Origin of the sequence: Micromonospora sp. CA-248260 (genome assembly GCF_050942205.1) — a bacterium.
GTDB lineage: Bacteria > Actinomycetota > Actinomycetes > Mycobacteriales > Micromonosporaceae > Micromonospora > Micromonospora antibiotica.
Window position 1 is genome coordinate 4,347,415 of record NZ_CP192021.1, and the last position, 57,671, is coordinate 4,405,085.

The 57,671-nt window shown below is 72.5% G+C and carries 48 protein-coding genes (2 of these 48 only partly in view); 17 read left to right on the top strand and 31 right to left on the bottom strand.

What is annotated here, in order from left to right; all coding sequences use genetic code 11:
- Window positions 1-804, bottom strand: the 5' portion of a protein-coding gene (locus ACQP2H_RS18975) for an aromatic amino acid ammonia-lyase (RefSeq protein ID WP_433228291.1). Its footprint begins 714 nt before the window's first position; the window shows 804 of its 1,518 coding nt (coding positions 1-804); its start codon is at window positions 802-804; its stop codon lies beyond the left edge, outside the window.
- Between the two features lie 63 nt (window positions 805-867).
- Between ACQP2H_RS18975 and ACQP2H_RS18980 the strand changes: the two genes are divergently transcribed.
- On the top strand, window positions 868-2,412 hold the full coding sequence (locus ACQP2H_RS18980) for an NAD(P)-binding domain-containing protein (RefSeq protein WP_433228293.1): 1,545 nt from the start codon (window positions 868-870) through the stop codon (window positions 2,410-2,412).
- Window positions 2,402-4,045: a class I adenylate-forming enzyme family protein gene (locus ACQP2H_RS18985; protein ID WP_433228295.1), complete on the top strand. Its 1,644-nt coding sequence runs from the start codon at window positions 2,402-2,404 to the stop codon at window positions 4,043-4,045. The genes ACQP2H_RS18980 and ACQP2H_RS18985 overlap by 11 nt, the downstream gene beginning before the upstream one ends.
- Window positions 4,046-4,053: 8 nt before the next feature.
- On the opposite strand, the gene ACQP2H_RS18990 is transcribed toward ACQP2H_RS18985, so the two are convergent.
- From ACQP2H_RS18990 to ACQP2H_RS19070, 17 genes are all read right to left on the bottom strand, one after another.
- The gene (locus ACQP2H_RS18990; RefSeq protein WP_208570038.1) at window positions 4,054-4,725 is read right to left on the bottom strand and encodes a TRM11 family SAM-dependent methyltransferase; all 672 of its coding nucleotides are present in this window, start codon (window positions 4,723-4,725) and stop codon (window positions 4,054-4,056) included.
- Window positions 4,725-6,056: an MFS transporter gene (locus ACQP2H_RS18995; protein WP_357534155.1), complete on the bottom strand. Its 1,332-nt coding sequence runs from the start codon at window positions 6,054-6,056 to the stop codon at window positions 4,725-4,727. The genes ACQP2H_RS18990 and ACQP2H_RS18995 overlap by 1 nt, the downstream gene beginning before the upstream one ends.
- Complete coding sequence (locus tag ACQP2H_RS19000) at window positions 6,053-7,315, bottom strand: ATP-grasp domain-containing protein (protein ID WP_357534153.1); 1,263 nt, start codon at window positions 7,313-7,315, stop codon at window positions 6,053-6,055. The genes ACQP2H_RS18995 and ACQP2H_RS19000 overlap by 4 nt, the downstream gene beginning before the upstream one ends.
- Window position 7,316: 1 nt before the next feature.
- Window positions 7,317-8,606 carry an ATP-grasp domain-containing protein gene (locus tag ACQP2H_RS19005; RefSeq protein WP_433228298.1) on the bottom strand — a complete coding sequence of 430 codons (1,290 nt, stop codon included), beginning with the start codon at window positions 8,604-8,606 and terminating at the stop codon, window positions 7,317-7,319.
- Between the two features lie 28 nt (window positions 8,607-8,634).
- Window positions 8,635-9,597: a cysteine synthase A gene (gene cysK, locus ACQP2H_RS19010; RefSeq protein WP_208570042.1), complete on the bottom strand. Its 963-nt coding sequence runs from the start codon at window positions 9,595-9,597 to the stop codon at window positions 8,635-8,637.
- Between the two features lie 32 nt (window positions 9,598-9,629).
- Entirely contained in the window at window positions 9,630-9,854 is a 225-nt protein-coding gene (locus ACQP2H_RS19015) for a tautomerase family protein (RefSeq protein ID WP_088647261.1), read from the bottom strand.
- A 74-nt stretch (window positions 9,855-9,928) separates the two neighbouring features.
- Window positions 9,929-10,987: a nitronate monooxygenase gene (locus tag ACQP2H_RS19020; RefSeq protein WP_308290811.1), complete on the bottom strand. Its 1,059-nt coding sequence runs from the start codon at window positions 10,985-10,987 to the stop codon at window positions 9,929-9,931.
- Entirely contained in the window at window positions 10,984-12,414 is a 1,431-nt protein-coding gene (locus ACQP2H_RS19025) for a lyase family protein (protein WP_433228301.1), read from the bottom strand. The genes ACQP2H_RS19020 and ACQP2H_RS19025 overlap by 4 nt, the downstream gene beginning before the upstream one ends.
- The gene (locus ACQP2H_RS19030) at window positions 12,411-14,345 is read right to left on the bottom strand and encodes an FAD/NAD(P)-binding protein (protein ID WP_219463101.1); all 1,935 of its coding nucleotides are present in this window, start codon (window positions 14,343-14,345) and stop codon (window positions 12,411-12,413) included. Before ACQP2H_RS19030 ends, ACQP2H_RS19025 begins: the two co-directional genes overlap by 4 nt.
- A complete protein-coding gene (gene pabB, locus ACQP2H_RS19035; protein ID WP_219463103.1) occupies window positions 14,332-16,413 on the bottom strand; it encodes an aminodeoxychorismate synthase component I in 2,082 nt (693 codons plus the stop codon). Before pabB ends, ACQP2H_RS19030 begins: the two co-directional genes overlap by 14 nt.
- 45 nt (window positions 16,414-16,458) lie before the next feature.
- Window positions 16,459-17,673 (bottom strand): 3-deoxy-7-phosphoheptulonate synthase, encoded by a 1,215-nt coding sequence (locus ACQP2H_RS19040; RefSeq protein WP_363823709.1) that lies wholly within the window; start codon window positions 17,671-17,673, stop codon window positions 16,459-16,461.
- Between the two features lie 181 nt (window positions 17,674-17,854).
- Window positions 17,855-19,393, bottom strand: a complete 1,539-nt coding sequence (locus ACQP2H_RS19045) for a PLP-dependent aminotransferase family protein (protein ID WP_208570047.1) — start codon at window positions 19,391-19,393, stop codon at window positions 17,855-17,857.
- A 105-nt stretch (window positions 19,394-19,498) separates the two neighbouring features.
- Window positions 19,499-20,341: a hypothetical protein gene (locus tag ACQP2H_RS19050; RefSeq protein ID WP_208570048.1), complete on the bottom strand. Its 843-nt coding sequence runs from the start codon at window positions 20,339-20,341 to the stop codon at window positions 19,499-19,501.
- Window positions 20,328-21,698, bottom strand: a complete 1,371-nt coding sequence (locus ACQP2H_RS19055; protein WP_357534142.1) for an aldehyde dehydrogenase family protein — start codon at window positions 21,696-21,698, stop codon at window positions 20,328-20,330. The genes ACQP2H_RS19050 and ACQP2H_RS19055 overlap by 14 nt, the downstream gene beginning before the upstream one ends.
- Window positions 21,699-22,778 carry a hypothetical protein gene (locus tag ACQP2H_RS19060; RefSeq protein ID WP_433228305.1) on the bottom strand — a complete coding sequence of 360 codons (1,080 nt, stop codon included), beginning with the start codon at window positions 22,776-22,778 and terminating at the stop codon, window positions 21,699-21,701.
- Window positions 22,779-22,821: 43 nt separating this feature from the next.
- Window positions 22,822-23,667, bottom strand: coding sequence for an SDR family NAD(P)-dependent oxidoreductase (locus ACQP2H_RS19065; RefSeq protein ID WP_357534140.1), 846 nt, complete (start codon window positions 23,665-23,667; stop codon window positions 22,822-22,824).
- Between the two features lie 50 nt (window positions 23,668-23,717).
- A complete protein-coding gene (locus ACQP2H_RS19070) occupies window positions 23,718-24,344 on the bottom strand; it encodes an FMN-dependent NADH-azoreductase (RefSeq protein ID WP_219463111.1) in 627 nt (208 codons plus the stop codon).
- Window positions 24,345-24,949: 605 nt separating this feature from the next.
- On the opposite strand from ACQP2H_RS19070, the gene ACQP2H_RS19075 reads away from it, so the two are divergent.
- Complete coding sequence (locus tag ACQP2H_RS19075) at window positions 24,950-26,236, top strand: cation:proton antiporter domain-containing protein (protein WP_219463113.1); 1,287 nt, start codon at window positions 24,950-24,952, stop codon at window positions 26,234-26,236.
- Window positions 26,237-26,377: 141 nt separating this feature from the next.
- Here the strand turns inward: ACQP2H_RS19075 and ACQP2H_RS19080 are convergent, their stop codons facing one another.
- Complete coding sequence (locus tag ACQP2H_RS19080; protein WP_219463115.1) at window positions 26,378-26,812, bottom strand: hypothetical protein; 435 nt, start codon at window positions 26,810-26,812, stop codon at window positions 26,378-26,380.
- A gap of 5 nt (window positions 26,813-26,817) precedes the next feature.
- On the bottom strand, window positions 26,818-27,177 hold the full coding sequence (locus tag ACQP2H_RS19085) for an MmcQ/YjbR family DNA-binding protein (protein ID WP_219463117.1): 360 nt from the start codon (window positions 27,175-27,177) through the stop codon (window positions 26,818-26,820).
- 497 nt (window positions 27,178-27,674) lie between these two features.
- Here ACQP2H_RS19085 and ACQP2H_RS19090 point away from each other — a divergent pair, with 497 nt between their 5' ends.
- The 5 genes from ACQP2H_RS19090 to ACQP2H_RS19110 are packed head-to-tail and all read left to right on the top strand — an operon-like array spanning window position 27,675 to window position 32,193.
- Entirely contained in the window at window positions 27,675-28,871 is a 1,197-nt protein-coding gene (locus ACQP2H_RS19090; RefSeq protein ID WP_433228308.1) for an ABC transporter substrate-binding protein, read from the top strand.
- Window positions 28,872-28,897: 26 nt separating this feature from the next.
- Window positions 28,898-29,785, top strand: a complete 888-nt coding sequence (locus tag ACQP2H_RS19095; RefSeq protein WP_208570057.1) for a branched-chain amino acid ABC transporter permease — start codon at window positions 28,898-28,900, stop codon at window positions 29,783-29,785.
- Complete coding sequence (locus ACQP2H_RS19100; protein ID WP_219463121.1) at window positions 29,782-30,756, top strand: branched-chain amino acid ABC transporter permease; 975 nt, start codon at window positions 29,782-29,784, stop codon at window positions 30,754-30,756. Before ACQP2H_RS19095 ends, ACQP2H_RS19100 begins: the two co-directional genes overlap by 4 nt.
- Entirely contained in the window at window positions 30,753-31,511 is a 759-nt protein-coding gene (locus ACQP2H_RS19105; protein WP_433228311.1) for an ABC transporter ATP-binding protein, read from the top strand. The genes ACQP2H_RS19100 and ACQP2H_RS19105 overlap by 4 nt, the downstream gene beginning before the upstream one ends.
- Window positions 31,492-32,193, top strand: coding sequence for an ABC transporter ATP-binding protein (locus ACQP2H_RS19110; RefSeq protein ID WP_219463124.1), 702 nt, complete (start codon window positions 31,492-31,494; stop codon window positions 32,191-32,193). Before ACQP2H_RS19105 ends, ACQP2H_RS19110 begins: the two co-directional genes overlap by 20 nt.
- 53 nt (window positions 32,194-32,246) lie before the next feature.
- Here the strand turns inward: ACQP2H_RS19110 and ACQP2H_RS19115 are convergent, their stop codons facing one another.
- The 7 genes from ACQP2H_RS19115 to ACQP2H_RS19145 form a co-directional block, all read right to left on the bottom strand.
- Window positions 32,247-32,819, bottom strand: a complete 573-nt coding sequence (locus ACQP2H_RS19115) for a DNA-3-methyladenine glycosylase I (RefSeq protein ID WP_219463126.1) — start codon at window positions 32,817-32,819, stop codon at window positions 32,247-32,249.
- A 24-nt stretch (window positions 32,820-32,843) separates the two neighbouring features.
- Window positions 32,844-33,698: an arylamine N-acetyltransferase family protein gene (locus tag ACQP2H_RS19120; RefSeq protein WP_219463129.1), complete on the bottom strand. Its 855-nt coding sequence runs from the start codon at window positions 33,696-33,698 to the stop codon at window positions 32,844-32,846.
- 74 nt (window positions 33,699-33,772) lie between these two features.
- A complete protein-coding gene (locus ACQP2H_RS19125; protein ID WP_208570076.1) occupies window positions 33,773-34,375 on the bottom strand; it encodes a mycothiol-dependent nitroreductase Rv2466c family protein in 603 nt (200 codons plus the stop codon).
- A gap of 52 nt (window positions 34,376-34,427) precedes the next feature.
- Entirely contained in the window at window positions 34,428-35,690 is a 1,263-nt protein-coding gene (locus tag ACQP2H_RS19130) for a sulfate adenylyltransferase subunit 1 (RefSeq protein WP_208570063.1), read from the bottom strand.
- A complete protein-coding gene (gene cysD, locus ACQP2H_RS19135) occupies window positions 35,690-36,622 on the bottom strand; it encodes a sulfate adenylyltransferase subunit CysD (RefSeq protein ID WP_208570064.1) in 933 nt (310 codons plus the stop codon). The genes ACQP2H_RS19130 and cysD overlap by 1 nt, the downstream gene beginning before the upstream one ends.
- 38 nt (window positions 36,623-36,660) lie before the next feature.
- Window positions 36,661-37,908 (bottom strand): ABC transporter substrate-binding protein, encoded by a 1,248-nt coding sequence (locus ACQP2H_RS19140; protein WP_219463139.1) that lies wholly within the window; start codon window positions 37,906-37,908, stop codon window positions 36,661-36,663.
- Window positions 37,905-39,080 carry a sulfotransferase family protein gene (locus ACQP2H_RS19145; protein ID WP_219463141.1) on the bottom strand — a complete coding sequence of 392 codons (1,176 nt, stop codon included), beginning with the start codon at window positions 39,078-39,080 and terminating at the stop codon, window positions 37,905-37,907. The genes ACQP2H_RS19140 and ACQP2H_RS19145 overlap by 4 nt, the downstream gene beginning before the upstream one ends.
- 300 nt (window positions 39,081-39,380) lie before the next feature.
- Here ACQP2H_RS19145 and ACQP2H_RS19150 point away from each other — a divergent pair, with 300 nt between their 5' ends.
- Entirely contained in the window at window positions 39,381-40,211 is an 831-nt protein-coding gene (locus ACQP2H_RS19150; RefSeq protein ID WP_433228315.1) for an aminotransferase class IV, read from the top strand.
- Window positions 40,208-42,028 (top strand): class I adenylate-forming enzyme family protein, encoded by a 1,821-nt coding sequence (locus tag ACQP2H_RS19155; protein ID WP_357534132.1) that lies wholly within the window; start codon window positions 40,208-40,210, stop codon window positions 42,026-42,028. The genes ACQP2H_RS19150 and ACQP2H_RS19155 overlap by 4 nt, the downstream gene beginning before the upstream one ends.
- 48 nt (window positions 42,029-42,076) lie before the next feature.
- Here ACQP2H_RS19155 and ACQP2H_RS19160 read toward each other — a convergent pair whose 3' ends face one another.
- Entirely contained in the window at window positions 42,077-42,973 is an 897-nt protein-coding gene (locus ACQP2H_RS19160) for a haloalkane dehalogenase (protein WP_363823950.1), read from the bottom strand.
- A gap of 396 nt (window positions 42,974-43,369) precedes the next feature.
- Here ACQP2H_RS19160 and ACQP2H_RS19165 point away from each other — a divergent pair, with 396 nt between their 5' ends.
- From ACQP2H_RS19165 to ACQP2H_RS19195, 7 genes are all read left to right on the top strand, one after another.
- The gene (locus ACQP2H_RS19165; protein ID WP_208570956.1) at window positions 43,370-44,053 is read left to right on the top strand and encodes a phosphoribosylanthranilate isomerase; all 684 of its coding nucleotides are present in this window, start codon (window positions 43,370-43,372) and stop codon (window positions 44,051-44,053) included.
- Window positions 44,054-44,058: 5 nt separating this feature from the next.
- Window positions 44,059-44,796: a uracil phosphoribosyltransferase gene (gene upp / locus ACQP2H_RS19170; RefSeq protein WP_433228317.1), complete on the top strand. Its 738-nt coding sequence runs from the start codon at window positions 44,059-44,061 to the stop codon at window positions 44,794-44,796.
- The gene (locus ACQP2H_RS19175; RefSeq protein WP_219463154.1) at window positions 44,793-45,707 is read left to right on the top strand and encodes an EamA family transporter; all 915 of its coding nucleotides are present in this window, start codon (window positions 44,793-44,795) and stop codon (window positions 45,705-45,707) included. The genes upp and ACQP2H_RS19175 overlap by 4 nt, the downstream gene beginning before the upstream one ends.
- Before the next feature lie 25 nt (window positions 45,708-45,732).
- Window positions 45,733-49,743, top strand: a complete 4,011-nt coding sequence (locus ACQP2H_RS19180; RefSeq protein ID WP_219463156.1) for an amino acid adenylation domain-containing protein — start codon at window positions 45,733-45,735, stop codon at window positions 49,741-49,743.
- Window positions 49,744-49,889: 146 nt separating this feature from the next.
- Window positions 49,890-50,918 carry a pseudouridine-5'-phosphate glycosidase gene (locus ACQP2H_RS19185; protein WP_219463157.1) on the top strand — a complete coding sequence of 343 codons (1,029 nt, stop codon included), beginning with the start codon at window positions 49,890-49,892 and terminating at the stop codon, window positions 50,916-50,918.
- Between the two features lie 14 nt (window positions 50,919-50,932).
- Entirely contained in the window at window positions 50,933-52,111 is a 1,179-nt protein-coding gene (gene aroC, locus ACQP2H_RS19190) for a chorismate synthase (RefSeq protein ID WP_433228319.1), read from the top strand.
- 304 nt (window positions 52,112-52,415) lie between these two features.
- On the top strand, window positions 52,416-54,161 hold the full coding sequence (locus ACQP2H_RS19195; RefSeq protein WP_357534127.1) for a ricin-type beta-trefoil lectin domain protein: 1,746 nt from the start codon (window positions 52,416-52,418) through the stop codon (window positions 54,159-54,161).
- A gap of 88 nt (window positions 54,162-54,249) precedes the next feature.
- Here the strand turns inward: ACQP2H_RS19195 and ACQP2H_RS19200 are convergent, their stop codons facing one another.
- The 3 genes from ACQP2H_RS19200 to ACQP2H_RS19210 all read right to left on the bottom strand — a co-directional run.
- On the bottom strand, window positions 54,250-55,359 hold the full coding sequence (locus ACQP2H_RS19200; protein WP_433228321.1) for a hypothetical protein: 1,110 nt from the start codon (window positions 55,357-55,359) through the stop codon (window positions 54,250-54,252).
- Window positions 55,360-55,440: 81 nt separating this feature from the next.
- On the bottom strand, window positions 55,441-56,043 hold the full coding sequence (locus ACQP2H_RS19205; RefSeq protein ID WP_307799237.1) for a sigma-70 family RNA polymerase sigma factor: 603 nt from the start codon (window positions 56,041-56,043) through the stop codon (window positions 55,441-55,443).
- A 222-nt stretch (window positions 56,044-56,265) separates the two neighbouring features.
- Window positions 56,266-57,671: the 3' portion of an AAA family ATPase gene (locus ACQP2H_RS19210; protein WP_433228324.1), read on the bottom strand. 1,963 nt of this gene lie beyond the right edge of the window; 1,406 of the gene's 3,369 nt are visible here — the last part of the coding sequence; the start codon falls outside the window, past its right edge; the stop codon is at window positions 56,266-56,268.

The following is a 57,671-nucleotide window of genomic DNA, read 5'->3' on the forward strand; positions in this document are numbered from 1 at the left end:
GCGCTTGCCCGACGGGACCAGCCCGTCGCTGACCCGCCGCATCCGCACGCCCACGTCGATCGCGCCCGGATGGCCGTACGCGCGCAGCAGCCGGGCGTCGAGGAACTGCGGATCGGCGCCGAGCAGGTCGGCCAGCAGGCAGGTGAGCACCTGCACCGCCCGGTGCGCTGCCCGCGCGGCGGACAACGCCAACGCCGTCGCCGCAGTGGTCAGCGAGGTGCCGTTGACCAGGGCGAGCGCGTCCCGACCGTCCAGCGGCAACGGCTCCAGACCCGCCCGTTGCAACGCCTCGGCCGCCGGCAGGCGTACCCCGTCGAGGTAGGCGTGGCCGCGACCGCGCAGCGCCTGGGCCACCGCCCCCAACGGGATCAGGTCGCCACTCGCGCCGACCGAACCCCACCGCGGCACCGCCGGCACGAAGCTGGTGCCGAGCATCGCCGCCAACGCGTCGACCACGTGCGGGGACACCCCCGACGCGCCCTGGGCCAGCGACCAGGCTCGCACCAGCACCGTCGCCCGGACGATCCCGGGGGCGAGGTCGGGGCCGTGGCCCGCGCCGAGGTGGGCGAGGGTGTTGTCGGCCTGGTCGCGCAGGTCGGCCCGGCCGGCGTACCCGACGAGGGCACCGAAACCGGTGGTGCTGCCGTACACCGCGCGATCCTCACCGAGCACCTCGGACAGGAAGATGCGGGTGTGCGTGACCCGGTCGCGGACCTGCGGCCCGACCACGACCCGGACCGGGTCCCGGGCGGCGCTCAGGTCGGCGATCCGCAGCGGGGCCGCGAGATCTACCTCTGTCGTCATGCGACGGGACCCTAGAGACGAAATCTCAGAACGCTTTGAAATCGGGCCGATACGGTGCGCCGCATGACGCTCGACTACCTGATCATCGGAGCCGGGCCGGCCGGGCTCCAGCTCGCCGCCCTGCTGGAGCGCGACGGCCGTGACCACCTGGTGCTGGAGGCCGGGCCGACGCCGGGGGCGTTCTTCGCCCGTTATCCCCGGCACCGGCAGCTGATCTCGATCAACAAGGTCTGGACCGGTTCCGACGATCCGGAGTTCAACCTGCGCTCCGACTGGAACTCGCTGCTCACCGACGACCCGGCGCTGCTGTTCCGCAACTTCAGCCGGCGCTACTTCCCCGACGCCGACGACATGGTGCGCTACCTGGCCGCCTTCGCGCAGGGGCTGCGGGTCCGGTACGACACCCGGGTCACCCGGATCGCCCGCGACGGCGACCTGTTCACCGTTCAGACCGACGCCGACACCCTGACCGCCCGCCGGGTCGTCGTCGCCACCGGCGTCTCCCAGCTGTACGTGCCGCCGATCGAGGGCGTCGACCTCGCCGAACGCTACGACACCGTCAGCGTCGACCCGGACGACTTCACCAACCAGCGGGTCCTGATCATCGGCAAGGGCAACTCGGCCTTCGAGACCGCCGACGCCCTGGTCGAGACCGCCGCCGTCATCCACGTCGCCGGCCCGCACTCGATCCGGCTGGCCTGGCAGACGCACTACGTCGGGCACCTGCGTGCGGTCAACAACAACTTCCTCGACACCTACCAGCTCAAGTCGCAGAACGCGGTGCTCGACGGCACCGTCGAGCGGATCGCCCGCCGCGACGACGGCGGCTACTGCATCGACTTCCGGTACGCCCGCACCCGCGAGTCGATCCGGCAACTCGACTACGACCGGGTCATCCTGTGCACCGGCTTCCGCTTCGACGCCAGCATCTTCGACCCGTCGGCGCGACCCCGGCTGACCATCAACGACCGCTTCCCCGAGCAGACCTCCAGCTTCGAGTCGGTGAACGTGCCCGGTCTGTACTTCGCCGGCACCCTCACCCAGCAGCGCGACTTCAAGCGCTCCACCAACGGCTTCATCCACGGCTTCCGGTACGGCGTACGCGCCCTGCACCGGATGCTCGCCGCCCGGCACCACGGCACGCCGTGGCCGGCCACCACCCTGGACGCCACCCCGGAAGCGATCACCGACGCGATCATCGCCCGGATCAACCGCACCTCCGCGCTGTGGCAGCAGTTCACCGTCCTCGGCGACGTCGTCGTCATCGCCGACGGCGTCGCGCGCTACCACGAGGAGGTGCCGGTGGCCCACCTGCACGACGGTGGCCTGGGGGCCGAGCCGTTCGCCGTGGTGACCACCCTGGAGTACGGCCCGGACCACGACCAGGTCGACCCGTTCGACATCACCGTCCCCCGGATCGCCGAGAACGACGCCGAACGCGCCCACGACGCCAGCTACCTGCACCCCGTCGTCCGGGTGCACCGGGGCGGGCAGCTCGTCGCCACCCACCACCTCGCCGAGAACCTGGAGAACAACTGGGACCTGCCCGGCGTGCACCAGCAGCCCCTGGCGCTGTTCCTCAAGGGCGTCCTGTCCGATGCCGGCTGAGCACCACAACGACGGCCGTCGCGCGGCGGAGCACCAGCACGCCGACCGCCGCGCGGCTGAGCACCACAACGACGGCCGTCGCGCGGCGGAGCACCAGCACGCCGACCACCGCGCGACGGAGCCCGGCCACCACGGCGGGCACGACCGGGCCGGTCGCGGGTCGGCGGACCGCGACCGGGCCGGTTCCGGCACGGTCGCCGCCGGTGACGAGCGCTGGCCGCAGCCCGTGCTGCGGTTGCTCACCACCGGTGGCGACCGGCCGGTCTTCGAAGACGGCGACCGGATCGTCGGCGCGGCCGAGCTGGCGGACCTGGTCCGGCGGACCGCCAGCGGGCTGCGCGCCGCCGGCATCGGGCCGGGTCGGGCGGTGGCGTTGCGGATCGGGGTCACCCCGGAGGCGCTCGCCGGTGTCCTCGCCGCGTTCACCGTCGGCGCCCGGGTCTCCGGCATCCGGCCCGAGCTGACGCCGGCACAACTCGACCGGCTGCTCGCCAGCGACGACGCGCTGCTCGTCGACGACACCCGGCTCGCCGCGCTGGCGCGGACCCCCGACGACGGCAGCCCGCTGGTCGCCGCCGGCCGGCCCGCCGACATCGCCCGGATCACCTGGACCAGCGGCAGCACCGGCAACCCCAAGGGCTGCGCCCAGACGTACGCGGCGATGGGCGCGGCCTGGGCGGCGTACCCCGAACGGTGGCCGGCGGCGATCGCCGACCTCGCGCCCCGGCTGGGCCGATACCTGGTCTTCGGTTCACTGAGCAGCCAGGTGATGCTGGAGTACGGCATCCTCACCCTCGCCGCCGGGGGCACCCTGGTCGCCGCCCGCCCGCCGGGCTTCCCCGGCATGATCACCCGGCACCGGGCCACCGCGAGCGTGATCACCGTCGGCAAGCTGCACCAGCTCGTCCGCAACCAGCGCACCGACCCGGTCGACCTGAGCAGCCTGCGGGCGCTCGTGGTGTCCGGTTCGCCGCTCACCGCGTCCCGGCTCGCCGAGGCGCTCGACGTGCTCGGGCCGGTGGTCTTCCACGGCTACGGGCAGACCGAGACCGGCATGATCGCGATGGTCACCCCGACCGAGCTGCTGGCCGACCCGGGCCGGCTCGCCTCGGTCGGGCGCGCGCCCGACGTGGTCGACCTGTCCATCCGCGACGCCACCGGCCGACCTGCCGCCGAGGGTGAACTCTTCGTCCGGACCCCGGCGCAGGCCAGCGCCTACTGGGCGGACCCGGCCGAGACCGCCGAGGTGTTCACCGACGGGTGGGTGCGCACCCGCGACCTGGCCCGGTTGGACGCCGACGGCTACCTGCACCTGTCCGGCCGGGTCCGGGACGTCATCATCGTCAACGCCAACCTGGTGTACGCCGGCCCGATCGAACGGGTGCTCGCCGCCGACCCCGCCGTCGCCGAGGCGTACGTCGTCAGCCGTCCCGACGACGTCACCGGCGAGGCGGTGCACGCGTACGTGGTGCCGGCCACCGGGTGCCCGTTGGACGTCGGCCGGCTACGCGACCGGGTCGCGGCGACCCTGGGCGCAGCCGCCGTCCCGACGACGGTCGAGGTGATCGACCGGGTCCCGGTGGGGCCGAGTGGCAAGCCGGACAAGCGCGCCCTGGGCGTGGGCACCGGCTGAGCCGTCGACTACCGCTTCTGCGCGACGAGCAGATATTCGTGGGCCCGGTTGTTGACCAGCGGGTCTCCCCCGGTGACCGGGCGCGGATACAGGTGGATGCGTTCGTCGCCGAGGGTGAGGTGACCCCCGAGCACCCGGCCGACGTCCCACGCCAACGGCACGAACCGGTCGGCGACCCGCCGGTTCTGCACCGCGACCACCGCGTACGCGCCCCGCTTGAGGACCCGGGCCAGCGCGTGGAAGGCATGGTCGAGGGCGGTCAGGTAGGCGGAGTAGTCGCGCAGCGCATAGAACTGACCGTCGACCGGGGAGTCGGTGTCGAGCGCGGTGCCGAAGTAGGGCAGGTCGGTGACGACGAAGTCGACGCTGCGGTCGGGCACCGGGGGCCGGCGGGCGTCACCGCAGATCATCACCTGCTGCGGGTACGCCCCCAGCCGGCGCGACGCCTGCGCGGCCCGGTCCGGGGATATCTCCAGGCCGATGCCCCGCCGACCGGTGACCGAGGCCGCCACCAGGCTGGTCCCCCACCCGGCGAACGGGTCGAACACCAGGTCCCCGGGGTGGGTGAACTCGGTGATCAGCGGCGCGATCTGACTCACCCAGCCGCACTGCCCGGCGGCCTGCGGTGGCGCGTGCCGGGGATCGTCGCCGGTGAGCACCACCCAGCTGGCAACTCCCATCAGTTCTTCTCCCTGACTCGTACGAGCCCGGCGGCAGCACGGCCATCCCCGGGGTCGGTTTCGGTGGAGCCCCCGTCGGGGTCGGTGGTGGTGGGCGGTGGGGTCTCCTGCGCCGGTGCCGGCTGCGGTCGGAGCGCCTCCGGCGGCAGGTGGGGTTCGAGGCGCAACACGCCGACGGCGGCGACCACCACACCCACCGCCAGCACCAGCCACATGCCGGTCGGCGACAGCGACAGCAAACCGGTCAGCACCGCCGGCGCCAACGCGCCCGGCACCGCCCAGGACAGCTGGTAGACGGCCAGGTGCCGACCCCGGGTCTGCGCGGGGGCGGCGTTGACCACCAACGCCGACGCGGTCGCCCCGTGCAGGAGTTCCCCGACGGTGAACAGCCCGGTCGCGGCGAAGACGCCCGCCAGCAGGACCGCACCTCCGGCCGTCGCCCCGAGCACCGCGAACGACACGAACGACAACCCGAAGATGCCGGCGCCGGCCGCCACGGCCCGGGACCGGCGGAACCGGGTCAGCGCCCGGGTGACGGGGATCTGCGCCACCGCGATGCCGATGGTGTTCACCGCGTAGAGCGCGCCGACGAGCGAGGCCGGCTGCCCCAGGTGCAGGGTCACGTAGACGGGCAGGCTCACCGACAACACCATGTAACCGAACGCGGTCGGCACGTTGAGCAGGGTGAGGGCGAGGAACGGCCGGTTGCGGGCCACCAGCCGGTAACCCCGGCGGGCAGCCGCGGCCGGGGCGGTGGCATCGGGTCGACCGCCCTGGACGGGGATCGCGCGGATCAGCCCGGCCGCGACGGTGAAGGCCACCGCGGCGGTCAGCACGATCACGGTGAACGCCCGGTCGGCCCGGACGGTGAGGGCGGCCCCCGCGAGCAGGCCACCCGCGCCGAGGCCGGCGTTGCGCAGGCTGCGTTGCGCGGCGATGAGTTTGTCCCGGGCGCTGCCCGTGGCGATCTCGGCGACCAGCGAATGCACCGACGGGGAAAACGACACGTCGCCGAACGCCACCACCAGCACGGCCAGGAACAGCGGCCCTGCCGAGTCGACCAGGGGGTAACAGGCGAAGGCGGCGGCCCGCAGCAGGTAACCGCCCACCACGACGGCCCGCGCGCCGAACCGGTCGACGAGCACCCCGGTCAGCGGATTGGCGATCAGGCCGAGCACCGCCGCCGCGCTGACGATCGCGCCGACCCGCCCCACGGACAGGCCGGTGCTGTGCTGGAAGTAGATCAGCGACAGCGGCAGGTACATGCCGCTGCCGGTGGCGTCGATCACCATCGCGGCCATATACCGGGCCTGGACACCCCGGGTCGTCACGACGGCTCCCCGATCTGGATCTGCGCGGCGACCCGGTCGCCGAGCCGGCGCAGCCGCGCCTCACACTCGACCCGGGTCGGGGCGACGGCGATGGCGGCGGTCAGGAAGTCGGCCGACCCGGCGGCCGGTGGGATCACCTGCCCGGGTCGCGCCCAGCACCAGAACCGGCGCACCCAGGGCTCCGTCGGCGGGGTGGGCACCGTGCGGACCAGCCCGGGACGCTTCATCATCAGCACCTGACCGGACATGCTGCGCGGACGCGGCCGGACGCCGCCGGCGAGCCGGTCGACGGCGGGGACGGGCAACCCGAGGTGGGTACGCAGCTCCGCCTCCGCCAGGTTGACGCCGAACATCACCTCGAACACCTCGCGGATCTTCGCCCCGCCGCTGCGGCAGGCGATCTCGCAGAGCACCAACCGGTCGTCGGGGGTGTGGAACACCTCGGCGTGGAAGGCATGGTCGGTGAGCCCACCGGGGCGGCGGGTGAGGGCGGCCAGCACCCGGTCGACCAGATCGAGCAGCCGCCCGGTGAGCGGGTCGTCCGGGTCGAGCGTCACGTCGACGCGCGGGCCCGGGTCGCTGCCGAACGAGGCGAGGTCGTACTGGTACTGCGAGGGCCAGGCCACGGCGGTCCGACCGGCCCGGACGAACCCGTCGACGTGGCACATCCTCCCGGGCACGAACCGCTCGACGATGATGTCGTCGCGGCTGCCGCCCCGGTACAGCTCGTCCAGGTGGGTCCGCAGCTGCCCGGGTGACCGGACGATACGCAACCCGATGGAGTTGTAGCCGGCCCGGTGCTTCAACACGACCGGGTACCCGTGCTCGGCGGCGAAGTCCGACACCTGCGCCGCCGTGGCCGCCAGGGCGTACGGGGCCACCTCGATGCCGGCCGCCGCCGCCTGCTGCTTCATCAGCAGCTTGTCGCGGAACGGCCGGATGTCCGCCGGTCGGGGACCGGGCAGCCCCCAGCGCACCCGCAGGTCGGCGGCGAGTTCCAGGTCCGCCTCGTGCAGGGCGACGACGTGCCGGGGCCGGTAGCGCTCGGCCAGCGCGATGGCCCGGTCCGTCACGTCCCGGTCGTAGTGGTCGAGCACCTCGAGGTGGGCCAGGCCCAGGGTGTCGGTGGGGACCTGCTCACCGAAGGACTCGATCTTGTCGCGGGCGGCGAGCACCACCACCGGCTGGTCGTGGTCGGCGAGCCAGTCCCGGTACGGGAACGGCTCCAACGGATTGCGGTGCAGGATCAGCACGCTCATGTCAGGCCACCGCCCCGGACACCTGAGCCACCTCGGCGGCCCGGGCGAGGTGTTCCCCGCCCCGGTCGTCGACGATCCGGATCCGGATGAACTCGTCGATGACCTGGGCACCCCGGGCGGCGGCGGCGGTCGCGGTGGGCCCGGTGACGGCGACCAGCCCGAGCCGGTCCCAGTTGTCCCGCAGGGGACGTACCTCGTCGCCGGGGCGGGCGCTGATCCGTACCGCCAGGACGTCGGGTTGGCGCAGCGCCTCCTCGACCCCCTCGACGGACAGCACCCGGCCGGGTGGACCGACGATGGCCCGTACGCAGCCGCCACCCCGGGGTGCGGGGCTGTCCGGCAGCGCGTCGACCAGGCGGAACGGCCACCCGACGGCGAGCCGGTCCAGGTCGATGCCGTAGACCGCCCGCACCAGCTCGGGGATCGCGTCCCCGCCGTAGCGGTGGTGGCCCTCGATGATGCGGGCCCGGGTGCCACTGAGGCGGACCTCGGTGTGGCAGGGCCCGTCGGTGAACCCCAGGTGGTCGAGGAACGTGCCGACGCACTCGCCGACCCGGTCCCAGGCGTCCTCGGTGAGCCGGGCCGGCACGGCGTGGCCGAGTTCGGCGAAGTGAGCCGGGTCGGTCATCTTCTCGGTGACGGTGACGACCACGTGCCGGCCGGCGAAGCTGAACGTCTCGACGCTGAACTCCCGACCGTGGACGTACTCCTCCATCAGGAAGTCGTCGAGCACCAGCAGGGTCGACACCCGGTCGGTGCGGGTCCCCCGCAGCCGGCACACCTGCTCCCAGACGGCCTCGTGCCCGGACGGGTCGTCGACCCGGAACACCCCGATGCTTGCGGTGGCGGCGGTCGGTTTCACCACGAACGGGTATCCGTGGCGTGCGCCGAAGGCGCCCAGGTCGTCGAAGTCGTGCAGCGGTGTCGCCGCGACCGCGTCGGCGTCGCGGCGGACCAGGTGGCGGCGCATGGCCAGTTTGTCGCGGAACCGGCGGGACACCGGGTAGGTGGTGCCGTCCAGGCCGAGCAGGTCACGGGCGCGGGCCGCGACGTCCAGGCCCGGCTCGGTCAGCGAGACCACCTGGTCGATGCGCCACTGCTGGTGCAGCCGGGTCACCACCGGCGCGGTCAGGGTCCAGTCGGTGTAGTCGAGCACCTCGGCGACGTCGGCCAGCCGCCGCTGCCGATCGGTGATCTTGGTGGGGTGCTGGAGCAGGAGCACCCGCAGACCGAGTTCCTTCGCCGCGACGAGGGTGTCGTCGACGCCACCGACGAGAAGCAGTGTCCTCACGGGAGTTCCTCTCCAATCCTCGGGCGTCTCACGGACGCTCCGACCACATGCTCAGGTAGCGCTCCCCGGTGTCGGGGAGGATGACCACGATCCGTTTGTCGACGCTGTCGCGTCGCCGGGCCACCCGCAGCGCCACGTGCGTCGCCGCCCCCGAGGACACCCCGGCGAGCACCCCCACCCGCCGGGCCAGCCAGCTGCTCGTCTCGGCCGCCTCGTCGTCGGTGACGGTCACCACCTCGTCGATCAGGCTCAGATCGGTGGTGGGGGCGACGAACCCACCGTTGAAACCGGGAATGGCGTGGGTGCCCGGCGTACCCCCGGACAACAGCGGCGAGCCCGCCGGCTCGACCGCGACCGCCCGCAGCGCGGGGTTGCGCTCCTTGAGATAGCCGGCGGTGCCGCTGAGCGTGCCGCCGGTGCCGACCCCGCAGACCAGGACGTCGACCCGGCCGCCGGTGTCGGCCCAGATCTCCGGGCCGGTGGTCTCCCGGTGGGCCCGGGGGTTGTCGTCGTTGTCGTGCTGCCGGACGAACCACGCGCCCGGCGTCATCGCGCAGATCTCCTCGGCCTTGTCCACGGCCCCCTGGTAGCGCGCCTCGCGCGGGGTCAGCACCACGTCGGCACCGAAGCGCCGCAGCAGGCCGATCCGCTCCGGGGTGGCGTTGTCCGGCAACACGATGATGCAGTGGTGCCCGCGCGCCGCACACAGGGCGGCCAACGCGATGCCGGTGTTGCCCGACGTCGCCTCCACGACGACACCGCCGGGGCGCAGCCGGCCGTCGGCCTCCGCCGCGCGGAGCATGTAGAGCGCCGCGCGGTCCTTCACGCTCGCGGCCGGGTTGGCGCACTCCAGCTTGGCCAGCACTTCGACGCCGGGTGCCCCGTGCGCGACGGGCAACCGCAGCAGCGGTGTGTTGCCGACGAGGTCGTCGATGCCGTCGGCGATGCTGGGTAGCGGTCTCGGTGCGAGGGTACGGTTCGGCTGCGCCATGGCGGTCTCCACCTCCTCCAGGGGCCGGGGCGTCAGTAGTTCGGCACCTTGCGCAGCAGGTGCTGCCGTTCGACGATCTCCGGTTGGTAGACCTGCGCCTGCCAGCGCTGCTCCTCCACCGGCTCCAGGGCGATGGACACCACGTTCGGGCTGCACCCGAACGCGGTGGTGACCGCCTCGGTCAACTCGTCGACCAGTTGCTGCTCGGTGTCCCGGTGCAGGTCGACCGGAAAGAACTTGATGTTGATGTGCGGCATCGGATCCTCCTGGGATCGCGGACGTCGGTGGGGTACGGACGTCGGTGGGTGCGGATGTCAGTGGGGTGCAGTTGTCAGTGGGATGCGGGGCGCAGCGGGGTCGCGGCGGCCACCGCGGTGGCGAGGCGGGTGACGACCTGTCCGGCGGGTTCCGGCCGGGCCAGGCGGTAGCCCACCCCGGCCCAGAGCGCCATCTCCTCGACGTCACCGCGTGCCGCCGCCGCTGCCCGCAGCGGCCTGGTCAGGTGGTGCACCTGCGGGTACCCGGCCGGTGCCGACGCGTCGAAGGCGTCGACGAACCGGTTGCGCAGGCCCCGGGCCGGGCGGCCGGAGAACGCCCGGGTGACGACCGTGCCGGGTCGCCCGGGATCGGTGAGCGCCGCCCGGTGCACCGGGTGGGTGCCGGCCTGCGGGGTCAGCAGCAGCGCGGTGCCGACCTGCACCGCCGACGCGCCGGCCGCGACCACCGCGTCGACCTCCGCCGGTCCGGTGATGCCGCCGGCAGCGATCAGCGGCACCGCGACGACCCGTCGTACCGCCCTGACCAGCTCGGCCGTGCCCGGCTGCGGGTCGGTGCGGACGTCGGGGGTGAAGCCCGCCCGGTGACCGCCGGCCCCGGCGCCCTGCACGCAGAGGGCGTCGGCGCCCACCGCGACGGCCGACTGCGCCTCCGCCACGTCGGTGACGGTGACCACCACCTGCGACCCGGTGGCGTGCAGCCGGTCCACGACCGCCCGGGACGGGCAGCCGAAGGTGAAGCTGACCACCGGTGCCCGCGCGGCGAGCAGCACCTCGATCTTCTCCGCGAAGTGGTCGGTGTCCCGCTCGGGCGGGTCGGGCAGGGTCACCCCCCGGCGGGCGGCCAGCGGCAGCAGCGCCTGCCGGTAGCGGGCGACGGCGGCCCGGTCCACCGGCCGGGACTCCGGCACGAACACGTTGACGCCGAACGGGCCGGCCGTGGCCCGACGGACCCGGTCGATGTCGGCGGCCAGGTCCGCCGGGCGCTGGTAGCCGGCGGCCAGGAAACCGAGGCCCCCGGCGTCACTGACCGCCGCGACGAGGGCGGGCGTGCTGACGCCTCCCGCCATCGGCGCACCGACCACCGGACGCGCCAGCGGACCCGGCCGGCTCACGGCCGCCGACCCTCGGCCGGTGCCGCCGCCCGCATCCCGAACGTGCGGTGCCGGTGCAGGGCCCGGTCCACCAGCAGGTCGGCGGCGCCGACGTAGCGGGCCGGGTCGAGCAGGGTGGCGACCTCACCCGGATCCAGGACGGCGGTGACCCGGGGGTCGGCCGTGACCAGGTCACGCAACGGCTGCCCGGTCTCGATGGCCCGGCCGGTCAGCGCGGTCAGCAGCTCCTTCGCCTCGACCCGGCCCAGCAGCGGGGCCAGCCGGACGGCCAACCGTTCCGAGGCCATGAACTCCCCGGCGAGGTCGAGGTTGGCGCGCATCCGGTCGGGGAACACCGTCAGCCCGGCGGCCAGTTCGGCCGCCGCGTCGGCGGCACCCCCGGTCAGCCGCAACGCCTCCCGCAACGGTTGCCACTCCGCGTGCCAGGCGCCACCGGGGCGTTCGTCCTCGGCGACGAGGCAGTGCGCGACGGTGGCGGCGAGCTGCGGCAACTGTGCCGCCGCCGCCCGGATCCGGGTCGCCAGCACCGGGTTGCGCTTGTGCGGCATCGCGGAGGACACCCCGCGCCCCGGGCGGGTCGGCTCCGCCACTTCCCCGATCTCGGTACGCGTCATGACCTGCACGTCCGCCGCCATCGCACCGAGCACGCCGGCGGTGAGACCCAACGCGCCCACGACGGCGTGCAGGGGCGTCCGCACGGTGTGCCAGGGTGCGTGCGGCTCGGCCAGGGACAGTTCCGCGGCGAAGGCGTGGATCAGCTTCTCGGCGTAGGCGTCGTCGGTGTCCCCGGCCAGCCGGGCGAACTCCAGGTAACCGCCGAGGGTGCCGGCGGCCCCGCCGAGCTGCACCGGCAACCCCTCGGCCAGCAGGGCGTGGATCGCCTGCCGGGCGTCGAGGACACCGGAGAGCCAGGTCGCCGCCTTCAGGCCGAACGTGGTCGGCACGGCGTGCTGGGTCAGGGTCCGACCCGCCATCGCGGTGCCCCGGTGCCGGTCCGCGAGGCCGGCCAGGGCATCGGCGGTGGCCGCCAGGTCCGCGTCGACGACCCGCAGCGCCCGTTCCGCCACCAGGATCAGGGCGGTGTCCAGGATGTCCTGGCTGGTGGAGCCGCGGTGCACGTACTCCGCGGCGGCCGGGTCCAGCGCCGTGACCAGGTCGGTGAGCGCGGCGACCACCGCGACCACCGGGTTCGCCGTCTCGGTCGCCCGACGGGCGACGGTGTCCAGGTCGATCCGCCGCGCGTCGGCGACGGCGGTGATGGTATCCGCGTGTTCCGTCGGCACCACCCCCAGCCGGGCCTGGGCCCGCACCAACGCGGCCTCGGCGTCGAGCATCGCCTGGAGCACCGCCCGGTCCCGCACGGCGTGCTCGATGGCCCGGTCGGCGCTGCTGGGACTGAGCAGCCCGTGGTCGAAGCCTTCGGTCATGTCGTCACCGCTCCCGTCGTGGTGGTCGCCCGCACGGTGAGGGCGAGCACCGACAGGCTGATCGCGTCCGCGTCGCCGAGCATCACCGAGTTGACGCCCGGCCGTGCCCCCGCCGCGGTCGCCCAGTGTGCGCCCTCGGTGGGCACCCCGAAGACGAACCGGCGGGCGTGTCGTTCGCCGGCCGCCGTCACCGGGTGGAACGGCCGGCCGGTGACGGCCAGCCCACCGGTGACGTGCGGCTGCGCCTCCTGGTCGGACACCACGTGCGGGGTGCAGGAGCGGTGCGCGAGCATCCACCCCAGCAACGGATCGGCGGTACGACGCAGGTCGACCTCCGGCAGCCGCGCCTCGATCATCGCGGTCACCACGTCCCGGGTCCCCGGCGTGCGGGGGGACTCGACGAGGAACCCGCCCTGCTCGGGGCAGGGTGACACCCGCATCCCGGCCCCGACGACCCGCAGCACCCCGGCGCGGATGAGCGCGGCCAACTGCTCGACCCGGTGGGCCGGCGGTCCGATGCTGAGGAAGGCGTTCATCGGGGTGTACCAGTCGTCCAGGTGGTGCCGGTGCGAGCTGCCCCGCAGGCCACCGTGGTCGACGGCGAGGCGTACCTCGTTACGCAGGTCGCGCAGGACGTCCATGGCGGCCTTCAGCGGGCCGCTGACGTTGCCCTCCTGTGCCGTGTCGGCGTCCTCCTGCAGGTAACGCAGCATCCATTCCTGCAACGCCGCCGGGTCGGCGAAGGTCTCGTCGCGGGCCGGGTCCAGCACCGCGTCCCAGTCCCACCGTTCGGTGATCCCGTAACGCTCGCGGATCTGCTCCTCCTGCCCGTCGCCCCGGGGCACGGCGAGGTATTCGGCCTCGAACCGTCGGGCCTTGCCCCGGCAGCCGCGGCGGCGCAGCACGGCCACGTAGAAGACCGTCTCCACCTCCTTGGCGATCAGCGGCCACAGGTCGGTCATGAAGTCCAACGGCGTCGCGTCCGGGGCGGTACGCAGCCGCTCCACCAGCTCCACGGTGAGCACACGCGGTTCGTGCCGCCCGTGCGCGCCCTTCTCGTTGCGCCCCCGCGCCCGGTACGGGATGCCCCGCCGGGACCCGGCCAGCAACTGCGGTTCCAACCCGGACGGCAGGTAGGTCAACTGGCCGTCGTCGCCCCGGACGTAGCGGCCGGCGCGGCCCTCGGTGAGCAGGGCCAGGTAGTCGAAGAAGCAGAGTCCCAGCCCCCGCAGGAGGGTGGGTTCGCCGGGCCGCACCATCGACAGGTCCACGTCGGCCGGGTTGGCCGGCAGGATGTAGGTGAGTCCCCGCTCGACGGCGAACTCGGCCAGCTTCTGCTCCTGCACCGTCGGGGTGACCGGGAAGTGGCCCTGCGCCAGCACCACCGCGTCCAGGCCGGGGAGCCGGTCGCCGGTCTGCAACTGCACGCACTGCCGGCCGTCGGACTCGTCCCACACCGCGACGGCGACCGTGGCGTGGGCGTGGACGCTGACGTTCGCCGGTGCCGTGGCGACCACCCGGTGGTAGACCCAGGTGAGGTAGTGGCCGAACAACCGGCGGGTGGAGTAGGTGTCGGGTCCCACCCCGCGCAGCTCCTCGGCGACGTCGGACGGGAACTGGGCGAGGTCACCCATCAGCACCTGGAAGCGGGCCCACTCGTAGAGGCTGGGGCCCTCCCGCAGCTGGCCGGCCAGCTCCACGGTCGGGTCGGTGAACACGGTCACCTGGGAGGCCACGGTGTTCATCAGCAGCCGGTCGGACTGGTCGGCCCGCCACACCCGGCCCGCCCCCGGCGGGTACGGGTCGACGACGTCGATGCGTACCGGGCGGTCGGGGTCGGCCGCGGCGTTGGTGACCAGGCGCTCCAGCACGCACAGGCCACGCGGCCCCATGCCGACGACGCACACCGACAGCGGATCACTGGTAGACATCGACGTCCTCCTGGTAGCCGCCGCTGAGCAGCGCGCGCAACGGGGCGGCGGCCTTCAGCAGCATCTCGTCGAACTCCCCCTCCGGATCGGAGTCGAGGATGATGGCCCCGCCCGCACCGACCCGCATCCCGTCGCCGGACAGCACCGCGGTGCGGATCACGATGTTGAGGTCGGCCGTGCCGTTGCAGCTGAGGAAGCCCAGCGAGCCGGAGTAGATGCCCCGGGCGGTGGTCTCCAGCCCGTCGATGATCTCCAGCGTCCGCAGCTTGGGCGCCCCGGTCATCGAGCCGCCGGGGAAGCACGCCTCGACGCAGTCGACGGCGGTCGCCTCGGCCCGCAGGCGGCCCCGGATGGTCGAGACCAGCTGGTGCACGCTCGCGTACGACTCGGTCTGCATCAGCTTGGGGACGGTGACGCTGCCGACCTCGCACACCCGGCCGAGGTCGTTGCGGAGCAGGTCGACGATCATCAGGTTCTCGGCGCGGGTCTTGTCGCTGGTGGTCAGCTCGTCGCGCAGTGCCGCGTCGACCGTCGGGTCCGGGTCCCGGGGCGCGGTCCCCTTGATCGGCTTGGTCTCGACCACCCGGTCGGCGGTCAGCCGCAGGAAGCGTTCCGGGGAGGAGCAGGCCACCTCGATGTCGCCCAGCCGCAGGTAGGCCGAGTAGGGCGCGGGGTTGTAGCGGCGCATGGCCCGGTAGAAGGCGAACCCGTCGCGGGGACGCGGCAGGCGCAGCCCGTTGGTCAGGCAGATCTCGTAGCTCTCCCCGGCGACCAGTTCCCGCTTGCAGGCGGCGATGTCGGCCAGGTACTGCTCCCGGTCCCGCTCCAGCGACGCGACCAGCGAGGTGGTGTCGACCGGCGGCGGGGTGAGCGGGGTGACCGGTCCCGCCTCGGGGATCGCGGTGAGCTGCTCGGCGACGGTCTCGACCCAGTCCTGCGCCGCGTCGTCGCTGCCCTCGCTGCCGTCGGAGAGGGCCACCAGGTAGGTCTGCCGGTCCCGGTGGTCGACCGCGACGAACCGGTCGGCGAAGATCCAGTACGCGTCCGGGGTGTCGGCGCGGTGCGGCCCGGCAGCGCCGAGGTCACCCTTCAGCTCGTAGCCGAAGTAGCCGACGTAGCCGCAGGTCAGGTCGGTGGGCAGGGCCGACGAGTCGAGGTGGATGCCGGCCAGCCGCTGCTGGAGGTAGGACAGGATGGTGCCGGGCACCCGGGTCGGGGCGCCGGCCGCCGAGGTGACCTCGACCGCGTCGGTGCCGACGTCGTAGCGGACCACCTCGGACAGCGGCCCGGAGGCGTCACCGAGGTAGGAGAAGCGGGACAGCCCCTCCTCGACCCGGGCGCTGTCCAGCCAGAAGGCGTGGGTGGCGTCCCGGAACAGCCGGGTGAACGCCTGCTCGGCGTCGGTCTCCCAGCCGAGGGTGCGCACGTGCAGCCGGTGCGTCGGCGCGGCGATGGGCGGCGGGGCGGCCACCTGGATGCTCTCCCGGGCCTGGTGGGCCCGGGTCAGGTCACGGAAGTTGCCGAGCAGGGTCTGCCCGTACTCGGTGCAGATCGACTCGGGGTGGAACTGGAGCCCCCACATGGGCCGGCTGACGTGCCGCAGGCCCATGATCACGCCGTCCTCGGCCCAGGCGGTCGCCACCAGCTCCGGGGGCAGGTCCGACACGCACAGCGAGTGGTACCGCACGGCGGTGAACTGCTGCGGGATGCCGGCGAACAGGCCGTCGGAGTCGTGGGTGATCGACGCCAGGTGGCCGTGCCGCGGCACGGGCGCGGAGTGGACGGCCGCGCCGTGGCCGGAGGCGATGCCCTGGTGGCCGAGGCAGACCCCGAGCACCGGCACCGGGGAGTCCGCGATGACCTGGGCGGAGAAGCCGAAGTCCTTCTCCCGGTCGGGTCGACCGGGGCCGGGCGAGATCACCACGTTGTCGAAACGACGCAGGTCCAGGGTGGCCACGGCCGGATCGTCGTGGCGGATCACGGTGGGCTCGACGCCGTTGACGACGGCGATGAGCTGGAACAGGTTGTAGGTGTAGGAGTCGTAGTTGTCGACCAGCAGGGTGCGCACTGATGCCTCCTCCGCTCGGGTCACGAAGTTGTCGGGGACGGGTGTTCAGCGGTGCATCGCGGCGACGAGCGCGTCGACGACCGCGTCGGCCTGCTCGTTGTTGAGCCGCGGGTCGCACAGCGACCGGTAGTTGCGGCCGAGCTGGCTCTCGTCGGTCACGCTCGCGCCCACGCACTCGGTGACGTCGTCCGCGGCGATCTCCAGGTGCAGGCCCGCCGGCTCCAGACCGTGACCGCGCAGCACCTCGACGAAGGTGGTCAGCTCGCCCACGATGGCGTCCAGGTGGCGGGTCTTCACCCCACCGGCGCCGCGGACGGTGTTGCCGTGCATGGCGTCGCTCATCCAGGCGACCGGGTGGCCGGCGTCGACCACCGCCCGCACCAGGGGCGGCAGGTGATCGGCGATCCGCTGCTGACCCATCCGGCTGATCAGGATGAGCCGGCCGGGCCGGCGGTGCGGGTCGAGCAACGCGCAGATCCGCAGCACGTCGTCGACGGTGGCGCTGGGGCCGACCTTGACCGCGACCGGGTTGCCCAACCCGGCCAGGAAGTTCAGGTGCGCATCGTCCACCCCACGGGTGCGGTCACCCACCCAGGGCAGGTGCGTCGAGCGCAGGAACCACTCGCCGGTGACCTCGTCGAGGCGGGTCAGCGCCTGCTCGTACTCGAGGATGAGCACCTCGTGGCTGGTCCATACGCCGCCGCCGGCCCGCGCCAGCTCCGCCACCACCTGACGGGCGGTGTAGTAGCAGGACAGCAGCCGGTACGGGTCGGGCTGGCGGGCCAGCGCGGTGCCCTCCGGTTCGTTGACCATCAGCCCGCGGAACACGGGCAGCAGCTGCCCGTCGACCGCTTCGAACGGCTCGGAGCGGGGCTTGGCGAACTGGCCGCCGAGCCGTCCCAGACCGATGGTCGGGCGGTGCAGCTCACGGGCCAGGCGCTCGCCGAGCGCCGTGATGGCCCGGTGTTTGGCCCGTGCCGAGGCGGTGGCGGCCATGCCGAGTGGCTCGGCGCAGTCGCCGGCCTGGAGCACGAACGCCTTCCCGGCGCTGGCGAGGGCCAGTTCCTCGCGCAGCCGCCTGATCTCCTCGACGCCGGTCAGCGCGGGCAGGCCGGACAGGTAGTCGGCGACAGCGTCGAGTTCGTCCCGGTCCGGCCAGGTCGGCTGCTGCGTGATGGGCAGCTTGCGCCAGCCGGCGGGGCTCCAACTGTCGGTGGTGGGCGCCTCGGGGCGCCGTACGAGAAGCTGTGGTGATGCCATGGAAGTCTCCCCCTGTATTCTTCGGGGCGGCCCGGTCACCGAAGAGGGTGCCGCGATCCGGTACGGACCGTATCGGCGGGGAAGACGATTGGCACAGGGCCATGTTTGCCATCTCGCTAGTACCACTGGGATTGGCACCTGACTATTTGGCTACATGGCCCTTTGGCACCGACGAAACGACTTATACGCTCTTCCTCAATGCGGTACGACTACCCGGATGGGCACGGCCGGTGAATTGCTCGACAACTGTCGTCAGGCGGTTGACGCCGGCCAGGATCTTCTCGGGTGGCGTGGCCGCGTAACCGAGGACCAGCCCCCGGCCGATCCCTTCCAGCTCGTCGCCGAACGACGACAGCGGATAGACCCGCAGGCGTGCCTCCCGGCCGAGCCGGGCCAGGCGCTGCTCGTCGGCGGTCTCCGGCAGGCTGGCGACCAGGTGGGTGCCCCGCGGCGGGTTGTCGATCGTGACGAACCCGCCGAGCCTGCCGCGCAGCGCGCCGACGAGGATGTCGCCGCGTTCCCGATAGACGTCACGCATCCGCCTGACGTGCCGGGCGAGATGATTCGCCTCGATGAACTCGGCGAGCGCGGACTGGGTGAGGATGTTGAGCGAGTTGACGGTCGCCCGTTGCACCTCGGTGACGATGTCGACGAGATCCGGTGGCACCACCAGATAGGCCAGGCACAGGCCGGGAAACAGAACCTTGCTGAAGGTCCCGACGTAGATGACCCGTCCACGCTCGTCGGCCTGGTGCAGCGGTGGACCGGGATTCTCCGCCCAGAACTCACCGTCGTAGTCGTCCTCGATGATCCAGCCGTCGTTGTCACTGGCCCACGCCAACACCTCGGCCCGGCGGGCCGCGGACATCCGGACCGACAGGGGGAACTGGTTGTTGGGGGTCACCACCGCCATCCGGGCGTCCGGATGGCGGGCCTGGCCCACCCCGATGCACATGCCCTCGGCGTCGACCGGCACCGGGCAGGTCTCGACGCCGGCGGAGTGCAGGGCACCCCGGATGGCCTGCAGGCCCGGGTCCTCGACCAGGGCCTTCTCCCCCGGTTCGAGCAGGGTCACGGCCATGACGTGCACGGCGATCTGGGCGCTCGGCTGGATGATCACCTGTTCCGGGGTGCACCGGACGCCGCGCATGAGCCCGAGCATGGCCGCGATGCCCTTGCGCAGCGGCCAGTAGCCGGCCGGGTCGCGGTGGGTGTAGAGGGCACTGGTCAGCTGATGCGACTTGCTGAACATGATCTGGCCCCAGACCTTCGACGGGAAGAGGTCCAGGGCGGGCATGCCGAGGGTGAACGGACGGTCCGGGTAGCGCAGCTGGTCGTGCGCCGGGGTGAAGTAGGCCGACGCCTCGGCCATCCGGCGGGCGGCCCGGGTGATGCGCAGTGGCGTCCGGGTGGTCGGCCGGGGGAGCTTGGCCTCCATCTCCCGGACGCTCTGCCGGGTGGCCACCCGGGTGCCGGAGCCCACCCGGCCGTCGAGGTAGCCCTCGGCGAGCAGCCGGTCGTACGCCACGAGCACGGTGTTGCGCGAGACGCCCAACTCCTTGGCCAGGGTACGGGTGGCCGGCAGCCGGGTGCCCGGGGTGAGTTGTCCCGCCTCGATGCTCCACCGCAACTGTTCGTACAACTGTTGGTAAAGCGGTGCCGATGAATGACGGTCGATGAGGAAACCGCTTCCCGGCAGCGCGGGCGACTCACGTGGCATGCATTTGTCCCTTGCCCGATCGGGCGGGGCGGCATGGCACGTTCCGGCCCGCGCTGACGATCCATCTCCCGACCGGACCGGCTCAAGAAACGGAAATTACCATACCTACAACTTAGCTACTGGCGAGAGCGCGGCGGACCCCGCCGGCAGGACGATTCCTGACACCAGTCTGTCCAAATGGGCCGCGCTGTCCACGATGTACGGAAAGACGGTGCTCGTGTCGGCGAGTCGGCCCTCCGTGCGGGTGGGCAGGGTCACCGGCATCGCCACGTCCAGGAGGGACCGCCCGGCCGGACGGGGGGTGGTGAGATCGACGACGCCCCCCGCCGCCAGCCGGCGGTAGCTGGCGAGTTGACCGGTGAGACTGCCGAGCCCACCCGCCCCGGTCGACGGCCGACGGTCCGGCTGCCGGACGGCGGAGTCCAGGGCGAAGCCGGTCAGCGCCACCACCAGAGTGGACCGCTCCGGATCCAGGTAGGCGATCTTGCAGACGTCGTCCTGGTCGGTGCAGATGTCCGGCCGGACACTGGCCTTGGCCGGCTCGGTCAGGTCGACGGTGAGCACCCGGTAGCGTGGCCGGGCGCCGGTCAACCGCTCGTGGCACTGCAACACCGCCGCACCCGTCGCGTCGGTCAGCACCACGTCCGGATCACCCAACAGGTCCGCCGACCACGGGGTCGTCGTCTGGATCGGGGTGGAGATGACCACCGCGCCGACGATCAGCCCGGCGATCAGGGCGACGAGCCCCTCCGCGCTGCCCATCGTCAGGATGGCCAGCCGGGTCTGCGTGCCGTCGCCGGACTCACCGATCCGCCCGGCCAGCGTCGCCGACTGGCGCAGCAGGTCACCGTAGGTGAGCGACGACTCGGTCTGGTTGGGCAGCTGGAACCGTACCGCCTGACCGGTCGCCCACCACCCGTCGGAGAGCAGTTCCTCAAGCCAGCGCATGATCCCTCGTTCCGGTCGACACGACGCCCTTGGACTGCAACAGGAACAGCGACAGGTTGCCCTCGTGCGGGATGCCGGGCGTGCTGTCCCAGGGCAGGGTCAGCCCGCACGTCACCTTGCGGACACTCGGGTCGGCCACCGCCGCTGCCCGCAGGTCGACGTCGTCGGTCACCAGGTTGAGCACCAGCGCGTCACCCAGGGCGGCGACGCCGTCCGCGCGCCGCCACGGGGCCACCACGACGAACGGGAACGGCAGCTCGACACCCACCGCCGGATGCCGCGGGTCGTCCGTGGACAGCACGGTGGGCAGCGGCCGGTGCGACCCGTCCGGCAGTCGCACCAGCGGGTCCGCGCCCGCCGCCGTGTGCACGGTCGCCCCGGTCGTGAGCCCGGCGAGCTGCCGGCGCAGGCCCTCGGCGCGGGTGGCGTCGACGACGGGCAGGGTGGCGTCGGACGCCGTCACCTCCGGGCTGGCCAGTGCGTCGAAACGGGCGGCGAGGGCATCGGCGACCTGCCGGGGATCACCGGTGGTCAACACCAGGGAGATGTTGTTGCACCGGGTCCCCCCGTCGTAGGCCGCGCTGACGGTGAGATGCTCGAGGACCTCGGCGGTCACCGGCCGGTCCAGCAGCACCCGGCTGCGGCCGGGCCCCCGGGTGGTGACCGTCGCGCTGTCGGCCCACCGCCGGACGGCGTCGCTACCGCCGTAGACGATGCCCCGGTCGGCGGCTTCGAGGAGGTACTCCCCCACCGCCCGCTCGCCCGGCAGGAAGGAGATCCGGTGTTCCGCCAGGCCGGCGGCGAGCAGGGCGAGGGTCAACCGCCGGGCGGTGAAGGGTTCCCGGGTGCCGGGGCGCACCAGCACGCTGTAGCCCAGCGCCAGCGCGTGCAGCCACGAGTCGTTGGGCGCCGGGTGGTTGCTGGCCATCACGGCCGCGAAGAGCCGCCCGGCGGGCACCCAGGCCGTCTCGTAACCGTCGCCCAACCGGGACGCCGGCAGCTCCGCCCGGGTGGTGGCGGGCAGGTGGGTGAGGCTGCGCACGATGTCGGCCACGGCATGCCGGACGGTGACCCGGGGCAGGCCGGCGGCGAGCGCGACCCGCCGCTCGTACTCCTCGGGGGTCTCCCCGTCGAGGTCGGCCGTGGCGAACAGCTCGGCGGCCCGCAGCAGCAGGTCGTGCCCGACCGGGGTGCCGTCGGCCGCCCGCCGGGCCCGGGTCACCGCGCCGACGGCCATCAGCCTCGGCACCATGCCCACCTCGCCCAGCAGGTCGCCCCGGACGTCGGCGAGCGGGGCCCGGTCGAGGCTGCGCACCGGCCGACCGCAGACGATCGGCTCCACCACGATGCCGGCCACTCAGTACACCCCCTCGATCACCCGGACGTCGCCGACCTCGGCCACGGTGCCGACCTCGGCCAGGCCGTCGACCGTGGCGTCACCGGCCGGCTCCACCCGCACGGCGGTGTCCCGCTCGATGACGTTGGGCAGGAACATCTCCTCGCTGACCAGACTCAGCCGGACCCGGCCCCGCTGACCGTAGTCCACCACCGCGCCGTGCTCGTCGACCACGTCGATCCACACCGCCTCGGCGTACGGCTCGAACACGCACAGGTGCCGGTCGTCGGGGCGCCGGGGCCGTTGCGGCGCCACCCCCATCAGGGTGTTGCCGTAGATCCCCACGATCGTGGTGTCGGGGAAGAAGACCTCCTCGACCTGGCGCAGGCTCTCCGGGCTGAACGAGGTGCCGGCCCAGATGATCGTCTCGACACTCCGCTCGACGGCGGCGTGCAGCTCCGGGTCCGCGCAGATCGCCTCGATCAGCGGGGGCGTGGTGCTGAGCACCTTGACCGGTTGCGACCGCAGCACCTCGGCGGCCTGGTCCAGCAGGTGCCGCACGTACCGCTTGACCATGTCGGTCTCGCCCGCAGCCACCAGCTTCTTGACCCAGCGCGGGTCGAAGTCGACGGTGTGGAACATGCCGTTGCCGAGGGCGGCGTAGCGGGCGCAGTCGTAGGCGAAGACGTGCGGCCCGCTCGGGCCCAGGTGCAGCCAGTGCGCCGGATCGGCGATGTGGTGCGCCCGCAGCCGTTGCATCGCCCAGGACAGCAGCCGACGCCGGTAGTCCCGGTCGACGATGCGCTTGGGCGCCCCGCTGGTGCCGCCCGACTCGTACACCCGGAAGCCGGTGCCGGTCAGGCCGCGGGGGATCAGATCACCGACCGGCACGTGCCGCAGCTGTTCGGTGAGGTCCGGAAACCGCACCAGGTCGGCCGCGCCGTCGATGTCGCGCAGCGGATCGAAGTCGAGCAGTCCGCGTTGACGCAGCCAGAACGCCGACCCGGTCTGCGGGTCGAAGTGCCAGTGCAGCAGCCGTCGGACCCGTTCGTCGAAGGTCTCGGCGCGGCCCTGCGCCAGCGCCGTGGTCATCGTGTCCATCTTCGCTCCTCGCCGATCGTCTGGGGAATCGCCCGGCACCGCCTCAGCGCGCGGCGGCGGCCGGCTCCGGGTAGGACATCGACAACCCGATCTCGCGGGTGGCCTCCAGTTCCTGCGTCACCTCGGCCAGCTTCTCGCCGATCCGCTGCACGGAGTCCACGCCCAGCGGGAGCCGGAACGGCGGGTGCGGGTTGCGGCCGAGGTCGATGATGGCCGCCGCCGCCCGCTGCGGGTCCCCGGCCTGCGCGTGGTTGTGCCCGACCGACCAGCTGCGGATCCGCCCGGCGGTCTCGGCGTACTCCGGGAACTCCCGGCCGGCGAAGCGCAGCGACGAGGGGTCGAGGAAGTCGGTGCGGAACAGGCCGGGCTCGACCAGGCACACCTGGACCCCGACCGGCTCCAGCTCCACCCGTAGCGCCTCGCTGAGCCCCTCCACCGCGAACTTCGTCGCGGCGTAGACGCCCCAGCCCATCTTGGCGCTGAAGCCGAGGACCGAGCTGATGTTGACGATCCGGCCCCGGCGCTGACGGCGCAGCACGGGCAGCACGCTGCGGGTGACGTTGAGCAGGCCGAAGACGTTGGCGTCGAACACCGCCCGGACCTCGGCGTCGGTGGCTTCCTCCACGGCCCCGAGCAGGCCCCGGCCGGCATTGTTGACCAGCACGTCGATGCCGCCGAAACTCTCCACCGCGGCGAGCACGGCCCGGTCGGCCTGGGACTGGTCGGTGACGTCGAGCGGGACCACGAGCAGCCGGTCGGGGTAGGACAGGTCGGCCAGGCTGCTGGTGTTGCGTGCCGTGGCGACGACCTGCTCGCCCTGCTCCAGCAGCTGGCGGACGATCTCCAGGCCGAAGCCCCGGGAGGCGCCGGTGACGAACCAGACGGACATGCTGTTTCCCTCCTGTGGTACGGGCCGACGCGTCGTCGGCCGGGGTGCGGTCAGATGGTGTGGGCGGCCTTGCGCGCGTCCTCCCGGGCCTGCTCGAGATCGGCGGCCAGGGACCGGCTGAAGTCGGTCGGGCGCAGCGCGATCTCGGTCACGGGGTCGACGCCGATGACCTGGAGCCAGTAGTTGAGGTACGAGGACTGGAAGTCGACGCCGAACTCCGGTGGACACCCGGGGGTGTAGACGCCACTGGTGTAGACGACACACGCCCGACGGCCGGTGAGGAGACCCTGGTAGCCGTGGCGCGGGTCGAGGCGGAACGTCAGTCCCGGCTGGGTGACGACATCAATGAAGTGCTTGAGCAGGTACGGGATTCCGAAGTTCCACATCGGCACGGAAAACAGATAGTGGTCAGCGTCGGTAAAGCGTCGAACGAGGTCGCGGGTCTGTTGCCACAACGCCGCCTCGTCGCCGGATCCGGCGGCACCGGAGATGGCGTTCTTCTTCGCGGCCACCGCGACGGCACCCACCGGGGGCAACGTGATCGAGGAAAGGTCGAGCACGTCGAGCTCCGCCCGGGGGTAACGCTCGCGGAATGCGTCGACAAACGCCTGGGCGACGGCCGTCGAACGGCTGGCCGGGCCGGTCGGTGAGGCGCTGACATGCAGAAGTCTGGTCACCGCCCCGACCTCCGCGGCTCGGCACCGGACAGCGCCGCCCCGGGTCGGTCGCAATGACTGCCGAGGGCTGACAAACGCGCCATGACTCCACTCTCTGTGTCGAGGGAAGAACGGAACGTCAGGAAGGCTAACCCAGCGTTAGCAGGGCAACCAGAGCCATTCTTTGATCCGAGAGGGTGCCACTGGACGACCCCCTGCCCAGCACTCATTTCGGCGCGTGACGTTAAGGTGACGCAGGGTAGCGAGTATTGGCCCCGAAAATCGGGCCATAGACGACAATCACCGAACGACTCTTCTGGAATGCACGATTTCAGGTTAACGAAGCGGTGTCGGTAAGCCGACCTGCCAGTTACCCGGTCGACTCGCCGCATTCTTCCGGCGACGGGACGCCCGGCGGCGACTAACCGGCACACACCTGGGGGGCGATCGCGTTTCCCACCGGCCGCCATCCCCACCACGATCAATCGGCAAATGGCACCCCCAACCCGCCGGACATGGCCGTGTCCGGCCGGGAAATCCGCTGCTACGGTCGGTGATCCGCGCCGCCGTGAACACACCGGCGCCGACCCCGGACCAGCCTTCTCCCGCCCAGATCCGGAGATCTCATGAAGTCCGTAGCCACGCCGGCCGAACTCACCGCTGCAATCGTGATGGCCGACATCGCCCTCGTCCTCCTGGTAGCCCACCTGTTCGGCGGGATCGCCCGCCGGCTGCGGCAGCCCGTGGTGATCGGCGAGATCGTCGCCGGCATCGCGCTGGGCCCCAGCCTGCTCGGTCTGCTCCCCGGCGACCTGACCACCCTGCTCTTCCCCGCCGCCGCCCGGCCCTACCTGTCGGCCATCTCGCAGGTCGGCCTCCTGCTGTTCATGTTCCTCATCGGGTGGGAGTTCGACCGGCGCATCGTCTCCCGACGCAAGAGCCTCACCGTGTCGGTGTCGGTGTGCTCCATCGCCCTGGCCTTCACCCTCGGCGTCGGCCTGGCCAACCTCATCTATCCCCGGCACGCGACGATCGCCGGCAAGCACGTGCCGTTCCTCGCGTTCGCCCTCTTCCTCGGCGCCGCCATGGCCATCACCGCGTTCCCCGTCCTGGCCCGCATCCTGCGCGACCGCGGCCTGTCCCACACCCAGGTCGGCGTGCTGGCACTGGCCAGCGCCGCCATCGACGACGTGCTGGCCTGGTGCATCCTCGCCGTGGTCGCGGCGGTCGCCACCGCCCGCGACGCCACCGACCTCGTCCAGGTGGTCCTCATGTCCGCCGGCTACGTCGCGGTCATGGCCCTCGCGGTCCGCCCCGGCCTGGCCGCCCTGATCCGCCGCATCGGACCGAACACCTACCAGCTCGCGGCCATCACCGCCGCCGGCGTCTTCCTGTCCTCCTACGCCACCACCTGGATCGGCATCCACGCCATCTTCGGGGCCTTCGCCTTCGGATTCGTCATGCCCCGGCACCCTGCGGAGCCGCTGACCAGACACATCCGGGTGCCGTTCGAGAACATCGGCCTGGTGCTGCTGCCGGTCTTCTTCATCGTCACCGGGCTGAGCGTCGACATCGCCGCGCTGACCCTGACCAACCTGCTCGAACTCGCCGCGATCATCCTGGTCGCCTGCGTCGGCAAGATGGCCGGCGCCGCCCTCCCCGCGCGGGCCTTCGGCCTGCCCTGGCCGCAGGCACGACGACTGGGTGTCCTGATGAACACCCGGGGGCTGACCGAACTGATCGTGCTCAACATCGGCGTCTCCCTCGGCGTCCTCGACGGACAACTGTTCACCATGATGGTCGTCATGGCACTGGTGACCACCGCGATGGCCGGCCCGCTGCTGGCGACCCGCGCACCGGCACCCGACGAGGTACCCGCGATGGCCGCCGAACCCGTACCGGCGATCCGCTGACCCTCGGCCGCAGGGCCGGTCCGGGTGGGTGCGACGGGTCGCACCCACCCGGACCGGCCCTGCGGCTCAGTCCAGCGCGGCTCAGTCCAGCGCGGCTCAGTCCAGCGCGGCTCAGTCCAGCGCGGCTCAGTCCAGCGCGGCTCAGTCCAGCGCGTAGCGCTGCCAGACCTGGTGGACCTGCTCCTCGGCGGCGGCGGGCACACCGGTGCCCGAGCTGAACACGTAGCCCCAGGCGACCCCGGACGCCTCCGTCGTCAGCACCTCCGGAACGATCCGCCGCGCCACCGGCAGCAGCCCGTCCCACGCGACGTCCACGTAGTTCGTCGTCACCGTCGGGTCCCGGTCGTGCGGGCCGGGATAGGGGGCGCGGGTCACCACGGCATGCCCGACCAGACCCCGGTGGCGACCCTGCATCAACAGCCAGGCGTCCGCCCCCACCGGAATGTTCACCCGCCGCCCCACCGTCCACGAACCGGCCAACGTGCGCTGCGGGGAGACCGTCGGCGACAGCTCCTCGTAGCTCGGCGTCCACCCGTTCCACCGCTGGGGATTCCAACCCAGGATGATCGCGGCCACCACCGTCACCGCCCCGAAGTCCGGGCGGACGTGCCGTCGTACTGCGCCACCAGCCGTTTCGGTGCCGCCCGCCGCCACCCCTCCACCACCAGCTCCCGGATCTCGTCCGGGTCCGCCGTGGCGAGCTGCGCCCGGACCCAGCCGTACCGGCCGAAGTAGTCCGCCGGGTCGTAGGTTTCCGGGTCCGCCGCCATCAGCTCGGCCTGGTCCTCCTTCGACGCCCGGACGATCGCCACCACCCCGTCGGCGGAGGTGCTGGCGAAGATGCGTTCGCGCACCCGGAACGTGGGATGCCCCCACGTCTCCTGCTCGACCGCCTCCGGCATCGCGAGGGCGAAGTCCCTTACCTGGTCGGGTGTCAGCATTGTCGGTTCCCTCCGGTCGGCGGGCGGTCACGCCCGCGGCGGGGCGCACCGCCCATTAGACGGTCGACGCCGGTTGCCGTCCGAGCGGACGCGCCGACCCCACCCGGGAACGGACAGCACGACACCGCAGGCGCGACGCCCGCGGTGTCAGGTGCGACCACCCCAGGGGTACGCGTGCCCCGGGGGCGTGGACCGTCGGCGGAACCGTCCCGCCGGCCGTACGCGCGCACGGGAACTCCTCACCTGGTCGGACCGGACGGCGACCAGCAGCGTGCCACGGGTCGCCGGGGCGGGAAACGGCCACTTGCCGCCGGTCGACGGGGCCAATCACCGCCGCCCGGGACCGGGTGGCGCACCCCGTCCACCCCTCGACGACACCGGCACCGCCCGCCACCGGAGTGGACCCGGACCGCTCGACGATGTGGCACTGGCCGCCCCCGACGGCCGGCCATACCTTCAGGCCACTAATCCTGCTCGATACGTTCGGGAGTTGGGTCATGACCGGAATCAACCGCAGGACATTCCTCGGCCTCACCGCCGGCCTCGGCGTCGCCGGCCTCACCGGCTGCGGCAGCAGCCTCGGCGCCACCACGGTCAGCAGCGGCACCGACACCGTCAAGGTGGGCCTCGTCATCCCCCAGGCCGGGGTCTACACCCCGCTGGGCGTCGACATCCAGCGCGGCTGGGACCTCTGGCTGCGCCAGCACGACGGGCGGCTGGGCGGTCGCCGGGTCACCACCGTCGTCGCCGACGAGGGCGAGGGACCGCAGACCGGGGTGCCGGCCGTACAGAAGCTGCTCCAGAACGACCGGGTCGACGTGCTGGTCGGCGTCGTCAGCTCCGCCACCGCCCTCGGCGTACGGGACCTGGTCACCAGCGCCCGCCGGCTGCTCGTGATCGCCAACGCGGGCGCCGGTGCCATCACCAGCACCAACCGCAGCCCCTACATCTGGCGTACCTCGTTCACCAACGCCCAGGTCGCCGCCGCGATGGGACGTCACCTGGCCACCAGCGGCGTCCGCCGGATCTACGCCATCGCCCCCGACTACGTCGCCGGCACCGAGGCGATCAAGGGGTTCAGCAACGCCTACCGGGCCGGTGGGGGCACCATCGTCGGCCAGAGCCAGCCGCCGTTCGGCAAGACCCAGGACTACCAGCCCTTCCTCAGCCGCATCCAGTCCTCCGGCGCGCAGGGCACCTTCTGCTTCTTCGGCGGCGCCGAGTCGGTGGCCTTCGTCAAGCAGTACGCCCAGTTCGGCCTCTCCCGCACCATCCCGCTGTACGCGTCGGGCTTCCTCGTCGAGGGCGGCGTGCTCGGCGCACAGGGGCAGGCGGCCGACGGGGTGCTGTCGACCCTGCACTACACCTCCGAACTGGCCAACCCCGCCAACGTCGCGTTCGGCCAGGCGTACCGCGCCGCCTACGACGCCGCCCCCACCGCCTACGCCGTGCAGGCGTGGGACGCCGCCGAGGTGCTCTCCCGCGCCATCGCGCAGGCCGACGCCGTCGACGGGGACAGCCTCGCCGGGGCCCTCGACTCGATCGGCGTCATCACCGACAGCCCCCGTGGCCCGTGGTCCTTCACGCAGCAGTCGCCCCGACAGAACTTCTACCTGCGCCGGGTGCAGACCCGGGCCGGCGCACCCGTCAACGGCGTCGTCGCGGACCTCGGCCCGCTCGACCCCCAGTCGTAGCCGTACCACCGGACGGAGCCTCCGCGATGCCCACCACGCAGATCGCCGTGACGGCGATGGTGAACGGCCTGGCCATCGGGCTGCTGCTATTCATCACCGCCGCCGGCCTGTCCCTGATATTCGGCATGATGGACGTGCTGAACCTCGCCCACGGCGCACTGTTCCTCACCGGGGCGTACCTCGCCTGGTGGATCGGCGGTGAGCAGCAGACCTGGCCGTCGCTCGCCCGGGCGGTCGTCGCCGTCGTCGTGCTCGGTGCCGCCGCCGGTGGCCTGCTGTCACTGCTGACCGCGCCGCTGTCGCGGCGTTCCCACCTGGAACAGGCGCTACTCACCCTCGGCATCGCCCTGGTCGCCGCCGACGTCCTGTCCGCGCTGTTCGGCGACGACGTCCGGGCCACCGAGCCACCCGCCGGGCTGGACGGCACCGTGACCATCGCCGGCTGGAGCTACCCGAGCTACCGGCTCGCCCTCGTCGGGGTAGCCGCCCTGCTCGCCGCCGCCGTGTACTGGACCGTCGAACGGACCTCGCTGGGCGCGCTGTTCCGCGCGACGGTCAGCGACCGGGACATGGTCGCCACCGTCGGGGTGGACCCGCGCCTGGTCCGTGGCGGCGTGTTCGTCCTGGGCTCGGTGCTGGCCACCCTCGCCGGGCTGCTCGGCGCACCCATCTACCACGCCCGCCCCGGGCTGGACACCACGATCCTGGTGCTCGCCCTGGTCGTCGTGGTGGTCGGTGGGCTCGGCTCGATCCGCGGGCCGCTCATCGCCGCCCTGCTGTTCGGCCAGGTCGAGTCCGTCGGCCGGGCGGTGCTGCCCGGCCTGGCCTCCTTCCTGCTCTTCGGCACGCTCGCGGCGGTGCTGGTCGTCCGCCCGCGCGGCCTGTTCACCCTCGCCCCCGGAGGACGACGATGACATCCCTGGTCCAGACCCGGGCCCCCGCCCGCCCCCGGCTGGGCACCGGGTTCCGCACGGTGGCCGCGACCACCGCCGGCACCCTGGTGCTGGCCGCCGCCCCGCTCTACCTCGCTCCCTACGCGACGACGACGCTGACCCGCATCCTCGTCTTCGGACTGCTCGCCGCGAGCCTCAACCTGCTGGTGGGCGTCGTCGGACTGCCGTCGTTGGGGCACGCCGCGTTCTTCGGCGTCGGCGCGTACGCCGCCGCCTGGACCGCCACCCACCAGACGACCGGTGCGGGGGCGCTCCTGGTCGGGGTGGTCGTCGCGGCCCTGGTCGCGCTGGTCGCCGGGGCGGTCGCCGTCCGCACCCACGGGGTGTTCTTCCTCATGCTGACCCTGGCGATCGGGGAGCTGACCCAGCAGGCCGCCGACAGCTGGGAGGCGGTGACCGGCGGCTCCAACGGCTTGTACGGGGTGCCGGCGCCGTCGATGTTCGGCACGGTCCTCGACCAACCCGCCACGACCTACTGGTACGTGCTGGGCTTCTTCGTGGTGGGCATGCTCGCCCTGCGCCTGGTGTCCACGTCGACCCCCGGTGTGGTGCTGCGGGGCATCCGCGACAGCGAGGACCGGATGCGCGCGTTGGGCTACCGGACCACCGCGATCAAGCTCGGCGCGCTGGTCTTCGCCGGTGCGGTCGCCGGACTGGCCGGCGGGTTGCTCGCCGCCCAGCAGCGACTGGTGACCCCGGCCGACGCCGGCTTCGAGACCTCCGCGCTCGCCCTGCTCGCCGTGGTGATCGGGGGCACCGGCTCCTGGTGGGGGCCCTGCCTCGGCGCGGCCCTGGTCATCGTCGTACGGGACTCGCTGGGCGCGACCCTCGACGGGCACGGCCCGCTCGCCCTGGGGCTGCTGTTCGTCCTCGTCGTCTATCTGCTGCCCACGGGGATCGCCCGCATCCGGCTGAGGAGGACCACGTCATGATCGATCTGCTCCGCTGCCAGGACGTCCACCACCGCTACGGCGCGCTGAACGTCCTGCGTGGCGTACGGCTGACGGTGGCCGCCGGGGAGCGGCACGCACTCATCGGACCCAACGGCGCCGGCAAGAGCACCCTGCTCAAGCTGATCGCCGGGCAGGAACGCCCGTCCGCCGGGACCCTCCACTACCGGGGCCGGGACGTCACCCGCGAGCCGGTCCACCGACGGGCCCGCGCCGGCATCGGCCGCAGCTTCCAGCACTCGACCCTGCTGGGTTCGCTCACCGCCGCACAGAACGTGGCCCTGGCGCTGACCGGTGGTCGGCTGCTGGCCCGGCACACCGACCGGCAGCGCCGCGCCGAGGTCGCCGCCGCGCTCGCCTCGGTGGACCTGGGCGACCTGGCGGACCGGCCGGTGACGGCGCTGTCCTACAGCCAGTGCCGACGCCTGGAGATCGCGGTGGCGCTCGCCGCGAAACCGCAGCTGCTGCTCCTGGACGAGCCGGCGGCCGGCATGTCCGGGGAGGAACGGGGTGGGCTGGTGGAGCTGCTGCGCGGCGTACCGCCCACCGTGACGATCGTGTTCGTCGAGCACGACCTGGACGTCGTCTTCGACGTCGCGACCAGGGTCAGCGTCCTGCACCTCGGCACCGTGCTGCACAGCGGCACCCCCGAGCAGGTACGGCGCAGCCCCGAGGTGCAGCAGGCGTACCTCGGCGGCCGGATGGAGGAGGTGCACGGTGTTCCTGGAGGTGCGTGAGCTGACCGCCGGCTACGGGCAGGGGCAGGTGCTGCACGGGCTGGACCTCGACCTGCCGGCGGGGCAGGCACTGGCCCTGCTCGGCCGCAACGGGGTCGGCAAGTCCACTTTCGTCTCCACCCTCGCGGGGCTGCTGCGGCCCACCGGCGGGCAGGTGCTGCTGGACGGTCGGGACGTCACCGGCTGGCGGGCCGACCGGCTCGCCCGCGCCGGGGTGGCGCTGGTGCCGCAGGGGCGGCGGGTGTGGCCGACGCTGACGGTGCACGAGCACCTCGCCCTGGCCACCCGGCACGGCGGCCGGACCTGGCCGACCGAGCGGGTGTACGAGTTGTTCCCCCGGCTGGCGCAGCGGCGGCGGCACCTCGCCGGGCAGTTGTCCGGCGGCGAACAGCAGATGCTCGTCATCGGCCGGGCCCTGGCCACCGACCCGCGGCTGGTGCTCATGGACGAGCCGTCCGAGGGGCTGGCGCCCATCGTCGTCGACCAGGTGGCCGAGGCGCTGCGGGTGGTGGTCCGGGAGGGGCTGACGCTGCTGCTGGTGGAACACGACCTGCACCTGGCCCTCGGGGTGACCCAGGAGGCGGCGGTGCTGGTCCGGGGGCGCATCGCACACCGGTGCCCCACCAGCGAACTGCGCGGGGACCTGCCGACGGTGCAGCGTCTGCTGGGCGTCGCGGGCTGAGCACGAGACCGGGTGCGGCCCCGTCAGGCGACGGGGCCGCACCCGGACCGGGTTCAACCGTCGACGGCGCGGTGGCAGCCCACCAGGTGGTCGTCGACCATCCCGGTCGACTGCATCAGGGCGTACGCGCCGACCGGGCCGATGAACCGGAACCCGCGCCGCTTCAACTCCCGGGCCATCGCGGTCGACTCGGGTGTCCGGGCCGGCACCTGCGACGTCGAGTGGGGACGGGGCCGCGCACCGGTCGGCGCGTACGACCACAGCAGGGCGTCGAGGTCCCCGGCCAACGCCACGACGAGCCGGGCGTTGCCGATGGTCGCCTCGATCTTCGCCCGGTTGCGCACGATGCCCTCGGTGCCGAGCAGCCGGGCCACGTCGGTGTCGTCGTAGCCGGCGACGGTCTCCGGGTCGAAGTCGTCGAAGGCCGACCGGAAGGCGTCCCGCTTGTGCAGGATCGTCGACCACGACAACCCCGCCTGGAAGGTCTCCAACGCCAGGTGCTCGAAGAGCGGGGCCTCGCCGTGCACGGGCCGGCCCCACTCGTCGTCGTGGTACGCGACGTACACGGGGGTGGCGGTGCACCAGCCACAACGCGGCACACCGTCAGCGCCGGTGCTGATCTGCATGTCGTCTCCTGTCGGGGCAGCGGGTCAGCCGGCGGCGCTGCCGGGGTGCCGTGGCAACCGCTGCCACAGCCCCCGCAGCCCGGCGGCGTGCCGGTCGTCGAGCCGCAGGAGGAACGTCTCCTCCAGCTCCCGACGCCACTCGTCGAAGGTGGTCAGCGCCCGCCGGTGAACACCGTCGCCGTCGATGCGGGTCAGCAGGCGGTCGACCAGCGACCACACCACCTCACCCGGGCCCCGGTTGGTCACGATGAACCGGCGGACGAAGGTGGAACCCGGTGCGGTCGAGAGCAGCCGGTGGGCCGCGGCGAACTCCTGCGGCTGCGCCGGCCGGTCCTCCCAGTCCATCACCGTGAACGACCCCCGGGGATCGTGGGTGAACCGCCAACCCCACGTCGCGCGCGCGAAACCGAAGGTCAGCGGCGGCTGCCGGACCACGCCGGGACGTAACGGCACCGGACCCAGCAGCCCGTCGCCGAGCCCGACGTCGACGAACCAGCGCCGACCCTCCACGGTGACGGTCATGGTCAGGTGGTTGGCGAACTCCACCCCGTCGGGCAACGCCGGCGCCTTCTTCACCTGTCCCCGGTGCAGGGTGACGTCGAAGCCCAACGCGGCCAGCAGCGCGGCGAACGCCCCGTTGAGGTGGAAGCAGTAGCCGGCGTCGCCGTCGGCCAGCCGCGCGGCGTTGCCGGCCGGGTCGACGTCGGTGGGTAACCCCAACCGGATGTCGAGGTTGTGGTAAGGAACCCGCCGGACGTGACGCTCGTGCAGTCGGACCAGCGTGGCCAGGTTCACCCCCGGCCGGCCGGGCTCGTCCAGACGGGCGAGGTAGCGCCGCACCACCTCGTCGCCGATCCTGGGCACAGACGGCTCCTGCATGTCGGGACGGTCACCTTCCTGGGAAAAACGCCGGGGCGGCGCCATCGGTGAGATGGCGTCGCCCCGGCCGGTCGTCAGCGGGTCTGCGGGCCACTCGTGCGGCTGCGCTTGAGCTCGTAGAAGCCGGGGGTCTGGGCGACCAGGAGGAAGCCGTCCCACAGCCGGGCGGCGTCCTCACCGCGCGGGGCGGGCGTGACCACCGGGCCGAACAGCGCCACCGGATCACTGCCGGGCACGTGCACGTGGATCGTCGGCGTGCCGACGTCCAGCCCGACCGGCTGCATCCCCGCCAGGTGGCTCTTGCGCACCGCGTCGTCGAGCCCCGCGTCGTCCGCCGCGTCGGCCAACTCCCCGGGCAGCCCGCACTCGGTGAGCGCCGCCTTGTACAGGGCCGGCCCGTACGACTGGCCCTTGACGTGCCGGCGGGTGCCCATGGCGTCGTAGAGCGACCGGACGGCGTCCGGCCCGTGCTGCTGTTCGGCCGCCATCAGCACCCGCACCGGCCGCCGCCACGGCCCGATGTTGCGCTGGTAGAACGCGTCGATGTCGGCACGTCCCTCATTGAGGGCGGACAGGCTCATGATCCGGAACCGCACGTCGATCGGGCGTTGCCGTTCGGCGTCGAGCAGCCAACGCGACGTCAGCCACGCCCACGGGCACACCGGGTCGACGAACATGTCCACCAGGATTCGGTTCACTTCGGGCACCGTCGTACATCCTTCGGTTGAATCATCGGAACGCCGGACCGACCAGTCCGGCACTGAGGGTCGCCCCGTCGCGCGGGTCGATGAGCAGCAGCGACCCCGTGCCCCGGATGAGGCGGTAGGGGTCCGCGGCGATCGGCTCGTCGAGGTCCAGCACCACGCCCGCGATGTCGTTGACGGCCAGCGGATCGGAGTTGGGGGTGTGCTCCAGCGTGGCGAGGTCGAGCCGGTCGACGATCGACGTGACCGTCCCCCCCACGACCCGGGTCTGGTGCTGCACCAGCACCCGGGCGCCCTCGCCGAGCCGGCGCTCCGCGACGTGGCAGAGCGTCGCGGTGACCTGCCGGGTCGTCGTCGGGATCCGGTCCGCCGCGACGATCATGTCGCCGCGTCCCACCTCGCCCTCCCCGTCGAGCTGCACGCTGACCGACATGCCGGCGCGGGCGTTCTCGATGGGCGTGCCGAGCCGGTGGATGGCGGTGACCACCGCCGGCCGTCCGGCGGGCACGACCAGCACCTGCTGCCCGAGACGGAGCTGACCGGCGACGAGCTGGCCGGCGAGCGATCCGTCGGGCAGGACGTACTGCACGGGCAGCCGGGCCGGCAGGGCGGTCAGGTCCTCGTCGAGGTCCACCCGCTCCAGGTGTTGCAGGAACGTCGGCCCGGTGTACCACGGCATCTCGGTCGAGGCGTCGACGACGTTGTCGCCGCGCAGCGCCGACAACGGGATGGACCGCACGTCGGGAACCCCGAGGGAACCCGCCAGCCGGCGGAACTCGTCGTCGATCTCGGCGAACCGGTCCTCGGCGAAACCCACCAGGTCCATCTTGTTGACCGCCAGCACCACGTGCGGGGTGCGCAGCAGCGCGGCCACCGCGGTGTGCCGCCGGGTCTGGGTCACCACGCCGTGCCGGGCGTCGACCAGGATCACGGCCAGGTGGGCGGTCGACGCGCCGGTGACCATGTTGCGGGTGTACTGCACGTGCCCGGGGGTGTCGGCCAGGATGAACCGGCGGTTGCCGGTGGCGAAGTAACGGTAGGCGACGTCGATGGTGATGCCCTGTTCACGTTCGGCCCGCAGACCGTCGGTCAGCAGGGCGAGGTCGGCCTGGCCGTAGCCGCGGGCGCGGCTGGCGGACTCGACCGCCTCCAACTGGTCGGCCAGCACCGACTTGGAGTCATAGAGCAGGCGTCCCACCAGGGTGGACTTTCCGTCGTCGACGCTGCCGGCGGTGGCGAGCCGCAGCAGCTCACCGTCGCGGGCAGTCTCGAGGCTGAGCGTGGTCACTAGAAGTACCCCTCCCGCTTGCGGTCCTCCATGGCGGTGTCGGACAACTTGTCGTCGGCCCGGCTCGACCCGCGTTCGGTGATCCGGGACAGGCTGATCTCGGCGATCACCTGGTCGATGGTGGCGGCGTCGGACACCAGCGCGCCCGTGCACGACATGTCCCCGACGGTGCGGTACCGCACGGTGCGTTCCTGCAGCTGCTCGTCGCGGCGCGGACCGCCCCACTCCCCCGGCGTCAGCCACATCCCGTCGCGCAGGAAGACCTGACGCTGGTGGGCGAAGTAGATGGCCGGCAGCGGGATCTCCTCCCGGGCGATGTAGTTCCACACGTCGAGTTCGGTCCAGTTGGACAGCGGGAACACCCGCACGTGCCCACCCGGGTCGTGTCGACCGTTGTAGAGGTTCCACAGCTCCGGGCGCTGCTGGCGGGGGTCCCACTGCCCGAACTCGTCGCGCAGCGAGAACACCCGCTCCTTGGCCCGCGCCTTCTCCTCGTCGCGCCGCCCGCCGCCGAACACGGCGTCGAAGCGGTGCTGGGTGATGGCGTCGAGCAGCGGTACGGTCTGCAACGGGTTGCGGCTGCCGTCGGGCCGCTCGGTGAGCCGGCCGTCGTCGAGGTAGTCCTGCACGTGCGCCACCCGCAGCGTGAGCTGGTGCTCCGCCACCACCTTGTCGCGGTACTCGATCACCTCGGGAAAGTTGTGCCCGGTGTCGACGTGCAGCACGGGGAAGGGCAGCTGGCCCGGCAGGAACGCCTTGCGGGCCAGGTGGAGCATTACGGCGGAGTCCTTGCCGCCGCTGAACAGCAGGACGGGTCGCTCCAGCGTGCCCGCCACCTCACGGATGATGTGCACCGCCTCGGCCTCGAGCACGTCGAGGTAGGACATCCGCAGGTCGGATGCGGTTTCGGATGCGGTCGAAGTGAACGCCATGGCGTTGTCTCCCCACAGGTGTCGGCCGGTCGGGCCGGTCAGTTCGAGGTGCCCGGCCGCACGTACCCGGCGGTACGCAGCTCGGGCGGGTAGACGATCGGCACGGTGGAGATGTCCTGGTCGATCTCCTGGTACTGCTGCAGCACCACCGGGGGTGGGCTGTGGTGCCAGTGGGTCTCGCCGCGGGCGAAGCTGACCGGGCCACGCCAGGTGTCGAAGGTGCCCTTCTCCAAGGCGTCGATCAGTTCCGCCCGGCCGACCCCGTCCGCCTGGCGCAGGGCCTGGGCGATGATGGTGATGTCGGTGAAGGCGTTGAGGGCGGTGTCCGGCGGCGGCGTGCCGTACGTGTCGCGGTAGCGGTCCACGAACCACCGGCCGATCGGGGTCAACCCCGACCAGTTCGGGCTGAACTGGGTGGCCGGCCAGACCATGTGCAGGCCGTGCACGCCGAGCGCCTTCCAGTAGTCCGGCGCCCGCAGCGGCCACTGGAAGGGTGCCAGCATGGGCACCTGCGGCAGCAGCCCGATCTCGGCGGCCTGCTGCACGATCAGGTGGTTGGTGCGGACCACCCCCACGTTGATCACCACGTCCGGCTGCCACTGCTGGATCTCGCGCAGCTGGGGGCGCAGGTCCGTGGTCGACTCCTGGGCGAACTCCACGGAGTACAGCTCCATCGGCTCCTCGGCCGCCTGCAACTCGGCGGTGAGCAGCGCGGCGGCGCTGCGGCCGAACACCGTGTCGGCGTGGATCAGGCCGACCCGCCGGAAACCCTGGTCGGCGGCGAACCGGATCAGCACCGGGGCGCGCTCGGCCATCGAGGTGAACGTGCGGAAGACCGCCCGCCGCTGCCGCGCGGTGACCCCGGGGTGGGCGTTCTCGATGAACAGCGGCACCCCGATCCGGTCGGCGAGTTCCGCGACCTCCTCGGTGTAGCGCAGGTGCCAGGGGCCCAGGACGGCCAGCGCCCCGTCGACGATCGCGACCTTCGCCAGCGCGCCCACCGCCGAGCGGGGCATCGTGCCACCGTCGAGGGTGACGGTCTCCTGGTCGTCGCGGACGACGAAGTCGAACTGGAGTCCGTCGCGGATGCCACCGTGGTCCCGCACGTACTCGGCACCGATCAGGGCGCCGCGGGCGGTCAACGTGCCGGCCGTGGGGTCACCGGGCAGGGACAGTGGGGTCACGATGCCCACGGTGACCGTGGGGGCGCCCGCCACCGTACGGGCGAAGGCGCGGAACTGCTCGTTGAGCGTCTCCAGCACCGTGGGCTCCGACGTCGTGCTCACACCCGTCCTCCGATCTGGTACTTCGTCAGGTATGCGGAGAAGCGCTCGTCCAGCTCGTCGGCGTCCAGGCCGTAGTCCTCGGCCCGGTAGACGTGCTTGCCGAGCTTGTCCTTGCGGTTCGCCGCGAGGTAACCGCGGAACGCCTGCTCGACCTCGCCGTCCCAGCGGGCACCGAGGAAGTCGCAGATCTCGGCCATCACCGCGATCGGGTCGGCCATCAGGCGCTGGTAGTCGACGTCGAGCACCGGCGTGTCGGCGAGCTTGTCCCGCTCGGCGCGCGCGAACAGGTCGAGCATCTCCGCGAAGCGTTCGGTCCAGAGCCTACCGAGCGCGAGGCGGTCCACCTGGTCGGCGCGCGCGAGTCGGATGATCTCGGTGAGGCTGCACGTCGAGGGGATGGTGACGCTCGGGGCGCGGTGCATGTAGATCAGCCGCGCGTCCGGGTAGGTACGCGCCAGCGCGTCGGCCCGCCACAGGTGGAACGGGTCCTTGAGCACCAGCGTGTCGGTGGGCACCCGCCAGACGATGTGCTGCATCAGGTAGCGGTGGTAGTCGTAGGCGTCGTACTGGTCCTGGGTGCGCAGCCACTCGCCGTAGCTGGGCACGGTGTAACGCAGCTCGTACGCCATCGTCTTGAACGTCGGCGCGGTCAGCCGGTGGTCCTCGTCGGGGCGGTGCGGCTCCCACAGGTGCACCGGCTTGAGCGCCGGCGCGACGGTGTAGTAGTCGGTGCAGAAGTTCTCCGCCGCCTGGACGAGCGCCTGCCGGGTCGCCTCGTCGCGGCCGTCGGTCGCCGGCGCCATCAGCTCCCACAGGTCGGGGGAGCGCAGGTCCGGGTGCTGGCCGAGCAGGTTGTGCATCAGCGTGGTGCCACTGCGGGTCATGCCCGTGATGAACACCGGCTGGTTGATCTCGACCGAGGCGATCTCGGGGTTCTTCACCCGGGCCCGGTACGCGGCGGCCTGGGTGGCGAGCGCGGCGACCAGGGCGCCCCGGACAGACCGCCGACCGGCCTCGTTCAGGCCGCCCTCGGTGTCCAACGACCGCAGCAGCCGGTCGAGGGCGTCGAGGTGCGCGAACTCGAAGTCCGGGACTCCCACCCTCTCCCGGGCTGCCTCGACGAACTCCTCCACCCGGTAGGTGTCCTGACTGGGTTCGATGACGGCGGTCACGGCGTACTCCCCTCTATCTGGCGGCAAACGCGGCGGATCGGGCTGTCGGTCGGTGTGCCCGCCCCGAGGGGCCGGATCGACCGGGGACCGCGACGAATGTGAACAACGGTCACGGTAGGTAGCGACGATAGGCACCCGGCCACGGTCGGTACAGGGCCACATCAGTGGTTTCCACGGGACCAAAGCCGGAGCCGACAAGTGGCCCGGAAGCCGGTGCCAACGTGGCTCTGGAGCGGCGGCGGACGGCCGCCCTATGGTCGGCCCAGCCAATCGGCGATGCACCGCGGATCGGAGGAACAGATGCCGCCGGCGACTCGGGCCGCCCCCCTGCTGCTGTGGGAGACGGGGGTCCGCGAAGGAATCGAGGACAGTCGGTACCGACCCGTCGTCGCCGACTCCTGGCTCCTCACCGAGGGCCGGGCACGGGCCTACCCACTGCACTGGCAGCGTTTCGACGCCGCCGTACGGGGGTTCGGGGTCTCGGCGCACCGGGTGGCGTCCTTCGGGACGTCGGTCACCACGGCACTGCCCCGCTCCGGGGTGTGGTTCCCCCGCATCGAACTGCACCTGGTCCCCACGCAGCGGCTGGCCCTGCGGCTGCGTCCCGCCCCACCGCTGGTCAGCCAGGCACGCGGCTGGCTGTGGCCCCATCCGGACCCCCGCCGGCTGCCCCACCTCAAGGGGCCCGACTTCGAGGAACTGGAGAAGATCCGGGCCGCCGCCCAGGACGCGCAGGCCGACGAGGCCCTGCTCTGCGACGAGCAGGGGCTGGTCCGTGAGGGGGCGTTCAGCACGATCTACTGGTGGTCCTCCGGCGTCCTGCACACCCCGCCGGACGACGGGCGCATCCTGCCCGGCGTCACCCGTCGGCTGCTGCTGGCCCGCTGTGCCGAGCTGGGGCTGCCGGTGCGGCACCGGCTGCCCAGCGTGGCGGAGCTGCTCGCCAGCGAGGTGTGGATCACCAGCGCCCTGTACGGCATCCGAGTCCTGACCCAGATCAACGGACAGCCGACCGCTCCCGTCCACGAGCGGCGGTTGCACGAATGGCGCGCCCATCTCGACGCGCTGGCCGAACCCCTGCCCGACCCCGAGGCCATCTGGCCGCACCGAAGCACCGAGGAGGCACCATGAAGCTCAGGTCACTACAGCGTTATCTGGCATCGGTCCCGCGCATGCACTTCGGGCGGTCGCACCGGGGCCTGCGGGCCCGGCTGGAGCTGCTGGCCACCCGTCAGCTCGGCGCCGGCGACTTCCTGTGGCACGCCCTGGAACGGGGGCAGGACCACGACGCCCCGCTGTTCCACCACCTGCCGCCCGGCGGCGGCCCGGACGACCTGGTCGTCTACAGCCTGGCGACGCTGCGCGACCAGACCGAGCGGTACGCCCGGTGGTACCACAACGCCGGGGTCACCCACGGCGACCGGGTCGGGGTCTTCACCCGCAACGGCATGGCGAGCTTCGTGCACTTCCTGGCGCTCAACAGCCTCGGCGCGATCCCCGCGGTGATCAACCCGAACATGGTGCCCGACACCGCCGCCAAGTACCTGTCCCGGCTCGACGCGGTCGGCGTGGTGGTCGACGCGGACAAGCTCGGCCCGCTGCTCAACGGGATGGCCGACGCCCGGCCGTTCCGGTTCACCGCCTCGCAGGAGGCGATGCACGCCGCGCCGCCGGCCGGCCCGCTGCCCGGGGTCTACCCGTACCGGCACGGCGACCGCGACCCGGTGCTCATCTCGCACTCCTCGGGCACCACCGGCATGCCGAAGGCCGCCACGTTCGGCCACCGTCAGTTCTTCGCCGGCAAGCGCCCCCGGATCATGACGCTGCCGTCGGGCCCGGACGACAAGATGCTGCTGGCCTTCCCCGCGTCGCACTCGTCGGGCTACAGCTACATGATGATGGCCACCCTCATCGGCCTGCCCACCCTGGTCATGGAGTCCCAGGACGGGGCGACGGTGGCCGAGGCGATGCGGTGGTGGAAGCCCAGCGTGGTGACCGGCTTCCCGATCACCTTCACCGAGATGCTCGCGCTCGGCTTGGAGCCGTCCGCCGCGGCGAACGTGACGACCTGGATCAGCACGGCGGACGCCTCGCACGAGGCCCACGTCCGGGAGCTGGTCCGGCTCGGCCGGCACCGGGAGAACGGCAGCTGGCGGCCGGGGTCGCACTACCTCGACGGGCTGGGCGCCTCGGAGATGGGCATGGCCCTGTTCCTCAACATCCACGGCCCCAAGACCAACGCCTACAACCGTTGTGTCGGCTACCCGGAGCCGATCGTCGAGGACGCGGTCGTCTTCGACGAGGACGGTCGGGAGCTGGGCCCCAACGAGGTCGGCTACCTGGCGGTGCACACCCCGACGGTGACCCTTGGCTACTGGGGCAACCACGAGCTGACGCACAAGTCGATCCGCAACGGCTACTGGCTCACCGGTGACATCGGCTACAAGGACGACAAGGGCCGGTTCTACCACTACGACCGGACCACGGACGTGATCACGACGCGGCGCGGCCCGGTCTACAGCCTCACCATCGAGGAGGAGATCTTCAAGGCGTGCCGGGCGGTGGTGGACTGCGCCGTCGTCGGGGTGGTCGACCCGGTCGAGCCGACCTCGTTCGCCCCGATCGCCGCGCTGCGCCTGATCGACGGGGCGGACCTCAGCGCCGAGGAGCTGCTGACCCGGGTCAACCGGGCGCTGCGGGCGGCGGGCCGGCACGAGCTGGCCGCGGCGGTCATCTCCAAGGGGGATACCAAGATCCCGCTGGGCGTCACCGGCAAGGTGCTCAAGCGTGAGGTGCGCGCGCAGTTCGCCCAGCTGCTGCTGACCGACGACGACGGTGGGCTGGACGTGGCGCGGACCCGCACCGAGCAGTCGGTCCTGCGGGAGCTGAGCGCCTCGTCGACGCCGGCCGGGACGCCGCAGGAGCAGCGGGCCACCTCGGCCGCCTGACCGGTCTCCGTGGGGCGGGCGGTTCCACCGCCCGCCCCACGGCTGTCCTCAGAGGGCGGTGACGAAGTCCCGCAGGGCGGCCCCGATCTCGTCCGGTGAGTCCTCCTGCACGTAGTGGCTGCCGGTGACGGTGACCTCGCGCTGGTTGGGGAAGGTCCGGGCGAACGCCAGGGCCCGGCCGGTGAGCAACGCCCCCGGCTCGGCGACCACCAGCAGTTTCGGCACCGGGGAGGCGGCCAGCCAGCGGCCGTACTCCTCGACGATGGCGGTCACGTCGGCCGGTTCGCCCTCGATGGGCAGCTCCCGGGGGAACATCAGGGTCGGTCGGCGCGAGTCGGGGTCGCCGAAGGGCCGACGGTAGTGGTCCAGTTCCGCCTCCGACAGGGGGCGCACCACGCTGCGCGGCAGCACCACCTCGACGAAGAAGTTCTCCTGGAGCACCAGGCGTTCCCCGTCGGGCGAGCGCATGGCGCGGAAGAGCTGGTCCCGGCCGGCCTCGAAGTCGCTCCACCGGCGGGGTTGGACGATCGCCTCCAGGTAGGCGACGGCCCGGACCCGTTCGGGGTGGCGGGCCGCCCAGTGGAAGCCCAGCGCCGAACCCCAGTCGTGCAGCACCAGGGTGACCGGTCGGTCGCCCACCACGGCGTCGAACCAGGCGTCGAGATAGCGCGCCTGGTCGATTAAGCGGTAGCCGCCGTCGGGCGCCGGCCCGGAGTCGCCCATCCCGACCAGGTCGGGGGCGAGGCAGCGGCCCAGGTCGCGGACCGCCGGGATGACGTTGCGCCACAGGTACGAGGACGTGGGGTTGCCGTGCAGGAACACGATCGGTTCCCCGTCGCCCACGTCGACGTACGAGAGGTGGGTCCCGCACAGGTCGATCCGACGGCGGGGGTGTGGGTCGGCCACGGTCACGGGCACCGCGGCGGGCATGGAACTCTGTGTCACTTGTAGACCTCCTCGGCCCCAGTGATAGCAAGCCGGCCCGGCAATTCCCGGGAATCCCCGTGACGGCGTGTCCGTCGACGGGTGACAGTTCGCGCTCAATGCGGCGGTGCCATTCACGAACTGTTCGCGAGAAATCAACGAATGACTTGGTGAATCTGATTCGGGTCCGCCGCGATCAGGCGGTACGGGGTGCCGTGGCGCCATGGCCCGACCACTCGCCGGCAAAGTGGCACCGACGCTTTCCCGCACATGGGCCTGTCCACCGGCACCGCGGTTTCGTACGTTTCTCCTGTCGATACGAGGGCCCGGACGAGTCCTTCTCGGATCTCCGGACGCCACCGACGTGTCAATGCGCCACGCGGGATTTCCGCCGGCTTTCCAGAAAGGGAGAACCAGATGCAGGGACTGATCCAGGTCGCCGGGGTCATCGACCAGGAGGAGGCCGACCTGATCTGTGCGGAGGGCGCCGACTGGCTGGGGTTCGCCCTGCGGTTGCCGGCGAAGAACGAGGACCTGTCCGAGGCCGACGCGGCCGCCATCGTCGCGGCGATCCAGCCCCGGCACCGGGGCGTCCTGATCACCTACCTCACCGAGGCCGAGGAGATCAGGCAGTTCTGCGCCGAACTCGGCGTCACCGCCGTGCAGCTGCACGGCGACGTGGACCCCGCCCAGTTGGAGAAGCTGCGCCGGATCGACCCCGACCTCTACGTGCTCAAGAGCCTCGTGGTCAAGTCCGACAACCTCGACGAGCTGGTCAAGATCGTCGATGAGAGCGCCGAGTGGGTCGACATGTACATCACCGACAGCTTCAACCCCGCCACCGGGGCCAAGGGCGCGACCGGTCTGGTCCACGACTGGTCGGTCAGCGCCGAGCTGGTCCGCGTCGCGCCCCGGCCGCTGATGCTCGCCGGTGGCCTGAACCCCGACAACGTGGCGGCGGCCATCGCGGCGGTACGCCCCGCCGCCGTCGACGCGCACACCGGGCTGGAGGGCCCCGACCGCCGCAAGGACCGCGCCAAGGTGCGCCAGTTCGTCACCGCCGCCCGCCAGGCGTTCGCCGACCTCGCCGGACAGGACTGAGAGCCATGACCGACACCGCCACCCACCCCACCGTGGCCGGACCCGCCGTGGCCGGACCCGCCGTGACCGGACCCGCCGTGACCGGACCCGCCGTGACCAGCCGGCTGCATCTCTTGCCGCAGACCAACCGGCTGCGCTCGCTGCACACCGTCATCCGGGACCGCGACGCCTCCCGGGCCGACTTCGTGCAGACCTCCGCCCAGATCTTCCGGCAGCTCCTCGACACCGCCCTCGACCTGCTCCCGGTCGTCCCCCAGCAGGTGCGCACCCCGGTCGGGCAGACCTACCACGGGCTGCGCCCGGCCGCACCGGTCTGCGGGGTGTCCATCGCCCGCGCCGGCGAGAGCATGGAGGGCGAACTGCGGGCCATGCTGCCGCAGACCCGGATCGGCAAGATCCTCATCCAGCGGGACAAGACGACGAAACTGCCGCACTTCCACTACGCGGCCCTGCCCCCGGACATCGCCATGTCCCAGGTGCTGCTGCTGGACCCGATGCTCGCCACCGGCGGCACCGCGCTGGCCGCCCTCGCGCTGCTGCGTGAGTACGGGGTCTTCGAGGAGGACGTCGTCTTCGTCACCCTGCTCTCCTCGCCGGAGGGCATCAGCGCCGTGCACGCCCAACACCCCCGGGTCCGGATCGTCACCTCCGCCATCGAGGAGCGCCTCAACGCCGACGCCTACATGGTGCCCGGCATCGGCGACTTCGGTGACCGCTACTTCGGCACGGACCAGCCCCGATGAGGCGCGGCGGAATCGGCGACGTCGGGATCACCGCGCTGGCCCCCGCGATCTGGGGCAGCACGTACCTCGTCACCACCGAGTTGCTGCCCCCGGGCCGGCCCTACCTGGCCGCCCTGGCCCGTGCCCTGCCCGCCGGGCTCGCCCTGATGGCGCTCGGGCGGGTGGTGCCGCGCGGCGCGTGGATCTGGCGGGCGCTGGTGCTCGGCACCCTCAACATCGGTCTGTTCTTCGTGCTGCTCTTCATCGCGGCCTACCGGCTGCCCGGTGGCGTCGCGGCCCTGATCATGTCGTTCCAGCCGATGCTGGTGCTGATCCTCGCGGCGCTGCTGCTGCGCGACCGCATCCGGCCGCTGCACGTCGTGGCGTGCCTGCTCGGGGCGACCGGGGTCGCGCTGCTCGTGCTGCGCCCGACCGCCGCGCTCGACCCGCTCGGCGTGATCGCGGCCCTGGCCGGCGCGGCCAGCATGGCCAGCGGGATCGTGCTGACCAAACGCTGGGCGCGACCGCCCGGGGTGGGGGTGTTGCAGTTCACCGGTTGGCAGCTGACCGCCGGCGGGCTGGTCCTGCTCCCCACCACCCTGCTGCTGGAGGGACTGCCGGACCACCTCACCGGTCCCAACCTGGCCGGCCTCGCCTACCTGGGGATCGTCGGATCGCTGTTCGGTTACGCGGTCTGGTTCCGCGGGCTGGAACGGCTGCCCGCCCTGGCCGCCTCCTTCCTCAGCCTGGTCAGCCCGATCGTCGCCAGCCTGCTGGGCTTCGCCTTCCTCGACCAACGACTCAGCGTCACCCAGCTCGTCGGAGCCCTGGTCATCGTCGCCGCAGTCGCCCTCGCCCAGCGCAGGTCGTCCCCGCCGGCTCCGCCACCCGACCCGGTGCCGGTGGCGTCACGGGCGCTGACCAGCCGGTGAGGCGTCACCCACCACAGGGGGAAGCATGCTTACCACGCCCGCCACCACCGAAGCCCACCAGTCGACCACCGACACCCTTGAACCGGCCACCGGCACCCACGACCCGGCCGACGTGACCCTGCCGGACCTGCTCGACGAGCAGGTCCGGGCGGACCCCGACGCGATCGCCGTCCGGCACGGACCGGAGGGGATCACCCGACGGGAACTGGCCCGCCGGGCCCGCACCCTCGCAGCCCAGCTCCGCGAGCGGGGCACCGGCCCCGACGACCGGATCGGACTCTTCGCCGAGCCGTCCGCCGCACTCGTCGTCGGGGCCTGGGGAATCCTGTACGCGTCGGCCGCCTACCTGCCCCTGGCCCCCGACTATCCCGACGAACGCCTGCGCTACATGGCCACCGACGCCGGGTTGCGCGTCGTCGTCGCCCAGGACGACCTCGTCGAACGGCTGTCGGACCTGGTCCCGCCCGGCACCGCCATCGTGCCGCTGAGCGTGTGGCACGACACGGCCCCACCCGACGTGCCCCGCCGGGGGCCACGGCCCGGCCATCTCGCCTACGTCATCTACACCTCCGGCAGCACAGGTCGTCCCAAGGGCGTGATGATCGAGCACCGCAGCATCGTCAGCCAACTGCGGTGGCTGCGGGACACCTACCGCCTCGACGAGGCCGTCATCCTCCAGAAGACCCCGATGAGCTTCGACGCGGCGCAGTGGGAGATCCTCGCCCCGGCCTGCGGCGGCACCGTCGTCGCCGGCACCCCGGGCCTGCACCGCGACCCCGAAGCCATCATCGAGACCATCCGACGGCACGGCGTCACCGCCCTGCAGTGCGTACCGACCCTGCTGCGGGCGCTGGTCGACACCGAACGCCTCGGCACCTGCACCAGCCTGCGGCAGATCTTCACCGGTGGTGAGGCGCTGTCCACCACGCTCGCCGCCGACGTGCTCGCGGCGCACCCCGCCACCCTGGTCAACCTCTACGGCCCCACCGAGTGCACGATCAACTCGTCGGCGTTCACCGTCGACCCGGCGACCCTCGACCCCACGCAGCAGTCCGTGTCGATCGGGCGGCCCGTCACCGGCCTGCGCTACGTCATCGTCGACACCGACGACGCCCCGGTCACCGGGGAGGCCGTCGGGGAACTGCTCATCGGCGGCGTCCAGCTCGCCCGGGGCTACCTGCACCGGCCGGCGTTGACCGCGCAACGGTTCGTGCCCGACCCGGTCACCGGCGAACGGCTCTACCGCACCGGTGACCTGGCCGCCTGGCAGGCCGACGGCACCGTGCGGTTCGTCGGTCGGGTCGACAACCAGGTGAAGCTGCGCGGGTTCCGGGTCGAACTCGACGAGGTGCGCCTCGCCGTGGAGGCCCACCAGTGGGTCCGGCACGCGGGGGTACTGGTCCGCGACGACCCGCGTACCGGCCACCCGCACCTGCTCGCCGTCGTCGAACTCAACCCGCGCGAGGCGGCGCTGATGGACCAGGGCCGGCAGGGGGCCCACCACCGGTCGAAGGAGAGCCGGCTGCAGGTCCGGGCCCAGTTGTCGCACGGCGGGGTGCGTACCCCGCAGGAGTTGGCCGGGCGACCGGTGCTCGCACTGCCCGGGGCCGAACCCACCGAGGAGCAGGTACGGCGGGTGTTCGCCCGCAAGACGTACCGGTTCTACGAGGGCCCGCCGGTCACCCGCGCCGACCTGCTGGCACTGCTGCGCCCGGCCGAGCCCGGCCCGGTGCCGCCGCGCCCGCTCGCACAGCTCGACCTGGCCACCTTCGGGGAGATCATCCGCTACCTCGGGCAGTTCGTCAGCGACGAGCGGCTGCTGCCCAAGTACGGCTACGCCTCACCGGGGGCGCTCAACGCCACCCAGGTCTACCTGGAGATCCACCAACTGTGGGGGCTACCGTCCGGCTACTACTACCACCATCCGCTCACCCACGAACTGGTCCGGATCAGCCCGGCCGCGTCCCGGCCCGAACCGACCGTCCGGCTGCACCTCGTCGGCCGGCGACGGGCCATCGAACCGGTCTACCAGAACAACATCCGCGAGGTGTTGGAGATCGAGACCGGCCACCTGGTCGGCCTGCTGGAGCAGGTCCTGCCCGGGTACGGGCTGACCGTCACGGCCGCCGACCACACCCCGCAGACCATCCGGCACCTCGACTGCGCCGACGAGGACCTCTACCTCGGCAGCTTCGCGCTGACGCCGTACGCCCCGCCACCGCCCGACGAGATCGACGTGTACGTCCAGGTCCACCCGGACCGGGGCGGGGACCTGGCCCCGGGGCAGTACCTGCACCGTGACGGCGACCTGGTCCGCATCGACGACGCCCTGGTGCTGCGCCAGCACGTCATCGCGATCAACCAGCAGGTGTACGACCGGGCCGCGATCGGCATCAGCATGATCAGCACCACGTCGACCCGGTGGCGGCGCTACGTCGACCTGGGCCGCGCCCTGCAACGGCTGTCCATGAACGACCTCGGCTTCGGCTTCATGTCCTCCGGCTACAGCTCCGACACCGGTCACGACCTGCCCTCGGCGCACCGCATCCGGGGCATCCTGCGCCGGCACGGGCTACCCGACGGTCCGTCGTACTTCGCCGTGGGTGGGCGGGTCAGTGCCGCCCAGGTGGCCGGCCGGGGCATGAAGGAGGACGTCGTACACATGAAGGGTCCGGCGGAGCTGATCCGCGACGACCTGGCCGGTCGGCTGCCGGACTACATGCTGCCCAACAAGGTGGTGATCGTCGACCGGATGCCGCTGACCGCCAACGGCAAGACCGACCTCACGGCACTCGCCGCCCGGGTCGCCGACGACCCCGGCCCGCAACGGCCGTTCGTGGCGCCCCGCACCGACCTGGAACGCCGCATCGCCCGCCTGTGGGCCGAGGCGGTCCGCCAGGACGACGTCTCCGTCCACGACGACTTCTTCGCCTGCGGTGGCAACTCGCTGATCGCCGTCGCCCTGATCAACCGACTCAACCGGGTGTTCGGCGCGACGCTGCCCATGCAGGTCATCTTCGACAGCCCGACAGTGGCCCAGCTGGCCCGGCGCGTCGCCCAACGCGACCAGGTCAGCAGGTCCCGGCTGGTGCCGTTGGCGCCGGCCCGGGAGGGTCGCTCCGTCTACTGCTGGCCGGGCCTCGGCGGCTACCCGATGAACCTGCGGCTGCTCGCCGGCACGGTCGGCCGGCCCTTCCACGGCGTGCAGGCCCACGGCGTGAACCCGGGCGAGGAGCCCTACCGGACGATCGCCCGGATGGCGGCCGAGGACGTGCGGGCGATCCGGGAACGGCAACCCCGTGGCCCCTACACGCTGTGGGGTTACTCGTTCGGCACCCGGGTCGCGGTGGAGGCGGCGTACCAGTTGGAGCAGGCCGGCGAGCAGGTCGACCAACTCGTCCTGATCGCCCCCGGATCACCCCGGGTGGGGGTGCCGCAGGACCCGGCCACGGTCGGCACGGCGAGCTTCGCCAACCCGACGTACCTGGCCGTGCTGTGTTCCGTGTTCGCGGGGACGGTCAGCGGGCCGGTGATCGAGGAGTGCCTGGCCACCGTCGTGGACGAGGAGAGCTTCACCGGGTTCGTCCAACGGCACTTCCCCGCCCTGGACCTGCCGCTGGTCCGCCGGATCACCGGGGTCGTCGCCCGCACGTACGGGCTGCGCCACACCGAGGCCGAACTCGCCAGGCGGCCGGTGCGGGCCCCGGTGACGGTGCTGCGTACCCGGGGCGACCAGGAGTCCTTCCTCGACACCGCCGTCGCCCGCCGCAACCTCTCCCCCGTCGTCGTCGACCTGGCCGCCGACCACTACGGGGTGCTGCGCGAACCGGGGGTCCACCAGGTGGTGGCGGCGCTGCCCGCCCGGTCCCGGCGTCGCCCGGTCCGACCGCACGTGAGCATCAGCCACCTGCCGATCGCCCTGACCGACGAACAGCACAACCGGCTGGTGACCGCCGTCACCCGCGCCATGACCAGAGCCTTCGGCTGCGACGAGGACGCGGTGTCCGTCGCACTGGAGGCGGTCCTGGAGGAGTGAGCCGGTCCCCGGCCCACACCGCCCCGCCCCCGACCCACCGACGGGCCGGCCCCGCCGACGAACCGCAACCGACCTGCCCGAAACCGGTCCCGAGCTGCCCGACACCGAACCCGACCGGCCCGGACCGGACCGACCGAGGAGCCCGCATGACACGCAACGTCCACTCCACCGTCGAGGTGCGGCTGAGTGAGGAGGTCGCCGACGCCCTGGCCGAGGGGCGGGCGGTGGTGACGCTGGAATCCAACGTGATCACCCACGGCCTGCGTTACCCGGACAACGCCGCCACCGCGCACCGGGTCGAAGATGCCGTCCGGGAGGGCGGCGCGGTGCCGGCGACGGTCGCGGTCGACGACGGGGTGATCCGGGTCGGCATGACCGCAGCGGACATCGAACGGTTCGCCTCCACACCGGGCATCCCCAAGGTGAGCGCCCGGGACCTGCCGGTGGCGCTCGCCCGGGGCGGCATGGGCGCGCTGACCGTGGCGAGTTCACTGATCGCGGCGGACCTCGCCGGCATCGCGTTCTTCGCGTCCGCCGGCATCGGCGGGGTCCACCGGGGCGCGGAGACCAGCATGGACATCTCCTCGGACCTCGTCCAGTTCACCCGTTCCCGGGTCGCCGTGGTGTGCGCCGGGGCCAAGAAGATCCTCGACCTCGGACTGACCATGGAATACCTGGAGACCCACTCGGTGCCGGTGGTCTCCTACCGCTCCGACGACTTTCCGGCCTTCTACTGCGTCTCCAGCGGCATCCCCAGCCCCTGCCGCCTCGACGACGACACGGTCGTCGCCCGCGCGGTGGAGAACCACTGGGCGCTGGGCAACCACAGCTCCTTCCTGATCACCACCCCGGTCGACGCCGAGGAGGCGGTGGACGACGCCGAGGTCGACCGGGCCATCGTCGAGGCGATGTCGGCCGCCCGACGCGACGGGGTACGCGGCAACGCCATCACGAAGTACCTCATGCGTGCTGTCGACGCGGCCACCCAGGGCCGCTCGTCCCGGGCCAACATGGCGGTGCTGATCAGCACGGCCCGGACCGGCGGCCACCTCGCCGCCGCCCACGCCCGCTACCTGGCCGAGGTGGGGAACCCGGCTGCCGCCGGTGCCGCCCCGCCGGCCCGGGTGCCGGCCGGCGCCGGGACGGCGCACGCCCTGCCCGGTGCGCGGACGTGACGGGGGTGGTGACGGTGTTGCGTTGGCTGACTGCAGGTGAATCGCATGGTCCGGCTCTGGTGGCGTTGTTGGAGGGGGTTCCCGCCGGGGTGGCGGTGACTTCTGGTGACATCGTGGGTGAGTTGGCGCGTCGTCGGTTGGGTTATGGCCGGGGTGCGCGGATGGCGTTCGAGCAGGATGAGGTCGAGGTCGTCGGTGGTCTGCGGCACGGCGTCACGCTGGGCAGTCCGGTCGCGATCCGGGTGGGGAACTCGGAGTGGCCGAAGTGGCAGACGGTGATGGCCGCCGACCCGGTGGATGCGGACGAGTTGGCGAGTCAGGCCCGGAACGCTCCGCTGACCCGTCCCCGGCCCGGCCACGCCGACCTGGCCGGCATGCAGAAGTACGGTCACACCGACGCCCGGCCGATCCTGGAGCGGGCCAGCGCCCGGGAGACCGCCGCCCGGGTGGCCGTGGGCACCGTGGCGAAGGCCCTGGTGAAGCAGGCCCTCGGCATCGAAATCGTGTCGCACGTGGTGGAGCTCGGCTCGGTGGCCGCGAAGCCCGGTTTGCGGCCGGTGCCGGAGGATGCTGAGCGGATCGACGCGGACCCGTTGCGGTGTCTCGATCCGGACGCGAGTGCCCGGATGGTCGCCGAGGTCGACGCCGCGAAGAGGGCCGCCGACACGTTGGGTGGGGTGGTGGAGGTGTTGGCGTACGGGGTGCCGCCGGGTCTGGGTAGTCATGTGCAGTGGGATCGGAAGCTTGATGCCCGGTTGGCGACGGCGTTGATGTCGATCCAGGCGATCAAGGGGGTGGAGATCGGGGACGGGTGGTTGCAGGCGCGGTCGCGGGGGTCGGAGGCGCATGACGAGATCGTGCCGACGGCGACGGGGGTGCGTCGGGTGACGGATCGGGCGGGTGGTTTGGAGGGTGGGATCACGACGGGTGAGCCGGTGCGGGTGCGGGCGGCGATGAAGCCGATTTCGTCGTTGAATCGGGCTCTGTCGACGGTGGATGTGGCGACGGGTGAGCCGGCGACGGCGATCAACCAGCGCAGCGACGTGTGTGCGGTGCCGGCGGCGGCGGTGGTGGCGGAGGCGATGGTGGCGTTGGTCCTCGCTGAGGCTGCCGTGGAGAAGTTCGGTGGTGACTCGGTGGCGGAGATTCGCCGCAACCTGACCGGCTACCTCGACAGCCTGATCATCAGGTGAGCGCCGGCTACCAGGAAGGGCTGACACGGGTGAGCGCGAGGAGTGCAGCGCAGCGGAGCCCCGCAGTCGCGAACGGAAGGTCGGCACAGGTGAGCGCGAGGAGTGCAGCGCAGCGCAGCCCCGCGGTCGCAAACGGAGGGCTCCACCGGTGAACCCGGGCCGGGGCGCTGCGGTGACGTCCGCCGCGTGCCCCGGCATTGCCGCCTCCCGGCGCTACCGGCAAACTCCTCCCTGATCCGACTGAACTTTCGACTTGCTCGGTGCGTTGAGAGGTCGAAGCCACAGCCTGTCGAGGAGCGCACCGGTGCCACTGACCTTCACGCCCCACCGCGAGCGGCTGGAACGATTCGTCGGTGGGGTGCGGCAGCGGTTGTCACCGCTGCCCGACGGCGTACGGCGACGGCTGTCGCGCCTGCCCGGCCCGCCGATCGTCGCGCGGATCGTCGCCGGTCTGGTGGCCCTCGCGCTCGCTGTGCTGGCCGGTTTCGCCGCCACCACCGGGTTCGGCACGGCCACCGCCGACACCGTGGAGGGCAAGCCGGTCCCCGCCGACCAGGCGCCGCTGATCGCCCAGGCCGCGCTCTCGTGTCCGACGCTCACCGCGCCCCGCCTGGCCGGGCAGCTCATGGCCGCCTCGGGTTTCGTGGCCGACGCGCGCACCGACAACGGTGGTTCCGGGGTGGCCGGGTTGACCGACGAGCTGTGGCAGCGGTGGCTGCCCTGGCCCGACGCGCCCCGCCTGGACGTCGCGGCGAACATCGTCGCGCTGGCCCACCACATGTGCGACCTCGTCGGGCAGGTCGCCCGGGGCGACGTCGACGGCGACACGTGGGAGCTGGCACTCGCGGCGCACCACTCCGGGATGCCCGCGGTCCAGGCCGACCGGGGTATCCCCGAGGCGGCGGCCGGGTACGTGCGGACCGTCGTCGGCTACGCCGAGTGGTACTCCCGGCAGCCCGACTTCGACCGGGACGCGACGGGCGGGCCACCGACACCTGTCCCACCCGCACCGACCGCCGGCAGCGCACCGCGCCCCATCCCCGACGAGTACCTGTCGGCGGTCCTCGCCGCCGGCCGCGCCTGCCCGGCGGTGACCCCAGCCAAGATCGCCGGACAGCTCATGGCAGCGTCGGGGTTCAACCCGAACCTGCTCGGTGCGAACGGCGCGCAGGGCATCGCCCAGTTCCTCCCCACGGTCTGGAGCCGCTACGCGACGGCGGGTCAGTCGCCGTGGGAAGCCGCCACGGCGATCGCCACGCTCGGCCGGACCATGTGTGCCCTCACCACCGACCTGGGGGGACTGACCGCCGACCCGTACCCGCTCGCGTTGGCCGCCTTCCAGTGGGGTCCGGGGGTGCAGGCCGGTGGCGCCCCGGACCTGAGCATGGTGGACGAGAACGCCAGCCGGGTCCTGGCCTATGCCGCCTTCTACGCCCAGGATCCCCGGCTCGGCGGCCGTCCGTCGACGCGACCCCCACTGCCGGCCGGCACCCGGGGCCCGGTGCTGGCCCTGCCGCCCACGCCCGCCGGTGCGGGCCCCGGTCCCGGCGCCGGCACCGGCACGACCAGGCCCGGTGCCAACCCGACCAAGCCCGCCCCGGCGGCCACCGCCCCGTCCACGCAGGCAGCGGCCCGTCCGACCACCCCGGCGCCAGCGCCGGCGGCGTCCACCGGCTACCGCATCCGCGGGTACGGCAGCACCTGTGTGTACGCCCCCTCCACTGTCGACGGCCAGCAGTTGGTGATCTGGGACTGCAACAGCTCGGCCCGGCAGAAGTGGACCTTCGGCGGTGACGGCACGATCCGGATGGGTTCGCTCTGCATGGATCTGGCGAACGCCTCCAGCGCCGACGGCACCCGCATCCAGTTGGCGACGTGCAACGGCGGCTGGGCCCAGAAGTTCTGGATCAACGGCTCCGGCGACATGGTCAACTCGGCGATCGGCAGGTGCGTCGACGTCCGGGACTGGTCCACCGCCAACGGCACCGGCCTGCAGCTGTGGACGTGCAACGGCGAGGCCAACCAGAAGTGGACGAAGGTGAAGGCCTAGCCGGCGAGGACCGACGGGACGGCCGGACCGACGGGACGGCCGGAAGCACGGGGCAGCCGGACCAGTTGGGGCGGCGGGACGGGGCTGGTCAGCGGGGGCCGGTGGGGCGGCCGATCCGGGCCGACACGACCGCCGTCCCGTCGGCCTGCGCGACCGCGAAGAACGCCAGGGTGTCGACGGCGACCGCGATCTCACCGGTGACCTCCTGCGGCCCGGTCGTCGCCGTCCACTGTGCCACCTGGTAGGTCCGGGTGTCGGCGGCGACCGCGTAGAGCCGGTACTCGACCCCCGCCGTCAGGCCGACCACGGTGGCCCGCACGTCGGCGACCGGCCCGGGTCGGTCGGTACGGGCCGAGACGGTCACGGAGAGCCGTGCCGAGGCACCTACTCCCTCCACCGTCACTCCCGCGTTGACCGGGTTGACGGTGGACCGCCCGGCGACGGGTGCACCGCTCTGCTGCCGCTGCCCGAGCGTCACCCCCAGGGACACCGCCGCGACCATGGCGAGCGTGCCGGCGACGAGCCACCGCCGTCGCCCCCGCCGGACCCGGTCAGGCTCACGGCCGGCCGGACCACGGCCGGCCGTGTCCCGGGTGCGCGGTCGATCGGTCGGGGCCGGCCGCGACGGCGCGGGAGCCGGACGTGACGGCTCGGGCCGGGCGGGCGCGACATCGGCACCGGTGGCCGTGGCCGCGCCGTCCGCCCCGACGGCCACCGGACCGGTGGACACCGTCGCGGGGTCGGAACCGGACCCCCCGCGTGGAGCCGGGGTAGGGGTGGACCCAGGGTGCCCGGTCGGGGGCGGGGCGGGGGCGGAACCGGGCCGCTCGGCCGGGACCGGGGTGGGAGCGGGCGGGCCGCCCGCCGCCAGGGTGGGACCGGACGGGCCGGCCGGCGTCGGGGTGGGAGCAGGCGGGTCGGACGGCGTCGAGGTGGGAGCGGGCGGGCCGGCCGGCGTCGCAGCGGTGTCGGCGGTGAGCAGGCCGGAGACCTCACCGGTGGTCAGCCCGGAGAAGGCACCCACCAGCGGGCCCAGCCGGTCACACTCGTCCAGGCAGATCACGCAGGTGCCGAGGTGGCGTTCGAACTCCCACTCGTCCTGCGGGTCGAGGTCCCCCCACAGGTAGGGAGCGCACTGCTCCAGTGGGGCGTGGGCCACCGGACCGGGGGCGTCGCTGTCGCTTCGGAGGTCGGTCATGGCCTGTCAGCTCTGCTCGGGGAGGCAGCGCCTCGCGGCCCGCCGCAGCAATCGTATGTCATCACGGACGTGGTGGACGTCTCACGCACCGTCAACCTCCCCGATCACGGCGCGTAGCGCGCGCAGGGCGTAGTGTGCCCGGGATTTGACCGTCCCCTCGGCGATGCCGAACGCCGCCGCGATCTCGGCGGTGGACAGTCCCCGGAAATAGACGGCCTCCACCACCCGGCGGTGCTCGGTGCTGATCTTGGGTAGGGCGTCCCGGATGGTCTGCGCGGTCACCACCCGTTCGGCCACGTCGGCGGTCGCCGGCATCCGGTTGAGGTCCAACGTGCCGACCTCGGTCGGGCGGGCCTGCCGGGCCCGCGCCACGTCGATGGCGACCCGGCGGGCCACGGTGAACAGCCACCGCCGTTGGGTCTCCAGGTCGTCGGCGAGACTGTCGATGCTGCGCCAGGCCCGCATCATCGTCTCCTGGAGCAGGTCCTCGGCGAGTTGCCGCTCGCCGACGGCCAGCCTGAGCAGGAACCGGAACAGCGGCTCGGCATGCGCGGCGTGCAGCGCCTGTAGCCGCTCGTCGGGCGTCAGGTCGGTGGCGGGTGGTGGGACCCCGGCTGCGGTCGCCGCGTCCGCGTCGGCCGCCACCCCGATGCCGGCCCCGCCCGGCGCGTCCGCGTCCGGCACGCGAGAAAGACCTGCCAACCGGTGCCTCCCCAGCACGCTCACCGTCGGCGTGACCGGCTGCGCAAGCGCTCTCGCACCTCCGGTCCCACGTCGATCCAGGAGAGCATACGGGTCGCCCCCGGGCATGCCGTCGCTGATGTCACCCGGTCTGCGGCGACGCCGCCGGGCCCGACCCGGACGGTCCACCTGCCGGGCGGTCAGCACGCCCACCACCCGGTCCGGCTAGGCATGTGCCACCACCGGCGTGACGTCCTCCGCCAGCAGGGTCCGCAGATCCGCGACGGTCGGCCCGGTCAGGCCGCGCAACCGACCGGCCTGCCGGGTCACCGCCTCGTCGAGGACCTGGCGGGCGTACCGGCCGTTGCCGAGGGCCCGGCCGGGCGGGGCCTGCTCGAAGTGCTGACGCAGGGCGGCCAGCGTCTCCCCCGGACAGTCGTACCCGCCGGAACGGGCCAGCCCCTCGAAGATGGCCACCAGCTCGTCGGCGGTGTACGGGGCGAAGTGGACCCGGCGGGAGAACCGGGAGGCCAGGCCGGCGTTCGCGGCGAGGAACTGCTCGATCTCCGCTTCGTAACCGGCGACGATCACCACCACCTCGTCGCGATGGTCCTCCATCAGCTTGACCAGGGTGTCGATCGCCTCCCGACCGAAGTCGTTACGGGCGTCGGGCGGTGCCAGCGTGTACGCCTCGTCGATGAACAGCACGCCACCGCGGGCCCGTTCGAACGCCTCCCGGGTGCGCTGCGCGGTGTGCCCGACGTACTCACCGACCAGGTCGGCGCGGGCCACCTCGACCAGCTGGCCGCCGCGCAGCACCCCCAGCGCGGTCAACAGTTGCCCGTAGAGGCGGGCCACCGTGGTCTTGCCGGTGCCGGGCGGCCCCGAGAAGACCAGGTGCCGGGAGACCGAGGGTGCCGGCAGGCCGGCCCGCACCCGGGTCCGGGCGGCGGCTAGCAGGTCGGTCAGGTCGGCCACCTCCTGTTTCACCGCGTCCAGCCCGATCATGGCGTGCAGCCGGGCCAGCAGCGTGTCCACCGCACCGGCCGGCGGTTCGTCGTCCGCCGGACCGGCCGCCGTCTCGTCGAGGTCCTGCGGCAGCAACTGGGCCAGCTCCACTCCCGAGGCGGCACCGCTGTCGGACAGCCGGAACGCCTGCCGGCTGACCATCTCCTCGAAGGTCTGCCGGGCCACCCGGGCGTTGCCGAACGACCCGGTACGCGGCATCGACTCGAACCACGACTCCAGGGCGATCCGGGTGTCGTACTCCAGGGCGTAGTGGTGGCTGCTGCACAGCCGTTCGACGATCTGCACCAGCTCCGGGGAGGTGTAGCTCTCGAACTCGACGGTCTTGGAGAACCGGGAGGCCAGCCCCGGATTCGCCGCCAGGAACGTGCGCATCTGCGCCGAGTAACCGGCGACGATCACCACCACCTCGTCACGGTGGTCCTCCATCAGCTTGACCAGGGTGTCGATCGCCTCCCGACCGAAGTCGTGCCCCGATCCGCCACCGTCGACCGGGGCCAGGGTGTACGCCTCGTCGATGAACAGCACACCGCCGATCGCCTCGGTGAACCGTTCGGTGGTCTTCACCGCCGTACCGCCGATGTGTTCGGCGACCAGGTCGGCGC

Coding starts and splice junctions, on each gene's coding strand:
- ACQP2H_RS19040 (WP_363823709.1), bottom strand. CDS start 17,673: ATGGCATCACCACAGCTTCTCGTACGGCGCCCCGAGGCGCCCACCACC.
- ACQP2H_RS19180 (WP_219463156.1), top strand. CDS start 45,733: ATGCTTACCACGCCCGCCACCACCGAAGCCCACCAGTCGACCACCGAC.
- ACQP2H_RS18990 (WP_208570038.1), bottom strand. CDS start 4,725: ATGGGAGTTGCCAGCTGGGTGGTGCTCACCGGCGACGATCCCCGGCAC.
- cysK (WP_208570042.1), bottom strand. CDS start 9,597: ATGGCGCAGCCGAACCGTACCCTCGCACCGAGACCGCTACCCAGCATC.
- ACQP2H_RS19000 (WP_357534153.1), bottom strand. CDS start 7,315: ATGAGCGTGCTGATCCTGCACCGCAATCCGTTGGAGCCGTTCCCGTAC.
- cysD (WP_208570064.1), bottom strand. CDS start 36,622: ATGGCGTTCACTTCGACCGCATCCGAAACCGCATCCGACCTGCGGATG.
- ACQP2H_RS19095 (WP_208570057.1), top strand. CDS start 28,898: ATGCCCACCACGCAGATCGCCGTGACGGCGATGGTGAACGGCCTGGCC.
- ACQP2H_RS19165 (WP_208570956.1), top strand. CDS start 43,370: ATGCAGGGACTGATCCAGGTCGCCGGGGTCATCGACCAGGAGGAGGCC.
- ACQP2H_RS19050 (WP_208570048.1), bottom strand. CDS start 20,341: ATGCGCTGGCTTGAGGAACTGCTCTCCGACGGGTGGTGGGCGACCGGT.
- ACQP2H_RS19060 (WP_433228305.1), bottom strand. CDS start 22,778: ATGGACACGATGACCACGGCGCTGGCGCAGGGCCGCGCCGAGACCTTC.
- ACQP2H_RS19075 (WP_219463113.1), top strand. CDS start 24,950: ATGAAGTCCGTAGCCACGCCGGCCGAACTCACCGCTGCAATCGTGATG.
- ACQP2H_RS18985 (WP_433228295.1), top strand. CDS start 2,402: ATGCCGGCTGAGCACCACAACGACGGCCGTCGCGCGGCGGAGCACCAG.
- ACQP2H_RS19105 (WP_433228311.1), top strand. CDS start 30,753: ATGATCGATCTGCTCCGCTGCCAGGACGTCCACCACCGCTACGGCGCG.
- ACQP2H_RS19090 (WP_433228308.1), top strand. CDS start 27,675: ATGACCGGAATCAACCGCAGGACATTCCTCGGCCTCACCGCCGGCCTC.
- ACQP2H_RS19085 (WP_219463117.1), bottom strand. CDS start 27,177: ATGCTGACACCCGACCAGGTAAGGGACTTCGCCCTCGCGATGCCGGAG.
- ACQP2H_RS19150 (WP_433228315.1), top strand. CDS start 39,381: ATGCCGCCGGCGACTCGGGCCGCCCCCCTGCTGCTGTGGGAGACGGGG.
- upp (WP_433228317.1), top strand. CDS start 44,059: ATGACCGACACCGCCACCCACCCCACCGTGGCCGGACCCGCCGTGGCC.
- ACQP2H_RS19065 (WP_357534140.1), bottom strand. CDS start 23,667: ATGTCCGTCTGGTTCGTCACCGGCGCCTCCCGGGGCTTCGGCCTGGAG.
- ACQP2H_RS19120 (WP_219463129.1), bottom strand. CDS start 33,698: ATGCAGGAGCCGTCTGTGCCCAGGATCGGCGACGAGGTGGTGCGGCGC.
- ACQP2H_RS19045 (WP_208570047.1), bottom strand. CDS start 19,393: ATGCCACGTGAGTCGCCCGCGCTGCCGGGAAGCGGTTTCCTCATCGAC.
- ACQP2H_RS19100 (WP_219463121.1), top strand. CDS start 29,782: ATGACATCCCTGGTCCAGACCCGGGCCCCCGCCCGCCCCCGGCTGGGC.
- ACQP2H_RS19200 (WP_433228321.1), bottom strand. CDS start 55,359: ATGACCGACCTCCGAAGCGACAGCGACGCCCCCGGTCCGGTGGCCCAC.
- ACQP2H_RS19015 (WP_088647261.1), bottom strand. CDS start 9,854: ATGCCGCACATCAACATCAAGTTCTTTCCGGTCGACCTGCACCGGGAC.
- ACQP2H_RS19185 (WP_219463157.1), top strand. CDS start 49,890: ATGACACGCAACGTCCACTCCACCGTCGAGGTGCGGCTGAGTGAGGAG.
- ACQP2H_RS18980 (WP_433228293.1), top strand. CDS start 868: ATGACGCTCGACTACCTGATCATCGGAGCCGGGCCGGCCGGGCTCCAG.
- ACQP2H_RS19175 (WP_219463154.1), top strand. CDS start 44,793: ATGAGGCGCGGCGGAATCGGCGACGTCGGGATCACCGCGCTGGCCCCC.
- ACQP2H_RS19025 (WP_433228301.1), bottom strand. CDS start 12,414: ATGACCGAAGGCTTCGACCACGGGCTGCTCAGTCCCAGCAGCGCCGAC.
- ACQP2H_RS19115 (WP_219463126.1), bottom strand. CDS start 32,819: ATGCAGATCAGCACCGGCGCTGACGGTGTGCCGCGTTGTGGCTGGTGC.
- ACQP2H_RS19030 (WP_219463101.1), bottom strand. CDS start 14,345: ATGTCTACCAGTGATCCGCTGTCGGTGTGCGTCGTCGGCATGGGGCCG.
- ACQP2H_RS19125 (WP_208570076.1), bottom strand. CDS start 34,375: ATGTTCGTCGACCCGGTGTGCCCGTGGGCGTGGCTGACGTCGCGTTGG.
- ACQP2H_RS19155 (WP_357534132.1), top strand. CDS start 40,208: ATGAAGCTCAGGTCACTACAGCGTTATCTGGCATCGGTCCCGCGCATG.